At 63.2% G+C, this 57,671-nt stretch carries 48 protein-coding genes (2 of these 48 cut by a window edge); 16 read left to right on the forward strand and 32 right to left on the reverse strand.

Going from position 1 to position 57,671, the window contains the following annotated elements:
- From FJ543_RS25310 to FJ543_RS25320, 3 genes are all read right to left on the reverse strand, one after another.
- On the reverse strand, nt 1-779 hold the 5' portion of the coding sequence (locus FJ543_RS25310) for an ABC transporter permease (protein WP_140617393.1). It extends 229 nt beyond the left edge of the window; only the first 779 of its 1,008 coding nucleotides appear in the window; the start codon lies at nt 777-779; its stop codon lies off the left edge, out of view.
- Nucleotides 776-3,253 carry an ATP-binding cassette domain-containing protein gene (locus tag FJ543_RS25315; RefSeq protein ID WP_140617392.1) on the reverse strand — a complete coding sequence of 826 codons (2,478 nt, stop codon included), beginning with the start codon at nt 3,251-3,253 and terminating at the stop codon, nt 776-778. Before FJ543_RS25315 ends, FJ543_RS25310 begins: the two co-directional genes overlap by 4 nt.
- A gap of 72 nt (nt 3,254-3,325) precedes the next feature.
- A complete protein-coding gene (locus FJ543_RS25320; RefSeq protein ID WP_140617391.1) occupies nt 3,326-4,348 on the reverse strand; it encodes an ABC transporter substrate-binding protein in 1,023 nt (340 codons plus the stop codon).
- Between the two features lie 353 nt (nt 4,349-4,701).
- Between FJ543_RS25320 and nanR the strand changes: the two genes are divergently transcribed.
- The 4 genes from nanR (at nt 4,702) to FJ543_RS25340 (ending at nt 8,523) form a co-directional block, all read left to right on the forward strand.
- Nucleotides 4,702-5,418, forward strand: coding sequence for a transcriptional regulator NanR (gene nanR, locus FJ543_RS25325; RefSeq protein WP_015318938.1), 717 nt, complete (start codon nt 4,702-4,704; stop codon nt 5,416-5,418).
- Between the two features lie 101 nt (nt 5,419-5,519).
- Nucleotides 5,520-6,785, forward strand: coding sequence for a ribulose-bisphosphate carboxylase large subunit family protein (locus FJ543_RS25330; RefSeq protein WP_318011583.1), 1,266 nt, complete (start codon nt 5,520-5,522; stop codon nt 6,783-6,785).
- Nucleotides 6,786-6,831: 46 nt separating this feature from the next.
- The gene (locus tag FJ543_RS25335) at nt 6,832-7,677 is read left to right on the forward strand and encodes a phosphogluconate dehydrogenase C-terminal domain-containing protein (protein ID WP_140878024.1); all 846 of its coding nucleotides are present in this window, start codon (nt 6,832-6,834) and stop codon (nt 7,675-7,677) included.
- Nucleotides 7,678-7,695: 18 nt separating this feature from the next.
- Nucleotides 7,696-8,523, forward strand: a complete 828-nt coding sequence (locus FJ543_RS25340; RefSeq protein WP_140878026.1) for a sugar phosphate isomerase/epimerase — start codon at nt 7,696-7,698, stop codon at nt 8,521-8,523.
- Nucleotides 8,524-8,534: 11 nt separating this feature from the next.
- Here FJ543_RS25340 and mtnA read toward each other — a convergent pair whose 3' ends face one another.
- Together mtnA and mtnK are read right to left on the reverse strand one after the other, a co-directional pair.
- Nucleotides 8,535-9,629 carry an S-methyl-5-thioribose-1-phosphate isomerase gene (gene mtnA, locus FJ543_RS25345; RefSeq protein WP_140878028.1) on the reverse strand — a complete coding sequence of 365 codons (1,095 nt, stop codon included), beginning with the start codon at nt 9,627-9,629 and terminating at the stop codon, nt 8,535-8,537.
- Nucleotides 9,626-10,900: an S-methyl-5-thioribose kinase gene (gene mtnK / locus FJ543_RS25350; RefSeq protein ID WP_140878030.1), complete on the reverse strand. Its 1,275-nt coding sequence runs from the start codon at nt 10,898-10,900 to the stop codon at nt 9,626-9,628. The genes mtnA and mtnK overlap by 4 nt, the downstream gene beginning before the upstream one ends.
- 136 nt (nt 10,901-11,036) lie before the next feature.
- Here mtnK and FJ543_RS25355 point away from each other — a divergent pair, with 136 nt between their 5' ends.
- The 3 genes from FJ543_RS25355 (at nt 11,037) to FJ543_RS25365 (ending at nt 14,723) form a co-directional block, all read left to right on the forward strand.
- On the forward strand, nt 11,037-12,548 hold the full coding sequence (locus FJ543_RS25355) for a sugar ABC transporter ATP-binding protein (RefSeq protein WP_140878181.1): 1,512 nt from the start codon (nt 11,037-11,039) through the stop codon (nt 12,546-12,548).
- A gap of 81 nt (nt 12,549-12,629) precedes the next feature.
- Nucleotides 12,630-13,625, forward strand: a complete 996-nt coding sequence (locus FJ543_RS25360; RefSeq protein WP_140715142.1) for an ABC transporter permease — start codon at nt 12,630-12,632, stop codon at nt 13,623-13,625.
- A gap of 48 nt (nt 13,626-13,673) precedes the next feature.
- Nucleotides 13,674-14,723, forward strand: coding sequence for a substrate-binding domain-containing protein (locus FJ543_RS25365; RefSeq protein ID WP_140661484.1), 1,050 nt, complete (start codon nt 13,674-13,676; stop codon nt 14,721-14,723).
- Between the two features lie 70 nt (nt 14,724-14,793).
- Here the strand turns inward: FJ543_RS25365 and FJ543_RS25370 are convergent, their stop codons facing one another.
- The 4 genes from FJ543_RS25370 to FJ543_RS25385 all read right to left on the reverse strand — a co-directional run bounded on the left by FJ543_RS25370 (nt 14,794) and on the right by FJ543_RS25385 (nt 18,550).
- Nucleotides 14,794-15,099 carry a type II toxin-antitoxin system RelE/ParE family toxin gene (locus FJ543_RS25370; protein ID WP_224622715.1) on the reverse strand — a complete coding sequence of 102 codons (306 nt, stop codon included), beginning with the start codon at nt 15,097-15,099 and terminating at the stop codon, nt 14,794-14,796.
- Nucleotides 15,074-15,334, reverse strand: coding sequence for a type II toxin-antitoxin system ParD family antitoxin (locus tag FJ543_RS25375; protein WP_181171256.1), 261 nt, complete (start codon nt 15,332-15,334; stop codon nt 15,074-15,076). Before FJ543_RS25375 ends, FJ543_RS25370 begins: the two co-directional genes overlap by 26 nt.
- Before the next feature lie 109 nt (nt 15,335-15,443).
- Complete coding sequence (locus FJ543_RS25380) at nt 15,444-17,498, reverse strand: bifunctional aldolase/short-chain dehydrogenase (protein WP_140878032.1); 2,055 nt, start codon at nt 17,496-17,498, stop codon at nt 15,444-15,446.
- Between the two features lie 86 nt (nt 17,499-17,584).
- Nucleotides 17,585-18,550 carry a sugar-binding transcriptional regulator gene (locus tag FJ543_RS25385; RefSeq protein WP_140715138.1) on the reverse strand — a complete coding sequence of 322 codons (966 nt, stop codon included), beginning with the start codon at nt 18,548-18,550 and terminating at the stop codon, nt 17,585-17,587.
- Nucleotides 18,551-18,747: 197 nt separating this feature from the next.
- Between FJ543_RS25385 and FJ543_RS25390 the strand changes: the two genes are divergently transcribed.
- The 4 genes from FJ543_RS25390 (at nt 18,748) to FJ543_RS25405 (ending at nt 25,778) form a co-directional block, all read left to right on the forward strand.
- Nucleotides 18,748-20,388 carry an acyl-CoA synthetase gene (locus FJ543_RS25390; RefSeq protein WP_140878034.1) on the forward strand — a complete coding sequence of 547 codons (1,641 nt, stop codon included), beginning with the start codon at nt 18,748-18,750 and terminating at the stop codon, nt 20,386-20,388.
- A 186-nt stretch (nt 20,389-20,574) separates the two neighbouring features.
- Nucleotides 20,575-21,180: a TetR family transcriptional regulator gene (locus FJ543_RS25395; protein WP_140715134.1), complete on the forward strand. Its 606-nt coding sequence runs from the start codon at nt 20,575-20,577 to the stop codon at nt 21,178-21,180.
- 55 nt (nt 21,181-21,235) lie between these two features.
- Nucleotides 21,236-22,378, forward strand: a complete 1,143-nt coding sequence (locus FJ543_RS25400; protein WP_140724636.1) for an efflux RND transporter periplasmic adaptor subunit — start codon at nt 21,236-21,238, stop codon at nt 22,376-22,378.
- A 253-nt stretch (nt 22,379-22,631) separates the two neighbouring features.
- Nucleotides 22,632-25,778 (forward strand): efflux RND transporter permease subunit, encoded by a 3,147-nt coding sequence (locus FJ543_RS25405; RefSeq protein ID WP_140878036.1) that lies wholly within the window; start codon nt 22,632-22,634, stop codon nt 25,776-25,778.
- Between the two features lie 69 nt (nt 25,779-25,847).
- Here the strand turns inward: FJ543_RS25405 and FJ543_RS25410 are convergent, their stop codons facing one another.
- From FJ543_RS25410 to FJ543_RS25490, 16 genes are all read right to left on the reverse strand, one after another.
- Nucleotides 25,848-27,557 carry an APC family permease gene (locus FJ543_RS25410; protein WP_015318922.1) on the reverse strand — a complete coding sequence of 570 codons (1,710 nt, stop codon included), beginning with the start codon at nt 27,555-27,557 and terminating at the stop codon, nt 25,848-25,850.
- A gap of 253 nt (nt 27,558-27,810) precedes the next feature.
- Nucleotides 27,811-30,180: an aminomethyltransferase family protein gene (locus FJ543_RS25415; RefSeq protein WP_140878038.1), complete on the reverse strand. Its 2,370-nt coding sequence runs from the start codon at nt 30,178-30,180 to the stop codon at nt 27,811-27,813.
- A gap of 105 nt (nt 30,181-30,285) precedes the next feature.
- On the reverse strand, nt 30,286-30,909 hold the full coding sequence (locus FJ543_RS25420; RefSeq protein WP_140878185.1) for a sarcosine oxidase subunit gamma family protein: 624 nt from the start codon (nt 30,907-30,909) through the stop codon (nt 30,286-30,288).
- Nucleotides 30,902-33,880 (reverse strand): sarcosine oxidase subunit alpha, encoded by a 2,979-nt coding sequence (locus FJ543_RS25425; protein WP_181174083.1) that lies wholly within the window; start codon nt 33,878-33,880, stop codon nt 30,902-30,904. Before FJ543_RS25425 ends, FJ543_RS25420 begins: the two co-directional genes overlap by 8 nt.
- A 241-nt stretch (nt 33,881-34,121) precedes the next feature.
- A complete protein-coding gene (locus FJ543_RS25435; RefSeq protein WP_015318917.1) occupies nt 34,122-34,397 on the reverse strand; it encodes a sarcosine oxidase subunit delta in 276 nt (91 codons plus the stop codon).
- A 15-nt stretch (nt 34,398-34,412) separates the two neighbouring features.
- On the reverse strand, nt 34,413-35,666 hold the full coding sequence (locus FJ543_RS25440) for a sarcosine oxidase subunit beta family protein (protein ID WP_140878044.1): 1,254 nt from the start codon (nt 35,664-35,666) through the stop codon (nt 34,413-34,415).
- 92 nt (nt 35,667-35,758) lie between these two features.
- The gene (gene glnT / locus FJ543_RS25445; protein ID WP_140878046.1) at nt 35,759-37,066 is read right to left on the reverse strand and encodes a type III glutamate--ammonia ligase; all 1,308 of its coding nucleotides are present in this window, start codon (nt 37,064-37,066) and stop codon (nt 35,759-35,761) included.
- Between the two features lie 63 nt (nt 37,067-37,129).
- Nucleotides 37,130-38,458: an FMN-binding glutamate synthase family protein gene (locus FJ543_RS25450; RefSeq protein WP_015318914.1), complete on the reverse strand. Its 1,329-nt coding sequence runs from the start codon at nt 38,456-38,458 to the stop codon at nt 37,130-37,132.
- A gap of 6 nt (nt 38,459-38,464) precedes the next feature.
- On the reverse strand, nt 38,465-39,187 hold the full coding sequence (locus FJ543_RS25455; protein ID WP_140878048.1) for a GXGXG domain-containing protein: 723 nt from the start codon (nt 39,185-39,187) through the stop codon (nt 38,465-38,467).
- Between the two features lie 4 nt (nt 39,188-39,191).
- Nucleotides 39,192-40,088: a glutamine amidotransferase family protein gene (locus FJ543_RS25460; RefSeq protein WP_015318912.1), complete on the reverse strand. Its 897-nt coding sequence runs from the start codon at nt 40,086-40,088 to the stop codon at nt 39,192-39,194.
- A gap of 83 nt (nt 40,089-40,171) precedes the next feature.
- Nucleotides 40,172-40,501, reverse strand: a complete 330-nt coding sequence (locus tag FJ543_RS25465; RefSeq protein ID WP_140878050.1) for a hypothetical protein — start codon at nt 40,499-40,501, stop codon at nt 40,172-40,174.
- Nucleotides 40,498-41,187 carry a hypothetical protein gene (locus tag FJ543_RS25470; protein WP_181174084.1) on the reverse strand — a complete coding sequence of 230 codons (690 nt, stop codon included), beginning with the start codon at nt 41,185-41,187 and terminating at the stop codon, nt 40,498-40,500. Before FJ543_RS25470 ends, FJ543_RS25465 begins: the two co-directional genes overlap by 4 nt.
- Nucleotides 41,188-41,232: 45 nt before the next feature.
- Nucleotides 41,233-42,639 carry an APC family permease gene (locus FJ543_RS25475; RefSeq protein WP_140507951.1) on the reverse strand — a complete coding sequence of 469 codons (1,407 nt, stop codon included), beginning with the start codon at nt 42,637-42,639 and terminating at the stop codon, nt 41,233-41,235.
- Between the two features lie 14 nt (nt 42,640-42,653).
- Nucleotides 42,654-42,815: a hypothetical protein gene (locus tag FJ543_RS25480; protein WP_015318908.1), complete on the reverse strand. Its 162-nt coding sequence runs from the start codon at nt 42,813-42,815 to the stop codon at nt 42,654-42,656.
- Nucleotides 42,816-42,847: 32 nt separating this feature from the next.
- Nucleotides 42,848-43,225: a hypothetical protein gene (locus tag FJ543_RS25485; protein WP_015318907.1), complete on the reverse strand. Its 378-nt coding sequence runs from the start codon at nt 43,223-43,225 to the stop codon at nt 42,848-42,850.
- A gap of 11 nt (nt 43,226-43,236) precedes the next feature.
- Nucleotides 43,237-43,524 (reverse strand): hypothetical protein, encoded by a 288-nt coding sequence (locus FJ543_RS25490; RefSeq protein WP_140617370.1) that lies wholly within the window; start codon nt 43,522-43,524, stop codon nt 43,237-43,239.
- Between the two features lie 286 nt (nt 43,525-43,810).
- Between FJ543_RS25490 and FJ543_RS25495 the strand changes: the two genes are divergently transcribed.
- Genes FJ543_RS25495 through FJ543_RS25510 form a run of 4 tightly spaced genes read left to right on the forward strand, consistent with a single transcriptional unit; the run spans nt 43,811 to nt 47,594 of the window.
- Nucleotides 43,811-44,944, forward strand: coding sequence for an aminomethyltransferase family protein (locus tag FJ543_RS25495; RefSeq protein ID WP_140878052.1), 1,134 nt, complete (start codon nt 43,811-43,813; stop codon nt 44,942-44,944).
- Between the two features lie 41 nt (nt 44,945-44,985).
- The gene (locus FJ543_RS25500) at nt 44,986-45,582 is read left to right on the forward strand and encodes a dimethylamine monooxygenase subunit DmmA family protein (protein WP_140724662.1); all 597 of its coding nucleotides are present in this window, start codon (nt 44,986-44,988) and stop codon (nt 45,580-45,582) included.
- A complete protein-coding gene (locus FJ543_RS25505) occupies nt 45,579-46,544 on the forward strand; it encodes a PDR/VanB family oxidoreductase (RefSeq protein WP_140617367.1) in 966 nt (321 codons plus the stop codon). The genes FJ543_RS25500 and FJ543_RS25505 overlap by 4 nt, the downstream gene beginning before the upstream one ends.
- A 9-nt stretch (nt 46,545-46,553) precedes the next feature.
- Entirely contained in the window at nt 46,554-47,594 is a 1,041-nt protein-coding gene (locus FJ543_RS25510; protein WP_140715112.1) for a DUF3445 domain-containing protein, read from the forward strand.
- 160 nt (nt 47,595-47,754) lie between these two features.
- On the opposite strand, the gene FJ543_RS25515 is transcribed toward FJ543_RS25510, so the two are convergent.
- Complete coding sequence (locus FJ543_RS25515) at nt 47,755-48,471, reverse strand: XRE family transcriptional regulator (RefSeq protein WP_140878054.1); 717 nt, start codon at nt 48,469-48,471, stop codon at nt 47,755-47,757.
- A 257-nt stretch (nt 48,472-48,728) separates the two neighbouring features.
- Between FJ543_RS25515 and FJ543_RS25520 the strand changes: the two genes are divergently transcribed.
- Entirely contained in the window at nt 48,729-50,087 is a 1,359-nt protein-coding gene (locus tag FJ543_RS25520; RefSeq protein ID WP_140661467.1) for an NAD(P)/FAD-dependent oxidoreductase, read from the forward strand.
- A gap of 10 nt (nt 50,088-50,097) precedes the next feature.
- Here FJ543_RS25520 and FJ543_RS25525 read toward each other — a convergent pair whose 3' ends face one another.
- The 6 genes from FJ543_RS25525 to FJ543_RS25550 form a co-directional block, all read right to left on the reverse strand.
- Nucleotides 50,098-52,077: an ABC transporter permease subunit gene (locus FJ543_RS25525; RefSeq protein WP_140878056.1), complete on the reverse strand. Its 1,980-nt coding sequence runs from the start codon at nt 52,075-52,077 to the stop codon at nt 50,098-50,100.
- Nucleotides 52,074-53,141: a glycine betaine/L-proline ABC transporter ATP-binding protein gene (locus FJ543_RS25530; RefSeq protein WP_140878058.1), complete on the reverse strand. Its 1,068-nt coding sequence runs from the start codon at nt 53,139-53,141 to the stop codon at nt 52,074-52,076. Before FJ543_RS25530 ends, FJ543_RS25525 begins: the two co-directional genes overlap by 4 nt.
- A 74-nt stretch (nt 53,142-53,215) precedes the next feature.
- Entirely contained in the window at nt 53,216-54,190 is a 975-nt protein-coding gene (locus FJ543_RS25535; RefSeq protein WP_140878060.1) for an ABC transporter substrate-binding protein, read from the reverse strand.
- A 455-nt stretch (nt 54,191-54,645) separates the two neighbouring features.
- On the reverse strand, nt 54,646-55,410 hold the full coding sequence (locus FJ543_RS25540; protein WP_140715102.1) for an SDR family oxidoreductase: 765 nt from the start codon (nt 55,408-55,410) through the stop codon (nt 54,646-54,648).
- A gap of 74 nt (nt 55,411-55,484) precedes the next feature.
- Nucleotides 55,485-56,282 carry a DUF427 domain-containing protein gene (locus FJ543_RS25545; RefSeq protein WP_015318895.1) on the reverse strand — a complete coding sequence of 266 codons (798 nt, stop codon included), beginning with the start codon at nt 56,280-56,282 and terminating at the stop codon, nt 55,485-55,487.
- A gap of 265 nt (nt 56,283-56,547) precedes the next feature.
- On the reverse strand, nt 56,548-57,671 hold the 3' portion of the coding sequence (locus FJ543_RS25550; RefSeq protein ID WP_140878062.1) for an ABC transporter substrate-binding protein. Its footprint extends 532 nt past the window's final position; the window shows 1,124 of its 1,656 coding nt (coding positions 533-1,656); its start codon lies off the right edge, out of view — the gene reads right to left on this strand; the stop codon is at nt 56,548-56,550.

Below are 57,671 nucleotides of genomic sequence, written 5' to 3' on the forward strand. Positions count from 1 at the left end.
CCGCCAAGAACCACCGCAGCGATCGACTGCAGGAGATAGGGCTGGCCCATTTCGAGGAAGGCGCCGCCTATATAAGCGCCGAGCAGCAGCCCGTTGAGCGAAGCCAGCACCGCCGAGATGATGAACGCCGACGCGATGATCCGGTTGTTGCGGATCGCCGCCAGTCGCGCGGCGGTGCGATTCTGGCCGACCGCCGACAGCAACTGTCCGAACACCGTGTAGCGCAGCACGAACGCGGTCGCGGCCACGCCGACAATGGCGATGACGGCCATGATCGGCACGCCGGAGACGCGGCCCGTCGCCAGCGTCTTCAAGAGCGGGCTGACGGCGAAACCCGATATGGCGCGGTTCGACAGCAGCGTTGCCGTCGCCAGCACATAACCCGTCGCCAGCGTGGCGATGATGGCTGGTATGTTCAGCCCGACGACGAGCAGCGAGTTCAAGCCGCCGACCGCAAGGCCGAGCAGGATCGCCGCACCCACGCCGATGGCGAGGTTGGCATCCTGGCCCTTGATGGTGAGCAGCGCCACGAAGGCGCTGAGCGTGATCACCGACGCCACCGAAAGGTCGATATTGCCGCGCCCGGTGGTGACGACGAACATCTGGCCTATGCCGACAACGGTCAGGAACGACGCCGATAGAATGATGCCCGACAGGCTGGAGAGGCTGAACCGGTTGGTGACGATGGACAGCACCAGCCAAAGCACGAGCACGCCGATCGCCGACCAGACCCAGCGGTTCTTCTGCGCCCACAGGCTGAAGGCGGCGAGGCCGTTCATTGTTCGCTCCTGCGGTCGGCGGTCAGGCTGCGCAGCGTCAGCAGGGCGATGAGGATCAGCCCTTGCGTTGCCGCGTTGAAGTCGCTGCTCACGTTCAGCGTGCCGAGCAAGGCGCCGATCAAGGCCAGCGTGACCGCCCCGGCGACGGCGCCGACCGGCGAGATGACGCCGCCCAGCAGCGAGCAGCCGCCCATCACCACGGCGGCGACGCTGAGCAGCGTGAACGAATTGCCGGAATTGATATCGCTTGCCGTGTTGATCGCGGTCAGCGACAGGCCGGCGGCAGCCGCGAACAGTCCGGCGACGAGGTAGCGCACCAGCGCATAGCGCGTCGGCGACCAGCCGGAGCGGATCATGGCGGTCGGATTGTTGCCGAAGCCGCGCAGCACCACGCCGAGCGGCAGCCGGTCGATCACCAGCACCACCAGCGCGACCGCGGCGATTAAGATGATGGAGGTGGGCAGGAAACCCAGTGACCAGCTGAACATCGCCGACAGCCATTCGGGGCTGGCGCCGCCCGGCGTCGGCTGCAGCGCGTAGCCCAGTCCCATCCAGATGAAAGAGGCGCCAAGCGTGACGACGATGGCTGGGATCTTGCGTGCCTGGATCAGGCCGCCAAGCCCGGCATAGGCGGCGACCGCCGCCACCAGCGCCAGCGCGCCGAGCCATGGCTGATCGTAGAGCAGCGTGGCGGAAAGCACGCTGACCAGGCCGGCAAAGGCGCCGACGCCGAGATCGATCTCGCTGCCGCCGACGATGAACATCTGCGCCGCCGTCACTAGCACCAGCGACAGCGCCGGCATCAGGAGCAGGTCGAGCCCGAAGATCGAAGCGACCGCCGGGTTGGCCGAGATCATCACCGCCAGCACGGCGGCGAGGCCGATGAAGGGAGCCGCGTTCACCAGCCGGCGGGCAAGCCCGGCGCCGGCAGAGCCGCTGCGACCGGCGCCGATGGCTTTGTCCGCCTGCTGGGCAAAGGACGCTCCAACGATGGCTGATTCCGTGATCGCCTCGCCGGCCAATTCCTTGACGATGCGGCCGCCGGAAAACACCAGCACGCGGTCGCAGGCCAAGAGTTCGGCATCTTCGGTGGTGTGCCACACCAGCGTGCGCCCGCTGCGCGCGATCTCGTTGCAGAGCCTGTAGAAGTCCTGCTTGGTGGCGATATCGACGCCGCGCGTCGGATCGTCGAGCAGCAGGATCGGCGTGTCGGCGACGAGCGCCCGGGCAACCAGCGCCTTCTGCTGGTTGCCGCCGCTGAGTTCGAGGATGTTGGAGCCGAAGCGCTTGTCGTCGAGCCGCAGCCGGCCGGCCGCTTCGGCCGCCGCCTCGCGGTTGGCACGCTGCGAAACCAGCCCCAGTGCCGGACGGCGGGCAAGGCTGCCAATGCTGATGTTTCCAAGCACGCTCCACAGCGGGAACACGCCTTCCTTCTGGCGGTCGCCGGCAATGAAACCGGCATCGCCGCTCCGGGTCACCGCGGCCCCTCTGGCGGAATCCGGCTCGAAAATGGCGTGCAGCAACTCCTTCTGTCCGCTGCCCTCGAGCCCTGCCAGTCCGATGATCTCGCCGCGGCCGATCTCGATGTCGCGGCCGAGCCCGGCAGTCAGGAAGCCGGACAGTTTGACCAGCGCCTCGCCGCTGCTGGCGGCAGTCGCGCTGTGCTGGTGGATCGAATTGGCGTCGCCGCCCATGAGCTGCACAAGTTGGCCAATCGAAGTGCCGGCGACATCGCCGCGCCAGGCGGTGCGCCCGTTGCGCAGCACCATCACCTGCGTGGCGATGTCGATGATTTCCTGCAGCTTGTGGCTGATGAAGATGAAGGCAAGGCCGGATTTGGCTCGTTCGCGGATGAAGGCCCGCAACTGCCTCGAGCGGTCGAGGTCGAGCGAGGAGGTCGGCTCGTCGAGCACGATCAGCTTGACACCCGGCGTGGCGGCGGCGCGCGCGATCTCGACCATCTGCCGCTCGGCGATGGAGAGATGGCCGACTTCGGCGTTCACATCGATGCCGTTGGCGGGAAAGACGGCGTCCAGCGCCGCCCGGGCGCGGGCTCGATAGAGCGCGCGCCAGCCCGGCCGGTTGCCTGCGTCGCCTGGCGTTTCCAGGAAGAAGTTCTCGGCCACGGAAAGGTTGGCGCACAGCGACAGTTCCTGATGCACCATGCGGATGCCGCGCCTTTGCGCCTCCGCCGTGTCGTAGTCGGCGAAGCCCACATCCTGGCCGGTGAACGAAATCGAGCCGAGGGTCGGTGACGTCGCCCCGCACAGGATGCGCATCAGTGTCGATTTGCCGGCGCCGTTGCCACCGACCAGGCCGATGATTTCGCCGGCCGAGACGGCGAGGTCGATTTGCGCATTCGCCAGCGTCGGCCCGAAGCTCTTGGTGATCCGCGACAGCGAGACGACGTTTGGCCTGGTGTCGGGCACCGTAGCGGCTGCACCCTCCGGATCGGTTACGGCGAGATGGGACATTCGTCCTCCGTTTCTTACGGGCAGGGACCGGGCGCGGCCGTTTGGCGCGCCCGGTCCCTGGCAATGGCAGCCTTACTTGCTGAGCAGGTTCTGCTTGACCCAGTCGAGCGAATAGGTAGGGCTGATGATCTGGCCGCCCGGCAGCTTCGCATACTCCTTGAGATTGCTGGCATCGACCGTCGCCACCGGCATGATCATCAGCTTCGGTGCCTTGCCGCCCTTGAGCAACGAAAGGCCGAGCCAGAACGCGGCGCCGCCAATGCCCGGCGTGGTGTTCATCGAGACGGTCTGGTAGCCGTTCTTGGCATTCTCTTCGGCCCACCATTTGACGAAGTCGGTGCCGCCGCCGCCTTCGATGATCGGCATCTTGCCGGCATAATCGCCGCCATACTGGACGAAGGCCTGGGCGATGCCGACATCGTCGCTGCCGCCCTGGCCGAGCACGGCGTCGACATGTGGCAGCGAGGGCAGGACGTTGGCGATCGCCGCCTGCGCGACCGAGGCGGTCGCCTGGCCGTAGACGGTGGCAACAACCTTGATGTCGGGATATTTCGCCAGCACCGACTGCTGCGCGTTGAACATGTCGTTGTCGGGCGCAGAGCCCTTCACGCCGCGCACCTGGATGACGTTGCCCTTGCCGCCGATCATCTTGAAGACGGCTTCGGCCTGGGCCGCCTTGTAGCCCTTGAAGTCGAAGTTGAGCTGGTAGTTGCAGGGCGCCGAAGCAACCGAATCGAAGGAAACGACGATGATGCCGGCCTTGCAGGCCTTTTCGATGATGCCGTTGACCGCGGTCTCCGAGGCGGCGTCGACGGCGAGCACATCGACCTTCTTGAGGATCAGCTCGGCGATCTGGCTGTTCTGCTGCGCCACCGAGCCGTCACCGTTCATGATGATGTAATCGGCGATCTGGCCACCTGCCTTGGCTTCCTTGGCCGAGGCCTCGAACGCCTCCACCATCTGGTGGCGCCAGGTGTTGCCGTAATAGGCGTTGGCGAGCGCGATCACCGGTTTGTCCGACGATGCGATCGCCGGCAAAACAGAAGCACTGGCCAGCGCGGCGCCGGCAAGCGCCGCCACAATTGAAAACTTCATGATCTCTCCTCCCAAAAACCGGCCGACCTGATCGGCTCGTCTGTCACTCCGTAAAGGTGTCTCTTCCGAAGGACACCATACCAGCTACATGTTATACCAGCATACCAAATAGGCAAGCCACTCGGAACCTCATTTGACTGCGTCGACGGGAGCAACGCGCCCGCCGGGTTCTCCGTCTCATCCCTGGCCAGTCGGGCCGTGCCGACACTATGTTTGCCGTCACGCGCCGCATTGAGACTGGCCACACTGGACGCTAGGTCATCATATATGTAATGTCAATTATTAGCGGGGACCTTGCCTGTTGGTGCGACTCGGGATCGATTGCCCCCGGGAAACGATCAGGAGAGATGCGGATGGAACCGGTCCAGAAGAAGAAGTTGTATGTCGAGGTGCTCGATCGGCTGATGGCGGCGATCTCGACATCCGAATTTCCGCCCGGTTCCCAATTGCCGTCGGAAAAGGAACTGATGACGATGATCGGCGTCGGGCGGCCGTCGATCCGGGAAGCGATGCTGACGCTGCAGCAGATGGGGCTCATCCGGATATCGCACGGCGAACGGGCGCGCGTCATCAACCCGACGCCGGAGGTGATCGTCGATCAGGTCTCCGCGGCAATGGTCATGATGCTGGCGACGAATTCGCGCGGCCTCGAAGAACTCAAAGAAGTCAGGCTCTTGCTGGAAACGGGCCTGGTTCGGATCGCCACGCGACGCGCCACGGCCAAGAGCCTGGAACGGCTTGCCGGGACCTTGCGCCACCTACGCGAGGCGAAGGGCGACCAGGCTCGGTTCGTAACCGCCGACATGGAATTCCACGCCGTCATAGCGGAAATGAGCGGCAATTCGATGATCGCGGCCGTGGCCAAGGGCATGCTCGAATGGCTGTCGCGCTTCAAGCGCGATCTCGTGGCCGTGAAAGGCGCCGAGCGTCTGACGGTCGAGGAACACGAACGCATCTACAAGGCGATCGCCAGCGGCGACGCCGAAGGCGCCAGCGCCGCCATGGCGGACCATATAGGCCGCGCCAACGAACTCTATTCGAAACTGGCGGGCAACGACGGCGGGGACTGACAGTCGCAAATTTTTTGACCGGGAAAACTCATGTGATGACATGATATCTTTTTGATGCTATCGCTCCCGTTATGAAGTTCATTCCAGCCGGGAAGCCTCCATTGACCGGTCGTCTTAACGCCACCTACCTGATCGAAACCCGCTATCCCATGGAGGTCGCCGCGGCCGCGATGGCGGGTGAGCAATCGAGCGGGACATTCCGTCCGATCCCTGGGGAGACGCCGGAACTGCTGCTCAGATTTGGCGCGCGCGTCGAATTCATCGAGGATCTTGGCGAGGTCGATGGCGAGGCGTTGCCGTTTTCGCGCGCGCCCGGAGATGCGGCGGCCGTCAGGCCGCGCCGGGCCAAGGTGGGTCTTTCCTGGAACATCGAGAACATGGGCACCGTGCTGGCTTCGGTCTGGTCGACGGTGCTCGGCAATCTGTTCGAGCTGCATCATTTCTCGGCCATGCGTCTGCTCGACGTCAGCTTTCCCGATGTCTTCGCCGATGCCTATCCGGGGCCGGCTTTCGCTGTCGAAGGCACGCGTCGTCTGACCGGTGTCACGGGACGGCCGCTGATCGGCACCATCGTCAAACCGAGCATCGGCCTTACGCCGCGGGAGACCGCGACCCTGGCCGATACGCTGATCTCAGCCGGCCTCGACTTCATCAAGGACGACGAACTGATGGGAGATCCCCCGCATTCGCCGTTCGAACAGCGGTTCGAGGCGGTCATGGCTGTCATCGACCGGCACGCCGACAGGACCGGGCGCAAGGTCATGTACGCGGCCAACATTTCCGGCGACATCGACGCCATGCGCCGCCAGCTCGACCTGATCGAGCGCCGTGGCGGCACCTGCGCCATGCTTGTCCTCAATTCCGTCGGCCTGTCGGGTGTCGTCAAGATGCGCCGGCATTCCGCCGTCGCGCTGCACGGCCATCGGGCGGGCTGGGGTCTCTTCAGCCGTTCTCCTGATGTCGGCATGAGCTATCTCGCCTACCAGAAATTCTGGCGCCTGGCCGGCACCGACCACATGCACGTCAACGGGCTGTCCAACAAGTTCTGCGAGCCCGACGATTCGGTGATGGCATCCGCCCACGCCTGCCTCACTCCGATGTTCGGCCGGGCCGACCGCCCCGATACGGTGATGCCGGTGTTTTCGTCCGGACAGACCGCGGTGCAGGCGGGCGAGACCTATGGAAGGCTCGGCACGAACGATTTCATCTATTGCTGCGGCGGCGGGATCATGGCGCATCCCGGCGGTCCGGCCGCCGGCGTTCAAAGTCTGCACGATGCTTTCGAAGCCGCCGCGGCAGGCATTCCCGCGCGCGACTACGCCGCCACGCATCCGGAGCTCGAGGCCGCGCTGCAAGCGTTCGGCTGAATCTGCGCCATCGGCGCGCCATCAAGAGGAAATGGGAGAGAAGCAAATGACGACATCCGTGGCGGTGCTTGGAGCCGGAGGGAAGATGGGCTTCCGCGTGACACGCAAGCTGATCGAAGCAGGTTACGATGTCCGCGCCGTGGAGATCGGCGAGGCCGGCCGCAAGCGGTTGGGAGAAGCCGATATCGCCGCCGTCGCCATGGAGGAAGGCATTCCCGGCGCCAAGGTCGTGGTGATGGCTCTGCCGGACAACATCATCGGCCAGGTGACGCGGCAGGTCTCGCCGATGCTTGCCAAGGGCACCATGATCCTCGTTCTGGATGCGGCCGCACCCTATGCCGGCGACCTGCCCGGCGATCGACCGGATCTCACCTATTTCGTCGGTCATCCCTGCCACCCGCCCTTGTTCGGTGACGAGACGGAGTGGGCCGCGCGTCGCGACTATCATGGCGGCATCGCCAGGCAGTCGATCGTCTGCGCCCTGATGCAGGGACCTGAAGAGGACTACGCGCTTGGCGAGGAGGTCTGCAAGGCGATGTGGTCGCCGATCATCGACAGCCATCGGGTCACGGTCGAACAATTGGCGATCCTGGAGCCTGGCCTGTCCGAGATGGTTGCCATGCCCTTCGTCGACACGATGGTCGAGGCCGTCGAGGAGTGCGAGCGCAAATATGGCATTCCAAGGCAAGCCGCGCTCGACTTCCTGATCGGTCATCTGAATGTCGAGATCGCCATGTGGTTCGGTTTCTCGCCGAAAGTGCCGTCCGACGCCGCACTGCGCCTGATGCGCTTCGCCAAGGGCGTCGTGGTCCGTGACGACTGGCGCGAGGCACTGTCGCCGGCCAAGGTGAAGGAAGCCTCGGAATTGATCGTCTACGGCAAGGGAGCCTGAGCCCTGCCTTCGCGGATCATGTCGGTATCGACCGCTCTCTTCGACGGCTATTCCATGGAATTGGCCGTCGAGGAGATTGCCGCTGTGGGTGCCGCCCACGTCGAGCCGGCCTTTATCAGCGGCTATGTCGATTTCGACGAGGGTCTGTTTGCGGCTGCGCACGCCGCGAAGCTGCGCCGGGCAGCGGAACATGCCGGGCTTGGCATCAACGCCGTGTCGGCTCATCTCGACCTGTCGGGGCCCGATGCGATCGAAGCATTGTCCCGGCGGATCGGCTTTGCCGCCAGTCTTGGCGCTTCGTTCCTGATCACCAATACCGGTCCGGCGAGAAACAGCGCGGCGATCCGCGCGACGATCGACGCTCTCCTGCCGAGGCTGGAGGAGGCCGGCATGGTTCTGGCGCTCGAAAACCCCGGACATGGCAGTGGCGATCTGCTCGGCAGCGCGCGATCGGGGGCAAGCTTCGTCCGCGACATCGGATCGCCGTACGTCTGCCTGAACCACGATGCCGGCAACATCTTCACTTACAGCGGCGAGACGATGCAGCCGGCGCAAGATATCGCCGATGCCATCGACACGGTTGGACATGCTCATCTGAAGGATGTCGTCAGCACCGGCGAGGGATGGGCCTTCTGCGCCATCGGCGACGGCTCTGTCGACTATGCATCCTACTGGGCCGTGCTGCCCGCCACGCTGCCAGTCAGCATCGAACTGCCGTTGCGGCTGCAGCGCCCGCAGCGCAATGATCCCCAGCGGCGAAGCACGCCGGTGGATATCGGCACCATTCGCGGCGCCTTGCGGCGCTCGCTGGAATTCGTGAACGCGCTGGACAATGCCGAGTTCTGAGCGCGGCCCGCCTATCCCCGCTCGGGGAACATCGCCTTCAGCCCCTCGCGCGACGCCTTGGCGATGCCGCGCTCGGTGATCAGCCCGGTGACCAGCCGCGCCGGCGTCACGTCGAAGGCGGGGTTTGCCGCAGGCGTTGCTTCGGGCGAGACGCGTACCTGGGCGATCTCGCCGCTCGCGGTCTTGCCCCACACCAGCGAAACCTCGTCGCCGGAACGTTCCTCGATCGGGATTTCGGCAAGTCCGTCGCCCACCATCCAGTCGATGGTCGGCGAAGGCAGCGCAACGTAGAACGGCACGTCGTTGTCTGCGGCGGCGAGCGCCTTCAGATAGGTGCCGATCTTGTTGCAGACGTCGCCGTCGGCGGTGGTGCGGTCGGTGCCGACGATGACCATGTCGATTGCGCCGCGCTGCATCAGATGGCCCCCGGCATTGTCAACGATCAGCGTGTGCGGCACGCCGTGGCCAGCCATCTCCCAGGCGGTGAGTTGGGCGCCCTGGTTGCGTGGGCGTGTTTCATCGACATAGACATGGACCGGAATGCCGGCTTCGACAGCGAGGTAGATCGGTGAAGTGGCTGTCCCGTAGTCGACCGTCGCCAGCCAGCCGGCATTGCAGTGGGTGAGGATATTGACCGTCTCGCCCGGCTGCTTGCGCGCCGCGATATCCTTGATGATGGCGAGACCGTTCTCGCCGATGGCGCGGTTGAGCCCGACATCCTCGTCGGCGATCTCATTGGCACGCCGGTAGGCGGCCGCGGCGCGTTCACCAAGCGGCAACGGCCGCAGAAAGCGCCGCATCTCGTCGAGCGCCCAGCGCAGGTTGATCGCCGTCGGCCTGGTATCGTGCAGTATCTCCCACACAGTGTCGAGCGCTTCGTCGGATGCATCATCCGTCATCTGCATGGCGACGCCATAGGCCGCGGTGACCCCGATCAACGGTGCGCCACGCACCCACATGTCGCGGATCGCGGTGGCGATGGCGGCGACCGTGACGAGCTTCTCGATACGGAACTCATGCGGCAGCCAGCGCTGGTCGATGATCTCCACCGAGCGGCCGTCGTCGCTCAGCCAGATGGTCCGAAAGTGGCGGTCGCCGACGTTCAAATGCTGTTCTCCTGTTCAATCAGCGCGGCCAGATTGTTGACCTCGTCGATGCTGTGGATCTGGCGCCGATTGACGGCGATGTGGCGGCCGAATTTCAGTGCCTTCGCCTCACAACTGGCGCGCAGATCTTCATCGGCAATGGTCTCGAAGTCTGCATTGTGCGCGAGGCCAAGGATGCGCCTGTGAACCTCGATGCCGGCAAAGCCGAGCAGATCGTCCCAGATCTGATGCAGGACATTATCGAGTGCCTGCTCGGCGCCCAGCCGGTCGCCCTGATCCTCGAACAGGCTTTTTTGATAGAGCATGCCGGTGCGCTCGGTGCGCCATAACAGCGAGAACTCGGCGCGGAACACGGCCCAGGTCTCGGCCGTGACGCCGAGCAGATAGGCACGCATGGCGTCGCGCCTGCCGTTCTGCTCATGCCCGCGCTGCGAGAAGAAGGACATCCAGAAATTGGCGAGCAGCATGCCGACGTCGAAGGCCATCGGGCCGTAGAAGGCGAACTCCGGATCGATCATCCGTGTTTCCTGATCGGTGACCATGATCGAGCCGGAATGCAGGTCGCCATGCAAAAGCGTCTCGGCATTGGCGGCGAACATATGCTTCAGCCGCTGCGCCTCCACCTTGAGGTCGCGGTCGGCCCGCAGTTCCGCCACCAGCTCATCGAGCTGCGGACTGGTGTGGCGGTTCATCTTGGCGTCGAAATAGGGGTCGGAAAACACCAGGTTCTCGGTGATGTCGCAAAGCTCGACATTGTCGGCGAACAGCGCCAAATCCGCCTTGCGCTCCTTGGTCACCATCGACAGGTCGGAACCGCGAAACAGCGTGCGGGCCATGAACAGGCCGATATCCCTGGCAATGTTCGGCAATCGGCGCCCGTCGATCAGGGCGCGCCTGAGAATGATGTGGGGCGGTGCCAGATATTCCATGATGATCAGCGCCTGGACCTCGTCGAAGTAGTAGATCGCCGGCACCGAGCCCGGCGCGCGCGCCTCTTGCCGGGTCAGCGCGTGGTATTCGAAGAAGGAGCGTTTTAGCGGCAGCGGCCAGCTGTCGCCGACCAGGCGGACATAGGGCAGGGCCTGCTTGACGATGGCGCCGCCACTGGCGCCTTCGACGATGAACACCAGGTTCAGATTGCCGTCGCCAACCTCGCGAACTTTCCAGGCGCTCGCATCCTTGCCGATCTTCGCGCACAGCGCTTCGTTCGTGCCGAGACGGGTTGCGAGCGTCTCCACCGACAATGCTTCGAACGGCAAGTTCCCAGTCATCCTTGTCCCTCCCGCCTATGTGCTCCGATCATAAGGAGCCCAAGCGGCGGGGCCAAGCTAGGAAGCTGTCTGGCAATTGTCAATCGTGTTGACAATTGCCTACATTGACCATAGCGTCATGACCAGGGAGGAACGCATGGTCGGCAATGCCGTGTTCCGCGTAGAGGGACTGAGGAAATCCTTTGGCCGCAACGAGGTGCTTGGCGGCATCGCGGTGGACCTCCATGCCGGCGAAGTGACCGTGCTGATGGGCGCCAACGGCGCCGGCAAATCCACCCTCGTCAAGATCATCAGCGGCGTCTACGAGCGTGGCGGCGGCTCGATGACCCTCGCCGGTGCGGAGTTCGCGCCGAACACGCCGGCGGAGGCGATCCGCGCCGGCGTCGTCACCGTGCACCAGAACATCAATGACGGCGTGGTCGCCGACCTCGATGTCGCCACCAATCTCACGCTGGACCGGCTAAGCGGCCGCGGCGTGCCGACCCTGTTCAATCCCGCTCGCGTGCGCCGTGAGGCCAAGGCGGTCGCCGACCGCATGGGGCTGGCCATCGATTTGAAGGCGCGCGTCAGCGATCTTTCGCTGGCCGACCGCCAGATGGTGGCGATTGCCCGGGCGCTGGCGCACCAGCCGAAAGTGCTGATCCTCGATGAGCCGACCTCGTCGCTCTCCAGTGCCGAGGCCGACAGGCTGTTCGCGCTGGTCGACCGTCTGCGCGAGCAGGGCGTGGCGATCCTCTATATCTCGCATCGCATGTCGGACATCAGGCGGCTCGCCGACCGCATCGTCTCGATGCGCGACGGTGTCGTATCGGGCGCCTTCGATGCCAAGCCGCTCGATTATGAAGGTGCGGTCAACGCCATGCTCGGCCGCAAGATCCATCTCGACCGGATCGTGGCCAGGAGTTCCGCCAGGGCGGTCCTGAGCGTCGAAGGCCTGCGCATCGCGCAGGGCGCCAGGCCGATGTCGCTGACACTCGGCGATGGCGAGGTCGTCGCCATCACCGGCCTCGTCGGCGTCGGCAAGACCGCGCTTGCCGAGACGCTGTTCGGTGTGCGCCGGCCGCTCGACGGCACCATGACGATGAACGGCAAGCCTTATGCGCCGCGCTCGGCGGGCGACGCGATCGCCGCCGGCGTGTTCCTCGTCGCCAAGGATCGTGCGACCAGCGGCATCGTCGACGGCTTCAACATCGAGCGCAATGTCAGTCTGCCGTTTCTGAAGCGCATGTCCAGTCTGAGCGTGCTCAGGCGCCGCCTCGAACGCGCCACCGCGCGCAGGCAGATCGAGCAACTGGGCATCGTCTGCCGCTCCGAGAAGGACGAGATGTCGGCGCTGTCGGGCGGCAACCAGCAGAAGGTGATGGTCGCCCGTTGGATGGCGCAGAATGCCGCGCTGTTCATCCTCGACGAGCCGTTCCAGGGCGTCGACATTTCCGCCCGGCGCGATATTGCCGCCAAGCTGAGGGCCAGCGCCAATGGCCGCGCCACGCTTCTGTTCGTCACCGAACTCGATGAAGCGCTGGAGACGGCCGACCGCATCCTGGTGATGTCGGAGCACACGATCGTCGGCGAACACCGCAATGCCGATGTCGACCTCGACCGCCTGCTGGCCGAGGTTGCCGGTGGACCGCTGCACAGCGCTGCCTGAGCGTGGCGGCCGATGGAATTGGAATGGAGAGACCATGGCTGCGAGTTGGGTAAATGGGGCAGCGGCGCCGGGGTGCGCCGAATGACGCTGCGCGACTACGCCATCCGCTATGGGTTCATCGTGCTGCTGTTCGGATTGGTCGCCTATTTCGCGATCGCCGCCGACGGGTTCGTTTCGCCGCAAAGTGCCGTCTTCATCTTCCAGTCTGTCGCCATCACCGGTGTGCTGGCGCTCGGTGTTACCGCCACGCTTGTCGTCGGCGGCTTCGACCTGTCGATCGGTTCGGTCGCAACCTCTGCCATGATGGCTGCGGCCTATGTGATGGTGGTGCTGGAGCAAAACGCGTTCGTGGCGGTCATCGTCTGCCTGTTGATTGGCGCCATTGTCGGCCTGATCAATGGCTGGCTGATCGTCTACATGCGTGTACCCGATCTGCTGGCGACGCTCGGGATGATGTTCCTGCTGGTCGGCCTGCAGCGCATCCCCACGGAAGGCCGCTCGATCGCCACCGGCATGACCATGCCCGATGGCTCGGTCGCCAGCGGCAAGTTCTCCGATGCCTTCCTGGCGCTCGGCCGCCACCGCTTCGACTTCTTCATCCCAAACCTCATCCCGGTCTCGGTCGTCGTGCTTCTGGCGCTGGCCGTGCTGATCTGGTTCTTCCTCGAATACACCCGCTTCGGCCGCATGATGTATGCGGTCGGCAGCAATGAGCGCGCCGCCGAACTCGCTGGCGCGCCTGTCAAGGCATACAAGATCTGGGCCTACGTTATTTCAGGCGTTTTTGCCTCGATCGGCGGCATTTTGCTCGCGGCCCGGCTTGGACGCGGCGACATCGCCTCGGGTAATAATCTGCTGCTCGATGCGGTTGCCGCGGCGCTGATCGGCTACGCGGTGCTCGGCGCCGCCAAGCCGAACGCCTTTGGCACCGCCATCGGCGCGCTGTTCGTCGGCATCTTGCTGCAAGGCCTGACAATGATGAACGCGCCTTACTACACGCAGGATTTCGTCAAGGGCGTGGTTCTGGTCGTCGCCCTTGTCTTCACCTTTGCCCTTTCGGGCAGGGGCAGGAACTAGCATTCGGCCAGATAGGATTTGGGTTCAACAAAAGTGGAGGAAAACAAGGTGAACATCACTAGAAGACTTCTGGGGAAAGTGGCGCTCGGGCTCGCCGGCGCAACCATGCTGATGCAGGGGGCATTTGCCGCCGACAAGCCGGCGCCGTTCGACAAACCCGGCGTCAAGATCGCACTGGTTCGCTATCTCTCGACCGGCGACTTCTTCCAGGCGTATCTGTCGGGCGTCGAGGCGCAGTCGAAGGCGCTCGGTATCGACCTGCGCGTGCTCGACAGCCGCCAGGACGCCGCCCTTCAATCCGACATGGTCGACCAGGCCATCGCGCTCGGCGTGCAGGGCATCATTATCCAGCACGGCCTGACGGAATCGATGAAGGACGCCGCCCAGCGCGCCGTCGACGCCGGCATCAAGGTGGTGGCATTCGACGTCAATGTCGAAAACCCCAAGATCCCGCAGATCGAACAGTCGGACAAAGACCTGGCACGGCTGGCGCTCGAACAGGCAGTCAAGGACAATGGCGAAAGCTGGAACGCCGGCTATGTCTATGTCGCCGGCATCGCGCCGCTCGACCGCCGCAACGAGACCTGGGTCGACGTCAAGAAAAAATATGCCGGCATAAAGGAAGCCGCCATGTTCGGCACGCTCGACAATCCGATCGCCAACTCCGTCGCCAACCAGGCGCGCTCGGTGCTGTCGGCGCACCCCGACATCAACGTGATGTTCGCGCCCTATGACGAGTTCGCCAAGGGCGTGAAGATCGCCGTCGACGAAGCCGGCCTGAACAAGAAGATCAAGATCTATTCGGCCGACATTTCGACATCCGACATCGCTGCGATGCGCGAACCCGACAGTGCCTGGGCGGCTACCGCGGCGACCAACCCGGCCGTCGTCGGCCAGGTCTCGGTGCGCGCCCTGGCGCAACTGCTCGCCGGCGAAGATCCCGGCCACAACGTCATCGTGCCGCCGACGCTGATCACCCAGAAGGAGCTGATCGACAAGGACATCAAGAACATGGAAGACCTGTCGGCCAAGCTGCCGCAGTTCGCCCATGCCGATGTCGCCATGCCGGCATGGATGCCGAACCCGAACGCGAAGTAGCTTCGGCACCAATAGGAAAGCGAAAGGGCGGCTATGAACCGCCCTTTCGTATCGATGTTCAGCCTTCCGGTTACAACCAGTGTTCCGGATCGCGCATTCCATGAACGATCGCTACGACCAGTACACCGTCCGGCTGTGGTTCATAGATGACGATATAGCGGCCTTCGATGAGCACGCGGGCCGTCGCGCTCAATTCCGGCCGGGCCCAACCCATCTTGGGATGCCCTGCCGCCAGTTCCATCTTGTCGAAAATGCGCATCAGCAGCTTATCGGCTGCCTTTTCATTGTCGATTGCGATGGTGTGCCAGATGTCGCGCAAATCCTGCGAGGCGCGCGGAGTAAGCCTGTATTTAGCCACCAGCGCGGCGTTCTGCATTCAGGCCCCGAATGAACTCGACGGGTTCGACTTCGACTGGGTTGCCGCTGGCCATGCCGTCGGCGTAGGCCCGTTTCAACTGATCCAGTTCCAGGGCACGCAATTGCTCGCGCTGCTCCCAAAGGCGCAAGGCTTCGCGGACGATTTCACTGTTCGAGGCGTATCCTCCGCCCTCGACGGCGCTCTGCAGGCGGGCGACCTGTTGCGGCGTAAGCGATATGGTCAGGGTGCGCATAGGTTCAGCTTTCATACCGACTATATATAGCGCACCTCACAAGGACTAACAATGTTTACTAGTCTTCGTCTCGATCCTGCCTGGCGCTAAAAGGATAGCAGAGATTGCCTTATCGCAGCGCCGCCGCGATATTGCCGCCGTCGACCGTCGTCACATCGGCGGTCGTCCGGTCGGCCAGGGCATGGTGCAGGAAGGCCTGCGCCACGTCCTGCGCGGTCACTTCCTGGCCGAGCAGATTGCCGGACATGTATTCCTTCTCCGACACGCCGCGTGCGCCCGAGCGGCTGGCGATCATGGCGTCGGTCAAAAGCCCGGAGCGGATGCGGTCGGCGTTGACGGCGTTGGAACGGATGCCATGGGCGCCGTAGTCGAGCGCGTATTGCCTTGACAGGAATAGCGTCGCCGCTTTCGGCACGCCATAGGCGCCGAATTTCGGACCCGGATTGACCGCCTGCTTGGAGGTGTTGAACAACAGCGCCCCACCTGTACCTTGTTCCAGCATGATGCGCACGGCGTTCTGCGCCGCCGACTGGTGAGCGAAGAAATTGAGCTCGAAGCTCTTGCGCAGCAGCGTATCGTCAAGCTCGCCGATGCGGCCTTCCCAGGCAGCACCCGCATTGGACACCAATATGTCGACGCCGCCGAAGACGGCGACCGCCTTGTCGAAGGCGGCACGCATCTGGTCCGGGTCGGTGATGTCGGCGCCGACGCCAATCGAATTGTTGCCGGCTTTACTGGCGGCATCGGCGGCCTTTTCGGCGTCGAGATCGACGACGACGGCATGAGCGCCATTGTCGGCGAACAGTTTTGCGGTCGCCGCACCAATCGCACCGGCGCCGCCGGTGATCAGCACCACCTGGCCGGTCAGCGGCTTCGGCTTGTTGGAGGCGAGCTTGGCCTGTTCCAGCGACCAGTATTCGAGCGGGAACAGGTCGGCCTTGGATAGCGGGTGGAAACGCCCGACGGCCTCGGCGCCGCGCACGGCCTCGATCCACATCTCGCCAACGTCCGAGGCGATCCTGGCATCCTTCAGCGTGCGGCCATGGCCGAACATGCCGAGCCCCGGCACCAGCGTCAGCCGGGGCATCGGATCGAGCATGGTGCGCTTGACGTCGTCGAGCGCGTCATTGGTCTCGAAATAGGCGCGGTAATCCTTGGCGAAAGCGTCGACGTGGTTCCGGATTACGGCCTTGTAGTCGCCGATCTTGTCGGCATCGGGCGCTGGCACGGCCAACGGTCCGGTCTTGATCCGGATCGACAGATCCGGCGTCGACACGCCACGTCCGGCATAGTCGGCGATCTCTGCGGAATTGATGAAATCGACAATCGCGTCCGAGGTGCGGAAGTCAGAGATCATGCGGTCGAAGCGGCCTTCGCCGCGTGGGGCCGCTACAGCGCCGCGCAGCATGGGCGCGATCGCCGCTGGTGACGCTAGTCTTGCCGGCAGCGCTGTCTTTGCAGCCTTCGGCTTGGCATGCTCGGCCACATAATCCTCGGCGACGTTCACATAGTGGATCATCCGGTCATAGGCCTGCCTGGCATCCTCGCCGAAAGTGAAGATGCCGTGCTTGTCGAGGATCAGGCCTTCTACCGTCGGGTCGGCGTCGAAGACATCGGCCGCCGCCTTGGCGAGATCGAAGCCCGGCATGATGTAGGGCACATAGCCCATTTTTGCTCCGAACACCTTTGCCACCAGCGGCTTGCTGTCTTCCTGGTCGACGATAGCCAGGATAGCGGTCGAGTGGGTGTGGTCGACGAACTTGTGCGGCAGGAAGGCATGCAGCAGCGTCTCGACCGAAGGGTTGGGCGAGGCGGGGTCGATCAGGTTGGCCCGCTGCAATGCGACCATGTCCTCGTCGGAAAGCCTGTCCAGCTTGCGCGCCTTGAGCAGGGCGCCCATCTTGACCGCCGGCAGGCCCTGCGGCTCGATGACCGCCATATCCCAGCCGCTGCCCTTGACGCACAGCACGTCCCATTCGTCACCGACGAGATCGGTCGCCTTGATCTTGCAGGAGGTGTTGCCGCCGCCATGCAGGACCACTTGCGGCACGCCGCCCAGAAGCCGCGTCGTGTAGACACGCAACGCCAGATCGCGGCCGACGCCCTTCTTCGCATAGTCGGCAACGAGTTGTTCGGCCACGTCGTCGTTCCACAGATTCTTCATGTTCGCTTCGTCCAGTTGCTGTCTTTGATGGTGAACAGGAATGCCGCGACGCCTTGATGACAAATGCGTCGGCAAAGGATTGGTTTTCAGGACGCCTTTTCTGCTGACGTTCCGGCATGATCGAGCAGCCGCTGCGCCATATGCGCGCCGACCACCAGATGCGTGCAGAGGCCGCCGGCGATCGCGGCGAGCAGCGGCTCGAACTTGCTGTCTTCCTGCACGACCATCAGCCGCTTACCGATGACGCGCAGTGAAGCAAGCCCCGCCGAGATGACCCGCCGGTTGTAGCTGCAGTCGAGCAACTCGCCACGGGCATCGATGATCTGCCCGGCAATGACACCCGCGGCACCTTCCCTGCGCAGCGCCGCCATCTCGGCTGCCGTCAGCGCGCCGCACTTCACCAGATGGCTGTCGGCATCGACCGCGCCGATGGAGTAGAGCGCAAGATCGCAGTCGCTGATCCCGGCAAGCTGGTCGCGGATCACAGGTTCGGCGCGCAGGCCTTGCGCCAGTTCCTCGGTCGACAGCACCAGGGGCGCGTAGAAGTTGAGGCCCTTGGCATTGAGCCGGCGCGCGATTTCCATAGTGCATTGATCGGGCCGGTAGGAATAGGGTGCGCCGAGATTGCCGCAGAGCTGCACCACGGTGACGTCCTGCAGGTCGGCATAGGACATGATGTCGGCGATGGTGTAGACGGTGCGGCCCCAGGCGACGCCGATGCGGTCGCCTTTCCCGACGAGTTCCAGGAAAACGCTTGCCGCCAGCACCGCGATATCGGTCGAGGGGTCGGCGAGATAGGCGTTCTCAGGCGCGATCCAGACGGCGTCGAGCTTCAGGGCGTCTTCCAGCCTGCGCGCCATGACGTCGTCCGTGAAGAGCTGCGTCGAGGTCGAGATGTTGACGATGCCTGTCTCGCGCGCCTTGCGCAGATACATGGCGACGGAGGCGCGCGAAATGTTGAGTTGATTGGCCACTTCGTCCTGGCGAAGCCCATGGGCATAGTAAAGCCAGGCCGCCTTGTGGATGAGCTGTTCTGCCGGTCGGATCGCCATGCCGCCTCCTTGGCTGACATTAGTCACGGCTCTCGACAAAAGTCAAATTTGGATAAACAGGAAGAGATTTCCTGCCGGCGCGGCACAGATCCCCATTCTAGCAAGTCGGTGCAGGATAGCATTCTCGGCCCATCAGGGGGATAGCGTGACGACGAGCGTAAGGTTAGAAAGCTCGAAAAGACTTTGGGGAGAATGGGATGGCCAATCCCTACGAACAGGATCTCGACAGGAACGCGGCCAATCACCAGCCGCTGACGCCGCTCACCTATCTGGAGCGCGCTGCAAGAACCTATCCCGACCATGTCGCCATCATCCATGGCAGCCAGCGCATCAGCTACCGCGATTTCTGGCGCCGTTCGTTGAAGGTCGCCTCGGCCCTGCACAAGCATGGCATCGGCAAGGGCGACACGGTGACGGTCATGCTGTCGAACACGCCGCCGATGCTGGAAGCGCATTTCGGCGTGCCGATGACCAAGGCGGTGCTGCACTCGCTCAACACGCGTCTCGACGCCGCCGTCATCGCCTTCCAACTCGACCATGCCGAGACCAAGGTGCTGATCGTCGATCGCGAGTTTTCCGGCGTGGTGCGGGAAGCGCTCGATCTGGCCGTGGTCAAACCGCTGGTCATCGACTACGACGATCCCGAATACGCCACCGACGCGCCCTATCCGAAAGGCGAGAGGGTCGGCACGGTGGACTATGAGGCCTTTGTCGCCAATGGCGACGAGGCGTTCGCCTGGTCGATGCCGAACGACGAATGGGATGCGATCTCGCTCAATTATACTTCGGGCACGACAGGCAATCCCAAGGGCGTCGTCTACCATCACCGAGGTGCTGCGCTGATGGCCTACACCAACACCATCCATGCCGGCATGGCCAAACACGCGGTCTATCTCTGGACCTTGCCGATGTTCCACTGCAATGGCTGGTGTTTTCCCTGGACGCTCGCCGTCCAGGCCGGCACGCATGTCTGCCTGCGCTGGGTGCGACCGAAGCCCATTTATGACGCTATCGCCGATCATGGCGTCACCCATCTGTGCGGGGCGCCGGTGGTTATGTCGGTGCTGATCAACGCCAAGGACGAGGACAAGCGCGCATTTGCGCAAACCGTCACCTTCAACACGGCGGCCGCCCCGCCGCCCGAAGCCGTGCTGTCGGGCATGGCCGATGCCGGCTTTGCCGTCACCCACCTCTACGGCCTGACAGAGACCTATGGGCCCGCTGTCGTCAACGAATGGCATAATGGCTGGGACGCACTCGACAAAGGGGCGAGGGCGGGCAAGAAGGCACGGCAGGGCGTGCGCTATGCCGCGCTCGAAGGCCTTACGGTAATGGATCCCGAGACCATGGCCGAGACGCCCGCCGACGGCGAGACCATCGGCGAGGTGATGTTTCGTGGCAACATCGTCATGAAGGGTTACCTGAAGAACCGCAGGGCGACTGACGAGGCTTTCGCCGGCGGCTGGTTCCACTCGGGCGATCTCGGCGTCATGCACCCGGATGGCTATATCCAGCTCAAGGACCGCTCCAAGGACATCATCATCTCCGGTGGCGAGAACATTTCCTCGATCGAGGTCGAGGAAGCGCTCTACAAGCATCCTGCCGTCGCCTCCTGCGGCGTCGTGGCGCGCCATGACGACAAATGGGGCGAGGTGCCTGTCGCCTATGTGGAACTGAAGCCGGGCAAGGAGGCGAGCGAGGCCGAGATCATCGAGCACTGCCGGACGCTGCTCGCCCGCTTCAAAGTGCCGAAAGCGGTGATCTTCGCCGAGATACCGAAGACCTCGACCGGCAAGATCCAAAAGTTCCGGCTGCGGGAAATGGCCAAGGTCGCCTGAAGCCCCCGGGATTTTCGAGAGAATATTTTCAATGGTCCGCATCCTGAGGGCGCCTTTTGACGTCTACTGGATGTCACCAATTGTCACCTATCGTACGCGTACACCGAATCCGCGTTGACACCTCGCTCATTTAGATTTACGAGTGATGAAAATCGAAATTCGTCACTCGTTATTTGACAGAGAGCTATGTCCGAAGCCGCCAACATCGTCGCCGACATCGCCCGACAGGAAAATGTAACGCGCATACTCGATTGCGCCGAGCGCCTGTTCCGGCACTATGGCTACGGCAAGACCAATGTCGCCGACATCGCCCGCGAACTCGGCATGTCACCGGCCAACATCTATCGTTTCTTTGCGTCCAAGGTCGAAATCCACCAAGCCGTATGTGGCCGGATGCTCGGCGCCAGCTACAAGATGGCTTACGAGATCATGCACCTGCCGATCAGCGCCGAGGAGCGGCTGCGTCGTTATGTGCATGCACAATACAAGCTGACGATGGAGGTCATGCTCGACGACCAGAAGGTCCACGAGATGGTCATCGTCGCGCTCGAGCGGGACTGGGGCGTCATCGACAAGCATGTCGACAGCATTCACGATCTTTTCGCCGAGGTGATCGGCGAGGGCATCGAGGCCGGCGAGTTCAGGAAGCAGGACCCGGTGACCGCATCGCGCTGCTTCGGTGCCGCCACCGTCATCCTGTGCCATCCGCAGATGGTGGCGCAGTGCCTCGCCAAGACCAATCGGGCAATGCCCGACGACCTCATCGATTACGCCATCAGAGCCTTGAAATAGCCGTCGCCAGCCGGTGCCGGTGTCGACAGTCCGTCTTCCAGTCGGGAGTACCGAAATGTTTTTGCCCAGTTCCATCCTTCGCAAGCTGCCAGCTGCCGGCCTGATCGTCGCATCGCTTGGGCTTGCCGGCTGCTCACAGGAAAAAGCCGAGGTGAAGGACATCATCCGTCCGGTGAAGGTCGTCGAGATCGCCCAGGCGCATGACACCCGTACGCTGTCCTATTCCGGATCGGTGCGCGCCCGCACCGAGAGCACGCTGGGTTTCCGGGTCAATGGCAAGATCACCGAGCGTCTCGTCGACATCGGCCAGCACGTGGCGCCTGGCGACGTGCTCGCCCGCATCGATCCCTCCGACTATGACCTGTCGGTCAAGAGCGCGCAGGCGGCACTCGATGCCTCTGAACGGCAGGTCGAGACGGTCGAACTCGCCCGTAAGCGCGCCGAACAGCTTTTCGCCAAGAACTTCGCGCCGAAATCGCAGCTCGAACAGGCGACACTGACCTATGACCAGGCAATCGCCACGCGCGACTCCGCCCGCTCTACGCTTGCCCAGGCCAGGAACCAGGTCGGCTATACCGACCTCAAGGCCGACAGGGATGGCATCGTCACGGCGGTAAACGCCGATGTCGGCCAGGTGGTCGGCTCGGGCACGCCCGTGGTCACCGTCGCGGTCGACGGTGAAAAGGAAGTGCTGATCGCGGTTCCGGAAATGGAGATCGCCGAGTTCAAGCCGGGCAAGGACGTCAAGGCGGGCTTCTGGTCGGACGATGGGCTGAAGCTTGACGGCAAGGTCCGTGAGGTCGCCGGCAGCGCCGATCCGCAGTCGCGCACCTTTGCCGTCCGCGTCAGCCTGCCCAACGACCCGCGCGTGCTGCTCGGCATGACCGCCAATATCGAGGCGTCGGCGGCCAACGAAAAGCAGCTCGTGTCCATCCCGCTCAGTGCACTCGCCGAGAAAGACAGCCAGTCGATCGTCTGGACGGTCGATCGTGGCGCCGACACCGTGCATGCCCGTCCCGTCAAGGTCGCCGAGTTCGCCCCAAACGGCGTGCGTGTCGCGGAGGGATTGAAACCGGGCGACGTCGTGGTCGCCGCCGGTACGCAGTTCATGACCGAGAACCTGAAGGTGAAACTCCCCGGCGGCACCGCACAGCAGTCCGCCTCGGCCGAGGGCGACGAAGCCAGCCAGTTGCGCTGACGACAGACAGGTCGGCCGCGCGTTCCCGCGGCCGCAGGTTTCCGGGCGGCGTGCCCGAAGGTCGAGACGTCAAGGCCGATGTACCCCCGCATCGATCCTCGCGTCCCACCGCGATGAGTGTCTCTCCGCTTGAAGAGCAACGCCGCCCGGAAGCCAGTATCGAACGCAGATGATTTCGTTCCGCGCGCGCTTCCTCGAAGCCCTTTTTTCGAAGCACCAAGCGCCGGCAACCAAGCAAAGTGGACCACTTCCGATGACGACCCCCACTGAAGAAAAGCGTCCCTTCAACCTGTCGCGTTGGGCCATCGGCCATCCCTCCATTGCGCGCTTCCTGTTCGGGCTGATCATCATAGCCGGCGCGCTCGGCTTGATGCGCATGGGCCAGAAGGAGGATCCCGACTTCACCTTCCGCGTCATGGTCGTGCAGGCGATCTGGCCGGGCTCCTCGATCCAGGAGATGGAGGACCAGGTCGTCAACAAGATCGAGCGCAAATTGCAGGAGACGCCGCATCTCGATTTCGTGCGTTCCTTCACCCGCGCCGGCAGCGCCATCATCACCGTCCAGATCAAGGGCGACACCAACGCCGCCGAAGTGACGGATGCTTTCTATCAGGTGCGCAAGAAAGTCGGCGATATCCAGGGCGACCTGCCGCAAGGCCTGCTCGGCCCGTATTTCAACGACGAGTTCGGCGACACGTTTATCACCCTGCATTCGATCAGCGGCGACGGCTTCTCCTTTCCCGAATTGAAGAAGTTCGCCATCCAGGCGCGCGATATGCTTTTGACGACGCCCGGCGTCGAAAAGGCCGTCATCATCGGCGACCAGCCGGAAAAGCTCTATATCGATGTCTCGTCCAAGGCGCTGGCCGAACGCGGCCTGACGCTGACCGACCTGCAGAACGCGATCAAGGGCCAGAACAACGTCGACCCCGCGGGTTCCGTCGACACCGGCGTCAATTCGGTGCGCATCTCGGTCGAAGGCGACGTCGCCAAGGCGGCCGACATCCGCGAACTGCGCCTGCGCGCCGGCGGCCAGATCACCCGGCTGGGCGACATCGCCACCGTCACTTCGGGCCTGGAGGACCCCTTCCAGCGCAAATACCGCTTCAATGGCCACGACAGCGTGCAGCTTGGCGTGGTCATGGCCAAGGGTTTTAAAGTCACCGATGTCGGCAAGGATGTCGAGGCGACCTACAAGCGCTTCGAGGAGGCGTTGCCCTATGGCGTTTCGGTCGACCAGATTTCCGACCAGCCGGGCGTCGTCACGGATGCCGTCAGCGAATTCATGCATGCGCTTGGCGAAGCGCTACTGATCGTGCTCGTCGTCTCGTTCCTGTCGATCGGCTGGCGCTCGGGGCTGGTCATCGCCATCGCCATACCGCTGGTGCTCGCCGCCACCTTCGCCATCATGTACGAGATCGGCATCGACCTGCAGCGCATTTCGCTGGGCGCGCTGATCATCGCGCTCGGCCTGCTTGTCGATGATGCCATGATCGTCGTCGAGATGATGGAGCGCAAGCTCGAGGAGGGGCTGGTCAAGATCGAGGCGGCGAGCTTCGCCTATTCCTCGACCGCCTTCCCGATGTTGACCGGCACACTGATCACCACCGCCGGCTTCATACCGGTCGGGTTCGCTGCTTCGACGGCTGGCGAATATGTGCGCACCTTGTTCTATGTCGTCGGCATCGCGCTGATCGTGTCGTGGTTCGTGGCGGTCTATTTCACGCCCTGGCTCGGCTATATGATCCTAAAGCAGCGCAAGCATGCCGGCAGCCATCACGATGCCTTCGACACAGGCTTCTATCGTCGGCTGCGTGCCACGGTCAGCTGGGCCGTGCGCCATCGCATCATCGTTTTGGTGATGACGCTGGCGACTTTCGGCACCAGCCTTTGGGCGTTCCAGTTCATCCCGCAGAATTTCTTCCCGCAATCGTCGCGGCCCGAAATTCTTGTCGACCTCTGGCTGCCGGAAGGCACCAGCATCAAGGAGGTCGAGGCGCAGTCCAAGGCCCTGGAAGCCAAGATGATGGACGACAAGGACAAGCGTTTCATCGCCACTTATATCGGCGAGGGCGCCCCGCGCTTCTTCCTGCCGCTCGACCAGCAATTGCGCAACCCGAACTTCGCCCAGATGCTGGTCATGGCCAATGACGAGCCGGCGCGCGAGCGGCTGATCGTCAAGCTGCGCACGGTTCTGGCCGAAGACTTCCCGTCGATCCGTGCCAAGGTCGACCGCCTGTTCCTCGGACCGCCGACCGGATGGCCCGTGCAGATGCGCGTCATGGGTCCGGACCGCCAGGAGGTGCGCCGCATCGCCGACCAGGTGAAGGCGAAGTTCCGGCAGGATCCCCTGCTCGGCGCCGTCCATGACGACTGGCTGGAGCCCGTTCCGGCGATGAAGCTGGTCATCGATCAGGATCGTGCCCGTGCGCTCGGCGTCACCTCGCAGCGCATCCGCCAGATGCTGCAGGCGACGATGTCCGGCGCGCCGCTTGACGATTTCCGCGACGGCGAGGAGACGGTGTCGATCGTCGCCCGCGAGCCGGATGCCAGCCGCAGCCTGCTGTCGTCGGTCGACTCGGTCTATATCCCGACCGATTTCGGCGGCTTCGTGCCGCTGTCGCAGGTGGCCAAGGTGGTGCCTGTGCTGGAGCAAGGCATCGAATGGCGGCGCGACCGCCTGCCGACGATCAGCGTGCGCGCCACATTGCCAGACGGCGTGCAGTCCAACGACGTCGTCACCAAGATGTACAAGGACATGCAGGGCCTGCGTGACGGCCTGGCGCCCGGTTACAAGATCGAGATCCAGGGCGGTGCGGAGGATTCAGCCGAAAGCCAGGCTTCGATCGCCGCCAAGGCGCCGATCATGCTGGCCATCATCGTCGTGCTCCTGATGATCCAGCTGCAGAACTTCGGCAAGGCGATGCTGGTGCTGGCCACCGGCCCGCTCGGCATCATCGGCGCGGCCGCGGCTCTGCTGATCAGCGGTGCACCGTTCGGCTTCGTCGCCATCCTCGGTGTCATCGCCCTGCTCGGCATCATCATGCGCAACTCGATCATCCTGGTCGACCAGATCGACCAGGACATTGCCAAGGGCATGGACCGTTCCGAAGCGATCGTCGGCTCGGCCGTGCGCCGCTTCAGGCCGATCGTGCTGACGGCGATGACGGCGGTGCTGGCACTGATCCCGATCTCGCGCGGCGTGTTCTGGGGACCGCTCGCCTATGCCATGATGGGCGGCATTCTGGTCGCCACCGTGCTCACCATCCTGGTGCTGCCGGCGGGCTATGCGCTCTTCTTCGGCCGCGAGCCGAAGAAGGCGAAGACCGACCAGCAGGCGCCGGAGCCAGGGGAGATCGAAGGCATCGAACGGCCGCAACTGCCGTTGGCGGCGGAATAAAAAACCGGCCGGTCGATTTGCGACCGGCCGGTTTTCCTTGATGCAATGATTTAGGCCGCAGTCAGACCATCAGATGACGAACACCCAATTGGCGATGAGCATGACCGCCACGCCGGCGACCAGCGTCAGATAGGGCAGCATGCCCGCCTTCTTGACCGAAAGGTCGGCTCCCGCCATGCCGAGATCGGCCAGCATGTGGTCGGGGAATTTGCCCTTGTCCTGGATGTAGTGGCGGAAGCAGAACACCGGGATGATCAGCGCCGCCGTGATCAGTCCGGCCCACAGCGCCATCGGGTTCCACACCTTGGCGCCTGCGCCCATGAAGATCGCGTTGACGTAGGCGAAGATCGCCCCGATCCCCAAGAGCCAGCTCGGTGCTTTCCACGGCCGTGCGATATGGCCGTTGTCGATGCGGTGGATCCAGCCGGCATTGAGGTTGAGGAAATTGAAGATGATGTAGCCGCAGTTCGACACGGCGAGGATGAAGAAGAAGCTCGTCGCGTCGGCCGAGGCGATCGCCAGCACGACCAGATTGAAGCAGAGATCGGTCCACATGGCCCGCGTCGGCGCGCCGTGCTCGTTGACGTGGCTGAGATAACGGGGCAGCCAGCCGTCGACCGAGCCCTGGTAGAGCGTGCGCGACGAGCCGGCCATCGCCGTCATGATGCACAGCACCAGCGCCAGGATCATCAGCATCACCAGCAGACTGTGGATGAGCCTGCCTCCGCCGACCATGCCGGCCAGCGCATCGGCCACGCCGGAGCCGTCGACGATCGGTGTTGCCAGCATGCCGTTCAAGCCCAGCACGCCCTGGAAGGTGAAGGGCACCAGGATGAACAAAAGCATGCAGAGCAGGCCGGAATAGAAGATGGCCTTGAACGTATCGGTACCCGGGTTCTTGAACTCCGACGTGTAGCAGACGGCGGTTTCGAACCCGTAGGTCGACCATGCGGCGATGAACATGCCGCCGAGCGCCAATGTCCAGCCGGCGATGTTCCAGGAGCCGGGCTCAGGTGCATAGGCGGCGGCGAGCGGCACCAGCGGCGAAAAGTTCGACCAGTCGATCTGGCCGGTGAAGATCGGCACCACGCCGACGATCAGCATCGGGATAATGACCAGCAGTCCGATATATTTCTGCACGCTGGCAGTGCCCAGAATGCCGCGATGCTGGATCGAGAAGATGATCAGCATCAGCACCGCGCCGATGAAGAAGGTGGCATTGAGCGTGAAGGACACCGGGCCTAGCGTGTGGCTCCACAGCGTCCAGTTGCGGATCGCCGGCGTCGCGGCGGCGGTCACTGCGGTGATGGCGTCGGCAGGCGCCGTTCCGGCGTGCGCGGCGATGTAGGCGACGACATCGGGCGAGGCCTCGGTGAACAGCGGCACCGGCGCCAGTGCATTGAGGATATAGGCGGCGGCGATCGAGCAGCCGAGCGACAGCACCGGCGACCAGGCGAACCAGTTGCACCACACCGACAGCGGCGCGATGAACTTGGAGTAGCGCAGCCAGGCCGTGGCGCCGTAGATCGAGGCACCGCCGGACTTGTTCGGGAACAGGCCGGCGATCTCGGCATAGGTGAAGGATTGCAGGAAGCCCATGATCATGGAGACCGTCCAGATCAGGAACGCCAGCTTTCCCGTCGTGCCGGCAATGCCGCCGATCGAGAACAGGACCAGCGCCGGAACGCCACTCGCCACCCAGAAGGCGCCGCGCCAGTCGATATGCCTGAGCAGCTTGCTTTCGGCAGGCTGGTCCAGGACCGTACTTATTGTGCTCATGTGGATGAGTTCCCCTTTTTCGATGTTCCCCGCCAGTGATGCCTCGGCTACGCGAAACTTACTCCCCGGCAAATGATCGTTCCGGCCGCAGTGTTTCCACTCAGTCGTATTTTTTTCTTAGGAGTGAAGATTGATCCGGCGCGCCGTCACGTCAAGCGATTTGTGAAACCATGCACATCACGCTTGCGCGCGCGAACATCAAAGCGTCCGGCGGTGCGGCCGGCGGGCGCTTTGCGAGTCCCAAAAGGGCAGGTCAGGAACGTGGTTTGGTCTTTTGCGGATCGTAATGGGCAAAGGCCACGACCCGAGCCGGCAGCCGCTTGGCGTGGCCGTCGAGCTTGCCGATCTCGACCTCCGTGCCGACAGCGGCATGAGCGACGTCGAGCCGCGCCAGCGCGATGTTCTTGCTCAGCACCGGCGAGCGCATGCCCGACGTGACGATGCCGATCTGGGCGCGGCCGACATGGACGCAGTCGCCATGGCCGACGGCGACATTGCTGTCGATGTCGAGGCCGACCAGCTTTGTCTGCGGATGATCCTTGCGCCGGATCAACGCCTCGCGGCCGATGAAATCGTCGGTCTTGCTCTTCAGCGGCACGGTGAAGCCGATACCGGCCTCGAACGGATCGGTCTGGTCGGAAAATTCGTAACCGGCGAAGATCAGTCCGGCCTCGATGCGCACCATGTCGAGCGCCTGCAGGCCCATAGGCTTCAGCCCATGCGGTTGGCCGGCCTCCCAGATCGCGTCGAAGACCTGTTGCGCGTCGCGCGGATGGCACCAAATCTCGTAGCCGAGTTCGCCGGTATAGCCGGTGCGCGAGACGACGACGGGGATGCCGTTGCCGCCGCCGATCCTGGCGACGGCGAAGCGGAACCATTCGAGTTCCTCGATCGATGGCTGCACGGGCGAGGTCCAGATCACCTCCTTCAGGATGGCGCGGCTCTTTGGTCCCTGCACGGCGATGTTGTGCATCTGGTCGGTGGACGAGCGCACCAGCACGTTGAGGCCGAGTTTTGTCGCCGTCTCGCGCAGCCATTCGCCGGACAGATCGTCGCCGCCAACCCAGCGGAAATTGTCCTTGCCGAGCCGCAGAAGCGTGCCGTCGTCGATCATGCCGCCATGTTCGTAACACATGGCGGAGTAGACGACCTGGCCGACGCCGAGCTTCTTGACGTCACGCGTCAGCGTATATTGCAGCAGCGCTTCGGCATCCGGGCCGGTCACTTCGAACTTGCGCAGCGGCGACAGGTCCATGATCACGGCATCCTGCCGGCAGGCCCAATATTCGGCGATAGCGCCTTCCCTGGCGAACGAATTGGCCAGCCAATAGCCCCTGTACTCGACGAAGTCGCGTGTGTGTTTGGCAAAGCTCGAATGGAAAGCTGTCTCGCGGGTCATTTTCGGTTCCGAATCAGGCGTCATGCGTCTGGCGATCGCTCGCGAGAATTTGTGCTGGCCGGAATAGGTCCGCACGTGGATGTCGGTCAGGTCCCAGCCATTGGCCGGCGTCGTGTCGTCGGGGCAGGCCGAGGAGACGCAGACGATGTCGGTCAGCGCTTTGAGCAGAACATAGTCGCCGGCCCGCGACCATGGCTCGTCCGACACCATGACCCCATGGGCGTCGATCGCCGTGTTGAAGAAGAAGTTGATCGCCATCCAGCCGGCGCGGGGATTGACGCCCTTGCCGTCCAGCGCGCGATTAAAGTTCTCCGAGCAGTTGGTGTGGCCGGGATAGCCGATGTCGTCATAATATTTCGCCGCGCAGGCGAGCGCGAAGGCATCGTGCCGGCCGCATGTGTCCTGCACCACCTCAACCAGCGGTTCCATGTCCTGGTCGTAATATTTCGAATGCAGGCCGGGCATCGGATAGCTCGCGCCCATCAGCGTGCGCGTGGTCGTGACGTCGAGCGGATGGTCGAGCCCCTTGTCCAGCTTGCGGGCCGAGAAACACTGGAAGTCGGTGCACTGGCGCCCGTCGACATCGATGATCTGCAGATAGTCGCCCGCCTTGACGAAATACGATTCCGCCGTCGCCGAATGGACGCGCAAATCGAGCATCGGATCGGCCAATGGATCGGCAAGCCGGGATTTCGTTTTCAGGCGGATCGTGTTGCGCCGCACGACGACGCTGAGCGGCGTCGCTGTGTCGTGCCCGTCGACCAGCATCGGACCGCCGGGTGCGGCGATCAGCATCGCGCCGTCGCGCGCGACTGTGAATGCCTGCTCGGTACCGGCTGGTGTCATGCCGCCAAACACGCGCACCGCCTCGGCCTGCCCAAGCTGAACCTGGCGGCGTTCGAGGCCGCGGCGCACCGCCGAAAGACTGTCGTCGCCCTCGGTGAGCAGCGCCTTGATGCCGGCGGCATTGCTGTTGGATTTTTCACTGAGAATGCCGGGATCGCTGGCGCCTGACCTGTCCCAAGCCAGCAGCTCGCAGGCCTGGCCTCCCTCGACGTTGCGAACCGTGATCGTATCGCCGGCCTCGACCTCGATCAGCACCGCGCCATTCCCCTGTACGGTATAGCGCTCCATGCCGGCCGGCAGCGCGATCTGGCCAGGCCGCAGGATCAGGCTTGGCCTGGGCGGTCCGGCTGTCACGGTGGGGTAGGGCGACTGGCTCATCTCAGCCTTGCGGTTCGAGAAACAAGTTTGCCTGTGCGTGAAATTATTTTAGCAGCAAGAATAGCAGCGGAGCGGAGTTTGGCAAGGCGGGGAAGAAGCGCAGTGCTACGCCAAGTCCTCCGAATGCCCGATCTCGACACCATACTCGGCAGCCGAGTCCAGCATAGTGTGCCACAGGCTTTCGGCGAAGGTCGAAAACACCAGAACGGTGAAAACAGCCTGTCCGTCCGGCGCATCATTGCCACGCCACAGCGTGACGCTGGTGTGATCCATCGAGGTGGTTGCCGCGGCTCCGACCGGGAACGCCGCCGAATACAGGTCGATCGACGACAGTTTGGCGAGCAGGGCGCGCGCCTTGTTGCCGGAAATGCTGATCAACACCCGCGCATGTGACTGGTCCGAGAGCGAAGCCGAGGTCGCGAAAACCGGGGCCAGCGACTCCACCGTGTGTCTGCCTTTCGACAGCACGAAGAACTGATCCGGTCCCGACCAGATGAGCGTGGCTTCGGCTGCTGCGGCCGTCTTCGGTGTTTCCGGCGCCGTCACGCCGAAATGCGCGTTCGCGGCGCTCGCCATCTCGGCCGTCTTGCCGCGCCGCGCCATCACCTGAACAAGGTCGAAATTGCGGATCTCGCTCAGGGTCACGCCGGCGTCGCCTCGCGCGCCGTGTGGACCGGCGACGAGTGCGCGGTGGAGAGGGCTGCGGGTTTCCCAGGAAAACTCAGCCACGCTGGCGCCCTCCATCCGGGTCATAGAAGACAGGGTTGCACAGTTCCAAATCGTAATCCTCGCCGCGTAGCGGATCGTGCGCATGCACGATCTCGCCGAACCGCTCGCGGCCGCGCTCGACAAGTGCAAGCCCGATCCATTGGTCTGATGTCGGCGAAAAGCAAACCGAGGTGACGTAGCCCTGGTCGTTGTCGGGCCCGGGTGTCTGCCCCTTCGGAATGATGTGCGCGCCGGAACGCAGGCGCCGGGCCTTGTCGGTCGGCTTGATGCCGACGACGACCTGCCGATCCGCTGCGATCAGCGCTTCGCGTCCGGCCATGACGCGGCCGATGAAATCCTTCTTGGTGGACATCATCTTGCCGAGGCCAAGATCGGCCGCGGTGGTCGTGCCGCTGAGTTCCGGACCCGCGACGTGACCCTTTTCGATGCGCATGACGCCGAGTGCCTCGGTGCCGTAAGGCGTCACGCCGAACGGCTTGCCCGCAATCATCAGATTGCGCGCCATCGCCTCGCCGTAGTGCGCCGGCACCGAAATCTCGAACGCCATTTCGCCTGAGAACGAGATGCGGAACAGCCGCGCCCTGACGCCGCCGCGCAACGCGACTTCGCGCGCGCCCATGAAGGGGAATCCTTCGTTGGAAAGGTCTTCCGAGGGATCGACGATCTCTTTCAACAGGTCGCGGGTTTTGGGTCCGGCAATGGAAAATTGCGCCCACTGGTCGGAGACCGAGGTTAACTGCACATCGAGTTCCGGAAACAGCACCTGCCGGCAGAATTCGAGATGCTGCATCACCAGCCCGGCCTTGGCCGTGGTGGTGGTGAGGAAATAGTGGTCCTCGGCCAGCCGCGACGTGGTGCCGTCATCATAGACGATGCCGTCCTCGCGCAGCATCAGCCCGTAGCGCGCTTTTCCCACCGCAAGAGCGGAGAAGGTGTTGATGTAGACGCGGTCGAGGAAGGCGCCGGCGTCCGCGCCATGCACGTCGATCTTGCCCAGCGTCGAGACATCGCAGAAGCCGACGCCTGAGCGCACCGCCTTGACCTCGCGGGTCACCGATTCCAGCCAGTCCTTCTCGCCAGCGCGGGGATACCATTGCGCGCGCTTCCACAGGCCGGTGTCGACGAAGATCGCGCCCTGTTCGGCGGCCCAGTGATGCGACGGCGTCAGCCGCGTGGCGTGAAAATTCTCGTCGCGATGATGGCCGGCGAAGGCGCCGATGGCGACCGGCACATAGGGAGGCCGGTAGATTGTCGTGCCGGTCTCGGGAATGGATTTACCTGTGACCGCCGCCATGATGGCGAGGCCGGCGACGTTCGAGGTCTTGCCCTGGTCGGTCGCCATGCCGAGCGTGGTGTAGCGCTTCAGGTGCTCGACCGATTCGAACCCTTCGCGCTGCGCCAGCTCGATATCCGATGCGGTGACATCATGCTGCTGGTCGACGAAAGCCTTGCCTTTGCCGGCAACGTGCCAAAGCGGCGCCAGTGAAAAGGCTTCGTCGTCGGCCACCGGCGTGGAGCCTGAGCCATTGCCGTGTCCGGCATCACGTGCCGCAGCCGCGCCCGCCGCAAATCCTTCGCGCAAGCAGGCGCCAAGCCCGAAGGCGCCGTTGGCGGCACCAGCCGCGACCATTCCCGGAGGCGCGCCGTCGGGCACGAAGGCGGCGATATCGTCGCGCCATTTCGGCCGGCCGCGATGATAGGAGGTGAGCCCGACCGCCGGGTTCCAGCCGCCGGAAACGGCAAGCCCGTCGGCTTCCACTTCGGCACGCGCGCCGCCGGTGAGTGAGACGGAAATCTTGCGCACGCCATTCTTGCCGCCATCGATGCCGCTGACGGAGCCATGCAGAACCGCAAAGCCGCCCTTGCTGGCAAGCGAGCGGTGCTCGGAAGAGATTTCGGCGCGCGCGTCGATCACGGCGGCGACCTGCAGTCCCGCCCCGAGCGCTGCCTCGACGGTGCGCCAGCCGTCCTCGTTGTTGGTGAACAGCGCGATGCGTCTGGCCGGTGCCGCGGCATAACGTGCGATATAACTGCGCATGGCGGACGCCATCATCACGCCCGGCATGTCGTTGCCGGCAAAGACGATTGGCCGTTCGAGCGCGCCTGCCGCGACGACGCAGCGCTTGGCCACGATCCGCCATAGCCGCTGGCGCACCTGGTGCTCCGGCGGCGAGGGCAGATGGTCGCTGACACGCTCGATCGCGCCATAGGTGCCGCCATCATAGACGCCGAACAGCGTCGTGCGCGTCATGATGCGGACATCAGGCATGGCGGCAAGCTCACTGAGCGTGCGCGCGATCCATTCGTCGGCAGGCATGCCGTCGATCATGCCGCCATCGGCAAGCAGGCGCCCGCCGGGAACAAAGTCCTCTTCGCACAGGATGACGCGGGCGCCGCTGCGGCCTGCTGCGAGGGCGGCTGCGAGGCCCGTCGGGCCGGACCCGGCGATCAGCACGTCGCAATGCGCCCAGGCCTTGTCGTAATGATCCGGGTCGGCAATGCCGGCTGCACGGCCGAGACCCGCGGCGCGGCGGATCGCCGGCTCATAGATCGCTTCCCAGAACTTCGCCGGCCACATGAAGGTCTTGTAGTAGAAGCCGGCGACGAAGATCGGCGCGAACAGCTGGTTGACCGACATCACGTCGAAGGCGAGCGACGGCCAGCGGTTCTGGCTGGCGGCGTCGAGCCCTTCATAGAGCTCCGCTGTCGTCGCCTTGGTGTTCGGCTCGCGCCGTGCACCGCTGCGCAGCTCCACCAGCGCGTTAGGTTCTTCCGATCCCGCGGTCAGGATGCCGCGCGGGCGATGGTACTTGAACGAGCGGCCAACCAGCTTGACGCCGTTGGCAACCAGTGCCGAGGCAAGCGTGTCGCCTTTGAAACCGGAGAAGCTCTTGCCGTCGAACCTGAAATTCAGCGGCGCCGAACGGTCGACGAGACCGCCGGATGTGAGACGATGGGGTTGAGAGGTCACGATGTCCAGCCTCTCGTCGATTCGATGTCATGGCGGAGGGCAGCACTGCCCCTCATCGCCCTGCCGGGCACTTCTCCCCGTATAGTGACGGGGAGAAGGGGGCTGGCCGCTAAGTTGGCTTCCTTCTTGCAGCGCTGGCGATCGGCGAAAGCGGGGACGGCAGCACCCCTCTCCCCGTCCCTATACGGGGAGAGGATGCCGGCAGGCAGGTGAGGGGCGGCGCCGAGTTGGCAGGAAATATTCATTTCGCAACCTGCCTCGCCCCGGCACCCGCTGCCGGTTCAACCGCCGAAATCTCGTGCGTCACCGTGTTGCGGGTGACCTTCAGCCAGGCCCGGCAGCCGCCGCCATGATACCAGTTCTCATCCATCACGCCGGCGATGTTGTCGCGCAGATAGACGTAATCGTAGACCTCATCTTCCGACGCTCCAGGCGCCGGCCGCACCGGCTTGGCGTCGCCGAGATAGGTGAACTCGCCGAGCTCGCGTTCACCGCAGAAGGGACAGACAATACGCATGTTTTTCGACTGTCCTCAGTGCAGGTTCGGTTGGGCGCCCTGGCCCTTTTCGTCGATGACAGCACCAGACCGGAACCGGTCGAGCCGGAAGCGGGCGGCCTCGGCGTGCGATTCGTCGCGAGCAAGCAGATGGGCGAAGACGAAGCCTGAGCCGGGTGTCGCCTTGAAGCCGCCATAACACCAGCCGGCATTGAGGTAGAGCCCGTCGACCGGTGTCTTGTCGATGATCGGCGAGCCGTCCATCGACATATCCATGATGCCGCCCCATTGGCGCAGCAGGCGGACGCGGCCTATCATCGGCATCAGCGCCATGCCGCCCTCGCAGACATCTTCCATGACAGGCATGTTGCCGCGCTGGGCATAGGAATTGTAACCGTCGATGTCGCCGCCGAAGACCAGCCCGCCCTTGTCGGACTGGCTGACATAGAAATGGCCGGCGCCAAACGTCATGACGCCGGGAATGAGCGGCTTGATCGCCTCCGAGACGAAGGCCTGCAGCACATGGCTTTCGATCGGCAGCCGCAGGCCAGCCATCGCCGCGACGCGCGATGAGGACCCGGCTACCGCCATGCCGACCTTGCCGGCGCCGATCCTGCCGCGCGAGGTCTCGACGCCAGTCACCTTGCCGTTGGCGTCCCTGACAAAGCCCGTGACTTCGCAATTCTGGATGATGTCGACGCCGAGTTCGCTGGCAGCGTGGGCGTAGCCCCAGACCACCGCGTCGTGCCGCGCCGTGCCGCCGCGTCGCTGTAGCAGCCCGCCCTGCACGGGAAAGCGCGCATTGTCGAAGTTCAGGAACGGGATCATCTTCTTGACCGCCACCAGGTCGAGCAGTTCGGCGTCGATGCCGTTGATGCGCATGGTGTTGCCGCGCCGTGCATAGGCGTCGCGCTGCGCGTCGGAATGGTAGAGGTTGATGACGCCGCGCTGGCTGACCATCGCGTTGTAGTTGAGGTCCTGCTCCATCCGTTCCCAAAGCTTCATCGACAATTCGTAGAAGCCGGTATTGCCGGGCAGGCCGTAGTTGGAGCGGATAATGGTGGTGTTGCGGCCGGCATTGCCGGAGCCGATCCAGCCTTTTTCCAGCACCGCGACATTTTTGATGCCGAACTCGCTGGCCAGGAACCAGGCGGTGGCCAGCCCATGGCCGCCGCCGCCGATGATCACCACGTCGTAGCGGTCCTTCGGCGCGGCGTCGCGCCAGGTGCGTTGCCAGTTTTTGTGGCCGGAAAGAGCGGCGCGGGCGAGCGAGAAGATCGAGTATTTCATACGTTCATTCCGAGGTCGCCCGCCCCACACAGGAACTTTCTTGACGCATCGCCTTTGCCGAAAACCGTGTCACACTTTTTCGGTCCGATGCTCTAGATGTCCAGCGTGTGGTCGCGCTCCCATTGCGTGAAGTGCGAAGCATAGGAATTCCATTCCTGGTGCTTCAGCTTTAGATATGCCGACGAGAATTCCTCACCCAGCGCCGCCTTGAGCGATTTGTCCTTGTCGAACTCGCGCAACGCATCGAGCAGGTTGAGCGGCAGCTTAGGCGCGCCCTTCACCGTGTGGCCATGCTGGTACATGTCGATATCGTAGCGCTTGCCCGGATCGGCCTTCGAGCGGATGCCGTCGAGGCCGGCGGCGATGATGACCGCCTGCAGGAGATAAGGGTTGGCAGCGCCATCGGGCAGGCGCAATTCGAAGCGGCCGGGGCCGGGCACGCGCACCATGTGGGTGCGGTTGTTGCCGGTCCAGGTCACCGTGTTCGGCGCCCAGGTCGCGCCCGAAATGGTGCGCGGCGCGTTGATGCGCTTATAGGAATTGACCGTCGGGTTGGTGATCGCGGCGAGCGCCGAAGCGTGCTTCATGATGCCGCCAAGGAAGTTCTTGCCCTTGGCGGAAAGACCGAGCTCCATCGAATTGTCGGCGAAGACATTGGTCTTGCCCGATCTGTCCCAGACAGAGATGTGGGCATGGCAGCCATTGCCGGTCAGGCCCTGGAACGGTTTGGGCATGAAGGTGGCGCGCAGCCCATGTTTTTCCGCGATCGACTTGACCATGAACTTGAAGAAGGAATGCTTGTCGGCGGTCGGCAGCGCATCGTCGAACGCCCAGTTCATCTCGAATTGGCCGTTAGCGTCCTCGTGGTCGTTCTGGTAAGCGCCCCAGCCGAGCGCCAGCATGTGGTCGCAGATCTCGGCGATGACATCGTAACGGCGCATCACCGCTTGCTGGTCGTAGCAAGGCTTCGATGCCGTGTCGTACTCATCGGAGATCGTCTTGCCGTCCGGCGAGATCAGGAAGAACTCGGCCTCGACGCCGGTCTTGACGTGCATACCGTCGGCGGCTGCCTCGGCGATCAGCCGCTTCAGTGTATTGCGCGGCGCCTGGTCGACGTCCTTGTCGTCCATGATGCAGTTGGCGGCGACCCAGGCGACTTCCGGTTTCCATGGCAACTGGATGACCGAGTCCGGATCCGGCACCGCCAGCATGTCGGGATGCGCCGGCGTGAGGTCGAGCCAGGTGGCGAACCCGGCAAAGCCGGCACCGTCCTTCTGCATGTCGGCGATGGCTTGCGCCGGTACCAGCTTGGCACGCTGGCCACTGAACAGGTCAGTGTAGGAAATCATGAAATATTTGACGTTTTTCGCCCTTGCGAACTCTGCAAGATCAACTGTCACTGAAGTTCCCCATTTCTTATCGATTGTCGGCCCTAGAGCATATGGCCTTCGGCCCTTTGTTGATCAGAAGCCGTTCTTCCCCGGTATCCAGTTGGTGCCGGCCAGCGGCACGCCGGCCATGGCGGCAGCCTCGATCGTCAATGCGACGAGGTCCTCGGGTTCGAGATTGTGCAGGCTGTTCTTGCCGCAGGCGCGGGCGATGGTCTGCGCCTCCAGCGTCATCACCTTCAAATAGTTCGCCAACCGGCGCCCGGCGGCCACGGGGTCGACCCGCTTCATCAGTTCGGGGTCCTGCGTGGTGATGCCGGCAGGGTCCTTGCCCTCATGCCAGTCGTCATAGGCGCCCGATGTGGTGCCGAGTTCGTTGTACTCCGCCTCCCAGCGGGGATCGTTGTCACCGAGCGCCACGAGTGCCGCGGTGCCGATCGACACGGCGTCGACGCCGAGCGCCAGCGCCTTGGCCACATCGGCGCCGTTGCGGATGCCGCCTGAGACGATGAGCTGCACCTTGCGGTGCATGCCGAGATCCTGCAGCGCCTGCACCGCCGGCCTGATGCAGGCGAGCGTCGGCTGGCCGACATTCTCGATAAACACTTCCTGCGTCGCCGCCGTTCCGCCCTGCATGCCGTCGACCACGACAACGTCGGCGCCGGCCTTCACCGCAAGCGCTGTATCGTAGTAGGGCCGGGCGCCGCCGACCTTGACGTAGATCGGTTTTTCCCAGTCGGTGATTTCGCGCAGTTCGAGGATCTTGATCTCGAGATCGTCCGGTCCGGTCCAGTCGGGGTGGCGCGAGGCCGAGCGCTGGTCGATGCCTTTGGGCAGCGTGCGCATTTCGGCGACACGGTCCGAAATCTTCTGGCCGAGCAGCATGCCGCCACCGCCGGGCTTGGCACCCTGGCCGACGACCACTTCGATCGCATCGGCGCGACGCAGGTCGCGCAGGTTCATGCCGTAGCGCGAGGGCAGGTACTGATAGACCAGTTGCTTGGAATGGCCGCGCTCTTCCTCTGTCATGCCGCCATCGCCGGTCGTGGTCGAGGTGCCCGACAGCGTCGCGCCGCGCCCGAGCGCTTCCTTGGCGGGACCGGACAGCGAGCCGAAGCTCATGCCGGCAATGGTGATCGGGATCTTCAGTTCGATAGGCTTCTTGGCGTGGCGCGAACCGAGCACCACGGATGTGTCGCAGCGCTCGCGGTAGCCTTCCAGCGGATAGCGCGAGATCGAGGCGCCGAGGAACAGAAGGTCATCGAAATGCGGCAGCTTGCGCTTGGCGCCGGCACCTCTGATATCGTAGATGCCGGTCGCCGCGGCGCGGCGGATTTCGGAGAGCGTGTAGTCGTCGAAGGTCGCGGATTTGCGCGGCGTCGTCGGCGGGTTGCGATAAGTCATGCTGCCTCAATACGCGTCGGCGTTGTCGATATTGAAATTGTAGAGCGTGCGCGCCGAGCCGTAGCGCTTGAACTCCGACGGCTTGACGCCGGTCACGCCGGCGCGGTCGAGCAGACCCTGCAGCAGTTCAAGATGCTCGGGCCGCATCTCCTTGGCGATACAATCCGCACCGAGACTGTCGACCTTGCCGCGCACGAAGAGCCGCGCCTCGTAGATGGAATCGCCCAGTGCATCGCCGGCATCGCCCAGAACAACGAGGTTGCCGGACTGCGCCATGAAGGCCGACATATGGCCGATATTGCCATACACGACGATGTCGATGCCTTTCATCGAGATGCCGCAGCGCGACGAGGCATTGCCTTCGATGACCAGCAGCCCGCCCTTGCCGGTGGCGCCGGCATACTGGCTGGCATCGCCCTTGATGACGATCGAACCCGACATCATGTTCTCGCCAACGCCGGGGCCGGCCGAGCCGTGCACGGTGATGGCGCTGCCGGAGTTCATGCCGCCGCAGTAATAGCCGACGCTGCCGCGCACATCGATGCTGACAGGATGGTCGACACCGACGGCGACCGAATGGCTCCCTTTCGGGTTGAGCACTTCCCACGCCGTCTCGTTCGAACCCGGAGCCAGATTGTGGAGCGCTTGATTGAGTTCGCGCAGCGATAGGACGTCGAGGTCGAACACGCGCGCATGGCTGTCGCGCGTTGCCTTGGAGGTTGCCGGCATGAACTCAATGCTCCCAGAAATAAACGGTTGCGGGCTCGGGTTCCCAGACCCTCGCATTGTCTATGCCCGGCAGTTTGGTCAGCGCGCGATATTCCGAGCCGAAGGCGACATACTGGTCGGTCTCGGCCATCACGGCGGGCTTGCAGGCGATCGGATCGCGCACCACGCCAAAACCATTCTTGGTGCCGACGACGAAGGTGAAGAAGCCGTCGAGGTCGGACAGCGTGCCTTCCAGCGCCTCGCCGAGATTCTTGCCATGCGCCATTTGCGAGGAAAGGTAGGCGGCCGCCACTTCGGTATCGTTCTCAGTCTCGAATTTCATGCCTTCGCGGATCAATTCGCGACGAACATTGTTGTGGTTCGACAATGAACCATTGTGCACAAGGCACTGGTCGGCACCGGTCGAGAAAGGATGCGCACCCATCGTCGTCACTGCCGATTCCGTCGCCATGCGGGTATGACCGATGCCATGCGTGCCGGTCATCTTGCGCACGTCGAAGCGATCGACGACGGCTTCGGGCAGGCCGACTTCCTTGTAGATTTCCACCGCTTCGCCGGCGCCCATGATCCGGATGTCGGGCCTGAGCGACTGGAGGGCTTCACGCGCCGCGTCGACCTTGTCCGGCGTGGTCCTGACCACCGCGTGGGTCGATTTCACCGCAATGCTCACCGGCGCTCCGACGGCCTTCGCGAGTTCGGCGTCCAGGCCGCGGAAATCGCGTTCCGGCTTCGGCGACTGGATGGTGATCTTGGCCTCGTTGCCGGATGTCGCGCCATAGATGGCGATGCCGGCACTGTCAGGGCCGCGATCGCTGAGCGATACCAGCATCTCCGACAGCATCGCGCCGAGCTTCGGCTCCAGCGCCTTGTCCTTCAGGAAAAGTCCAACGATTCCGCACATGTCAGCCTCCCGACGTTTGTGACTAAGATGATGTACCGAATGAAATCCTCTAATTCAATGGCATGAAAGAAATTTTCCTCTGGTTACGTATGCGGCTCAATGCCGCTCTGCGTACCGCTTCCTTCCGGCCGGGCATTATGAGCCCATTTGGCGGTACGGATGCGGGCGATCTTGTAGGCGTCGAGGATCGACAGCGCGTAGATCAGGAAGCCGCCGGCGTGACGGCCGACGAAGCTGGCGTCCGGCGGCGAAATCCTGGCGGTAACCCAGGCCAGGACGACCATGAAGAAAAGAAACTGCAGTCCGCGCACCGGGATGCCCAGAATGACATGGCCGCTTGCCGGCAGCACGATTGCGGCGCCCAGGACGAGATAAGGACTCACTGGCGCCGGCGAAGTGTCTGAAGTGCTCATGCGGCCTGCCGTTCGCTTCGGTTGATGGCGTCGCGCAGATCCGAGAGTGATACGAGCAACCGCTCGATCAGCGCAGAATCGATCCGTGTGTCACCGAACGCGGCTTGCCGGAAGACACCGTAGCGTGCCCGCTCGGCCTCGGCCAGCAGCCACACGATGCGCACTCCGTTCGGCGTGATCAGCAGCTCCTTGGCGCGGCCTTCTGAAAACGGTTCTATATGGCCGGCGATGATGCTCTGCGGGAACCGCGTGCCCCTGCGGTCTGTCCGCAGCACCGCCTCGGCCGGAAAACCGGGCGCCTTCGGCAGCGTATGCTGGAAATGGTCGAAATTGGAGAACGTCGTCGGCGAGCCCGGCCGCATCATCATATCGAAAATGGCAGTTACCGAGACCTTCTCGGTGATCGAAACGCTGAGCCAGCGGGCCGGCAGTTTCCGTGTCGCCAGCGTGTCGACAATAGTGCGCACCTGCACGCGTTGGCCGTTCCATGATCCTTCCCAGGTGATGACGCCGGCGGTGCCGTCCGAGACATTGTCTGCATCCGCGACGACAGCGCGAATGCCCGCCTCGTCGGCGGCGAGCGCTGCCGAGGCCCTGTCGCGGCTGCGGCGCGCCTGCCACGCAAAGTGAAGGACGAGAGCCAGGACAATTGCCCCGGCAAGCAGTGCTGATGTCACGTCTGACATTTTATCGTGCAAGGCCCATCCAAATCCTGGACGGGCCTACTCCCATCAATAGCCCTGCGGTTTCGGCCACGGCATGGTGAACTGGTCCCCACGCCGCACGAATTTGTAGCGATAGAAATGGAACCACAGCGAAATCAGGAAATAGAAGGCGACCATGGCGATCAACTGCGAGCCGAAGCCGAGGAAGATGGCGAAGAAGGTCACCACGCACAGGCAGAACAGGACGATTGCCGGCAGCGGATGGAACGGGTGCGTGTAGCCGCGGCGGATCGAGCCCAGCGGCCACTTCTTCCTGAACATCATGATGTTGATGCTCATGAAGGTGTATTGCAGCACGCCCGACAGGATCGAGAAGGTGATCGCCTGGTTGAGGTCGGCGATGAAGGCGAAGGCCAACGCGATCGGCAGCAGGAACAGGATCGAGCGATAGGGCGTGCGGTATTTCGGATGCACCGCCGAAAACCAGCTCGGCAGATAGCGGTCGCGTCCGAGCGAGAACCAGGCGCGCGCCGCGTCGTTGATGCAACCATTGGCGGAGGCAAGCGCGGCGAGCAGCGTCGCTATGAACAGGAGGTTCTCGAGCAGGGGGCTGCCGGTCAGTTTGCCGGCGTCCCACAGCGGATAATAGGTGATGCCGAGATATTCCCAAGGCATCAGCGAGGCGCAGACATACCAGGTCATGGCGGCGGCGATGAGCAGCGTGATCATGCCGGCCATGGTGCCGTAGGGCAGGGAGCGTGCCGGCGAGCGCACTTCCTCGGCGGCCTGGGTGGTCCCTTCGATGCCGAGATAATACCAGATGCCGAACTGGAAGGCGGCGATGACACCGATCCAGCCATAGGGCAGCGCGTTGCCTGGAGTGACCAGTTCGTTGAGCTTCAGCACCGCGCCTTGCGTCCAGGGGCTGACCGAGAAGAACAGGACGACGATCGAGACATAGGCGATGGCCGTGATGACGAAGTTGACGTTGAGCGTCATCAGTACGCCGCGATAGTTGAGCCAGGCCAGCACCACGATGGTGGCGGCGATGAAGGAATTGTGGGTCAGCCCTTCCACACCCGCCTTGGCGACGATGGTGTCGCCGAGCAGGATGGCATCGGACACTTCCAGCATCGTATAGGCAAAGACCAGGAACAGCGCGACGTTGAACGCCATCAACGGCCCGACAATGTGCTTGGCCTGCGCATACTGGCCGCCGGCGGCGGCCACTGTCGACGTCACCTCGGAATCGATCATGGCCACCGAGGTGTAGAGCAGCCCGACGACCCAGCACACGATCAGGGCAGCCAGCGCGCCGCCCTTGTCGGCCGAGAAATTCCAGCCGGTGAACTCGCCGACCAGAACGATGCCGACGCCGAGCGCCCAGACATGGGCCGGGCCAAGCACCCGAAGCAGCGATACCCGGTCGCCGTGAATTGTGGTGGTGGTGGTGTTTTCAAGCGCGACCGTCATCGATCAATCCCCACTCAGATCCGGTGTTTTTCGGAAGCGGCTTCAAGCTCGCCTTCACGCGACGAGGTCAAAACGTCCTCGGAGTAGTTCGTATCGACCTTGAACCAGTCGTAGAGCATCCACAGCGCGAGCACGATCGAGATGCCCCAGCATGCGTAAGAGAGTGCCACCCACATGATCGTGTCCCCAAATTCTTCGTCGCCAAACTTTACCTGTCGTCGAACTTCTCGTTGATCACATCGCGATATTCGCGGTCGGATGCCCGGAACAGGAACACGAAATAACCGATCAGGACGGCCGCCATGATGATCAGCGTCGGCCAGTCGATGATGTAGTGGAACCGGTTCTGGATGATGTCGTGCGCGGTCTCGGGCGTATAGCCGAGCTTTTCCCAGATCGACGCCATGGTCGGATTCTGCCCGAGCGCTTCCCAGGTCTTGGCATCGAGCGCGTCGATTGATTTTGCGGCACCGGCAAGACCAAGCTTCAGCGGCAGCCACAGCGCCACGAAGATGGCGACCACGACAACGGCGATGTCGAAGACTTGCCCAGCCTTGCTCTGCTCCGGCGGCGTATAGCGGGACATTGTTTCTCCCCTCAGGACTTGCGGTTGCGGGATGCGTCGGCGTTCTTGATGTCGAGCCCGTAGATGAATTCCTTGTCTTCCTTGTAGTGTTTGACCATCGCCAGGATGGCTGCCGTGTTGAAGATGAGCACGGCGGCGGCGGCAATGGCGACGACGGCCTTGATGCCGCCCTGCGGAATGTATGGCCATGTCATGAAGAGGACGAAGAGGATCGTCGCCCACAGGCAGATGATCAGGAGCGCGGATCCGCGCAAGTCGGAGCGGTACAGCGCCTCGATGCGCTGCTGCAGGTCTGCCATCGGTTTTCCCCTTCTTTGCCGACGCCCGGTTCCGAATCCACCGCCCGCCGCTCTCTTTCAAGAGAGTGAAATTTTTTTCATAAATTCAGGCCGAATTTCGCAATTGTCAAGACGAATTTACGCTGAGTTAACCGCTCAGTTCGGACGAGCGATTTTGCCTGACAATGAAATTATTTGCTTGCAGGGGATTGCGGGCCTCCCACGTTTGCGATCAATATTCGACCAAGCTCCCGGCCTTGCGCACGGGAGCAGGGAACAGCAGCATTTTCGAATGGAGGACGAGCGGATGACGGCATCCTGGAGATTTTCGACCTTGGCGGATCGCCATCGTGCGCTGGGTTCGAAACTCGAAGACTGGAGCGGCATGGGCACCGCCTGGACCTACGACAAGGATGCCGACGAGGAATATATCGCCATCCGCACCAAGGCCGGCCTTATGGATGTTTCCGGCCTGAAGAAGGTGCACATCACAGGGCCGCACGCCTCGCATCTGATCGACCTCGCCACCACGCGTGACGTCGAAAAGATCTATCCCGGCAAGTCGGCCTATGCCTGCATGCTGAACGAGGCGGGAAAATTCACCGACGACTGCATCCTCTACCGCACGGGACCGAATTCCTGGATGGTGGTGCACGGCTCGGGCACCGGCCATGAGGAACTGCAGCGGGCGGCGACGGGACGGGACGTGTCGCTGCGCTTCGACGACAATCTGCACGATTTGTCGCTGCAGGGGCCAACAGCGATCGACTATCTGGCCAAGCACGTGCCCGGCATCCGCGACCTTAACTACTTCCATCACATGCAGACGCAGCTGTTCGGCTTCCCCGTCATGATCTCGCGCACCGGCTACACCGGCGAACGCGGCTACGAGATCTTCTGCCGTGGCCAGGACGCCGGCACGATCTGGGACAGGATTCTCGACGAGGGCAAGAACGCCGGCATCATTCCCTGCCGCTTCACCACGCTCGACATGCTGCGCGTCGAAAGCTACCTGCTGTTCTACCCCTACGACAATTCCCAAAAGTATCCGTTCGAGAATGAAGGCCCCGGCGATACGCTTTGGGAGCTCGGCCTCGACTTCACCGTCAGCCCCGGCAAGACCGGCTTTCGCGGCGCCGAGGAGCACTATCGCCTGAAGGGCAAGGAGCGCTTCAAGATCTATGGCGTCCTGCTCGACGGCAAGGAGCCGGCGGACGAGGGCGCTCCGGTCTATCGCGACGGCAAAAAGGTCGGCGTTGTCACCTGCGCCATGTATTCGCCGCTGGTCGAAAAATCGATGGGCATTGCCCGGCTCGACGTCGACTGCGCGGTCAAGGACACCACGCTCGAGATCCGCAACAAGAGCGGATCGATCAAGGCGACGGCGCAGCCCTTGCCGTTCGACGATCCCAAGAAGACCAAGCGCACGGCGAAAGGCTGAGGCATAATCGACAGCGAAGGTTTTCGAGGCACAAAGAGAGAATGGCAGCCAAGACCATCATCAGCCGGCCCATTTACGGAACCCTGTCTCCGCAGCCTGGCAGGCATCATCTGTTCATCGCCGACGCCGAAGGCGCGCTGGCGATTACCGATATGGCCCGAACCGCGCCACCTGGCTTTTTCGATTGTGCCGAGATCGTCTTCATTCCCGGTCCTGACGGGAAATACAGTGCCGCTCTCGAAGCACTGAAGCCAGCCCAGCTTCATGTGGCCCCGTCCTTCGCCAGTCTGCTGCCGCGTCTGAAGCAGACGCTTGATAACGCGCATATGGGGCTGCGCCTCTATCTCGCCGGCACCGAAGGGCTGATCGGGCAGGCCATGCAGGTGGCGCTCGAAGCCGGCATCGACCACACCTCCATGCAGACCGAGCATCGCGGCTCGCTGGCACGGCGCATGCAGTGCGTGCACTGCAAGGGCATCACCGAGAATGTGACGACGCAGCCGGCGACCTGCTCGCATTGTGGCCTGCTGCTTCTCGTGCGCGATCACTATTCAAGACGCCTTGCCGCGTTCCAGGGCGTCTGCATCAATGCCGAGGATCGCAGTGAAATTCCTCCGATGGAGGAGATATTTCGATGAGCACCGGCACCACCAAGCTCGACGTCGTCGTCAGCGATGTCGTCCCGGTCAATGAGCTGGTCACGCGCTTTCATTTTCGCCGGCGTGATGGCGAGCTGTTGCCGACCTTTTCCGGCGGCGCCCATGTCGTGGTCGAGATGCGCGATGGCCAGCGCACAAGGCTCAATCCCTATTCGCTGATGGGCTCGCCGCTAGACACGCGCGAATACACCATCTCGGTGCGCCGCGACGACGTCGGTCGCGGCGGCTCGCTGTTCATGCACAGGTCGGTCAAGCCGGGTCTAGAGATGGTGATCAGCTATCCGGTCAATCTTTTTTCGCTCGATCTTCGCGCCAAGAAACACCTGATGCTGGCCGGCGGCATCGGCATCACGCCGTTCATGGCCCAGACCGCGCAACTGGCGGGGGAGGGCGGTAATTTCGAACTGCACTACACCTGCCGCACCGCTTCGCTTGGCACTTATGCCGACGTGCTGCGGGAACGCTACGGCCGTCGCGTTCGGCTCTACCATGATGACCTTGAGGAGCGGATCGAACTCGACCGGTTGCTATCCTCGCAGCCGCTCGGGACGCACCTCTATGTCTGCGGCCCGGCCGGCATGATCAACTGGGTACGCGACCGCGCAGCTAACCTCGGCTGGCCGCCGGAGACCGTCCACTACGAGCATTTCGCGGCACCGCAGCCCGGCCTGCCATTCGACGTGACGCTTGCCGTCAGCGGCAAGACCATCCGCGTCGGCGAGCAGCAGAGCCTGCTGGAAGCCATCGAAGCCGCCGGCGTCGATCCGCCCTATCTCTGCCGTGGCGGCGTCTGCGGCCAGTGCGAAACCAACGTCATCTCTTGTGACGGCAAATTCATCCACAACGACCATTGGCTGAGCGAGGAAGAGCACCGTTCGGGCAGGAAGATCATGCCGTGCGTGTCGCGCTTCGAGGGCAGGTCGCTGGTCTTGGAAAGATAGGAGGCGAGAATGGGCATCACCTTTCGCAAGGAAACGTTCCGCGACGACTTCACCTTCAAGAACAGCCCCGAGCACATCAGGCGGTTTCCGTTCCCCTTCCATGAAGACAGCTACATGTACGCGGTCAACATCGAGCCGCATGTCGTCGGGCCCAGGGGCTCGGTGCTCGAAAACCTGATCGACGTCGACGAACACTATGTCGCAGAGATGCAGGACCGCGCCTTGGTGCTCGCCGAGGATCCCCTGCGCTGCCAGTCGCTGCCGCACATGACGCTCGCCGGCTGGGATCTGCTGGAGCTTTTGATGGAGCAGCAGGCGCTGGGCTATCCCGAGCATTTCACGCTGACGCGCGACGGCGACCGCTGGCGCTGGATCAACCGGCCGCTCGGCATCGATGATACTTTCACCTTCGGCGACACCTCGACTTTGCCTTATGGGCCGATGGAATACATCACCCGCCAGAGCCAGGGCGATTTCTGCATCCTCGACCAGCGCGACGGCAATCTATGGATGGACGCCGGCATGGTCACCACCCAGGCCGACTGGTCGCTCGATTTCGACATCGGCATGAATTTCTTCGAATGGCACGCGCCTGTGCCGCTGGCGCATGAGAAGGGTATTTTCACGCGCGCGCTGAAGTTCCTCACCAACATCCAGCAGGGCAAGCCGGCACGGCGCCTGAACTGGACGATGACCATCAATCCGCGGCTGGACACCAGCCCGGAGAATTATCACAAGTGGGGTCCGGACCGCGCGACGGTGACGTCGGAGAATGTCGGCGACAAGGTGCATCTGCGGGTCGAACTCCAGAGTTTCTGGCGGCTGCCGCGCTCCAATGGCATCGTCTTTCCGATCCGCTGCTACCTGATCAAGATGGACGAACTGGTGACGCAGCCGAAATGGGCACGGCGCCTGCACCGCGTCATCCGCGACTTACCCGAGGAACTCGCCAGCTACAAAGGCCTCACGCGCTTTCGCCCGACACTGGTCGAGTGGTTGTCGAAGCTGGACGATGGCAGCCCGACGAGCCCGGGGTTCGGGCCGGATTGAAAGCCCCCCTCGTCCGGCCGCTTCGCGGTCACCTTCTCCCGAGGGGAAGAGATGACCGACGCCGGCGTCAGGCTCCTCTCCCTTCGGGGAGAGGCCGGATTGCCCGAATTGCCCTTTCGCAATTCGGTTGGCAATCCGGGTGAGCGTTGCGGCGGCCCGCCTACCCAGCACTGCCCTGCGGGTAGCAGATAATCGACAAATACCGCATCGGCAGTTTCGTCAGTTGCTCCGGTCCGTGCGGCGCGTCGGCGTCGAAGAACAGGCTGTCGCCGGGCTTCATCGGGTAGAGGTTGCTGCCATGCCGGTAAACGACCTCGCCCTCGAGCATGTAGAGAAACTCCATGCCTTCGTGCTGGAAGGTCGGGAACACGTCGGAATCCTCGGTCAGCGTGATCAGATAGGGCTCGACGACGACGCCGCTGGTGGTCGAACCGATATGGCCAAGCAGATTGTACTGGTGGCCGGCGCGCGTGCCGCGGCGCTCGACGTCGAGGCCCTGGCCGGCCTTGACGAAGACGGCGCTGCGTTCTTCCTCGAAGCGGCGGAAGAAGGCGGTGACGGGAACGCCGAGCGCCCGCGACAGTGCCTGCAAGGTGGTCAGCGACGGCGAGGTGATGCCGTTCTCGATCTTCGACAACATGCCCAGTGAAATATCGGTGGCGACCGCGAGATCCGCCACGGTGATGCCGAGCTTCTTGCGGAAGGCCCGCACCTCGCGGCCGATCGCGACCTCCAGCACTTTTTCGCGAGTATCGCGAATAGCGTGCGGGTTTTGTGTCAGCGGCGCGCGTATGGTCCTGCCGTCCGCCGACACTTTCGGCGACGGCTTTGGCTTTGCGCTCGCGGGAGCCTTGGAATCCGAATTAGCCTTTGCCATGTCGCCCCCAATCGTCAGGATTTATTTCACTCAAGGTGAACATGTCAGGTGCCGATACAGGAGCGCAACCGCAACGGCAAGCCATCTTATGTTGCGCGCGGCAGTGCGACCATCACGGCGCCCGCGGGTTTTCCGCCAGGAATCCACTGCGCGCAAACGCCGTTCCAGCAGATGTCTGTTGACAGCACCAAGAGGCCAATTACTGTCACTGCCAGTGAAATTTGTTTCGCTGGGGAAATCAAAAAAGGAGGCCCGGAATGAACACTCGCGTTGCCGTCATCGGAGCCGGACCGTCCGGTCTGGCCCAACTCAGGGCTTTCAAGTCGGCGGCCGACAAGGGCGCCGAGATTCCCGAGATCGTCTGCTTCGAAAAGCAGTCCGACTGGGGTGGCCTGTGGAACTACACCTGGCGTACCGGCCTCGACGAACATGGCGATCCCGTGCACGGCTCGATGTACCGCTATCTCTGGTCGAACGGGCCGAAGGAATGCCTGGAATTCGCCGACTACACATTCGAAGAGCATTTCGGCCGGCCGATCGGCTCCTACCCGCCACGTGCGGTGTTGTGGGACTACATCAAGGGCCGCGTCGAGAAGTCGGGCCTACGCAAATGGGTGCGCTTCAACAGCCCGGTGCGTATGGTCACCTTCTCGGACGAGACGAAGAAATTCACCGTCACCGCGCATGACCGCACCAACGACGTGACCTATTCGGAAGAGTTCGACAATGTCGTCGTCGCCTCCGGGCATTTTTCTGTGCCCAACGTGCCCTATTTCGAGGGCTTCTCGACCTTCAACGGCCGCATCCTGCACAGCCACGATTTCCGCGACGCGATGGAGTTCAGGGGTAAGGACATCCTGATCATCGGCCGCTCCTATTCGGCCGAGGACATCGGTTCGCAGTGCTACAAATATGGCGCCAAGTCGATCACCTCCAGCTATCGTTCCAAACCGATGGGCTTCAAATGGCCCGAGAATTGGAAGGAAGTGCCGCTGCTGCAAAAGGTCGTCGGCAAGACGGCGCATTTCAAGGACGGCACGACCAAGGATGTCGACGCCATCATCCTGTGCACCGGCTATCTCCATTCCTTCCCGTTCCTGACTGACGATCTCAAGCTCAAGACCGCCAACCGCATGTGGCCGTTGGACCTCTACGAGGGCGTTGTCTGGGAGAAGAACCCGAAGCTGTCCTATATCGGCATGCAGGACCAATTCTACACCTTCAACATGTTCGACGCGCAGGCCTGGTTCGCGCGCGACGTCATCATGGGCCGCATCAAGCTGCCGTCGGCCGAGGCGATGGCAGCGCATGGCGCCAAATGGCGCGCCCGCGAGGAGACGCTGGAGGACGCCGAGCAGATGATCTGGTTCCAGGGCGACTACACCAAGGAATTGATGGACCAGACCGACTATCCCGGCTTCGACGTCGAGGCGGTCAACCAGACCTTCATGGAGTGGGAGCACCACAAGGCCGAAGACATTATGAGCTTCCGCGATCATTCCTATCGCTCGCTGATGACCGGCACCATGGCGCCGCTGCATCACACGCCCTGGCTGCAGGCACTGGACGATTCAATGGAAAGCTATCTCGAGGTGAAAGGGGTGGCGGCCGAGTAGGCCGCCGCCGCTATCCCAGCCTTGCCCGCGCCTTGGCCGTCCAGGCATTGAACAGCCGGTCGGCGACGATGCCGATGAAGGCGATGGCGAGGCCGGCGACGATGCCGCGGCCGGAATCGGCTTTCGATAGCGCGATGAACACTTCCTGGCCGAGATCGCGCGTGCCGACCATGGCGCAGATGATGATCATTGCCAACGCCATCAGGATGGTCTGGTTGACGCCGAGCATGATCTCTGGCAGCGCCAGCGGCAATTGCACGCGAAAAAAGGTCTGGCGCGGGGTGCAGCCCGACACTTTCGCTGCCTCGATCAGTGCCGGCGGCACCTGCCTTATGCCGTGATTGGTGTAGCGGATCGCCGGCACCACGGCGAAGGCTATCGTTGCAATCATCGCCGTCACGTCGCCAACCCTGAACAGCATCACGACCGGGATGATGAAACAGAAGGACGGCAGCACCTGCAGGGTGTCGATGACGGGTGTGACGATCTTTTCGAAACGGTCGCTACGGGCAGCCATCAGGCCGATGGGAATGCCGATCAGGCAGGCGATGAAGGCGGAGATGCCGCAGAGATAGACCGTCGCCATGGTCTTTTCCCACAGGCCGGTGACCGCGCAGAAAGCGGTCAGCATTGCCACCAGGACGGCCAGCCGCGGGCCGGAAAGCTGGTAGCCGGCAAGGCCGAGCAGGAACACCGCGCCCAGCCAGGGGAAGCCTTCGCAGAAGGCGCGCAGCGGATTGAGCACATTGAGGATCAGCGCCACGCGGAAGGCTTCGATGAGATCGAAGAAGTTGATCGTCACCCAGTTCACCGCCGCTTTCCACAGTGGCGCGGTGGTGAAGGTGATCGCCTTGGGCACGGCCGCGAAGGCGGGTACGAACAGGCCGAGCAGAGTGGTGACGGCAAGAATCGCAATGGCGAGCGTCAGATTGGGGTAGCGGCGCCAGAACCCCGGGTTCGCGGACTGGTGGACATTGCCCTTCGCCTGCTTATGGGCGATGGCCTGGCTCAGCCGGTCGAGCGCGATGGCCAGCGCGACGATGGCAAGCCCGGCTTCCATCGCCTCGCCGACCTTGAGCGCACGTAGCGCCAAAAGCACATCGTAGCCTAGGCCGCCGGCGCCGATCATCGAAGCGATGATCACCATGTTGAGTGCGAGCATGATCACCTGGTTGACGCCGACCATCAGTGTCGGCCGCGCCGACGGCAGCAGCACGCGCCACAATTTCTGCCGCGCCGTGCAGCCTGCCATCTCGCTGAAATCGTCGATCTCGGACGGCACCCGGGACAGACCCAGCATCGTTGCTCGCACCATCGGCGGCGTGGCGAAGATGGCGGTGGCGATCATCGCCGAGACCGGGCTGTTGCCGAACAGCAGCAGCATCGGGATGAGATAGGCGAAGGTCGGGATCGTCTGCATCAGGTCAAGTGCTGGGGAGACCACAAGCCGCTCGGCCCACGGGGTGCGCCAGGCCCAGATGCCGGCGAATAGCCCGGTGAGAATACAGAACGGCACCGCGATCGAGATCAGCGCCAGGGTCAGCATGGCACTGGTCCATTGGCCGAACAGCGCGATGTAGAGGAAACATCCGCCAACCAGCAGGCTGAGCTTCCTGCCTCCCGCCGCATGGCCGGCGAGGAAGGCGACGGCGCAGACGCCAACCCAGGACAAACGCGGCAGCACGAAAGCGTCGGCGCCATGGCCGAACTTGAAATTCTTGGCCAAGAGATTGAGCGCGAAGTCGAGCGGCACGCCGAGCACCGCGGTGACCGAGCGCGTCAGCCAGGACAGGTTCGACTTGATCCAGCCCATCAGCGCGCTGACCCAGTCGGCGACGGGGACGACCCCCTCGACCGGGTAGTTGACGGCCCATGGCAGCCTGTCCTGCAGCAGGAACATCACCAGCACGGCGGCAAGCGCCAGCACCCAGATCACCAGCCACCGTTGGATCGGCGGCCTTGTCCGGCTGGCGTTTGCCGTTACCGTCATGCGCCGGCTCGCTCGATGCCGGCCAGAAGATCGATCACCGCTTGCGGCGTCACTTCGCCGATCGGGATGCCGGTGCCGTTGATCACGGCGAAGGGTTTGCCGGCGGCAACGATGCTGGCCGAAAAACTCGATATCTTGGCCTCGGGCGCCACCGTGCCGCCGTGCTCGGCGCCATCGCAGCTACGCATCAGGCTGCGCGCCGAGATCACCTTGGCGCGGTCGACGTCGCGGGTGAACTCGGCGACATAGTCGGTCGCCGGATTGACCACCAGTTCCTCCGGCGTGCCGATCTGGATGACTTGGCCGTCCTTCATGATAGCGATGCGGTCGGCCAGCCTGATGGCCTCGTCGAAATCATGGGTGATGAAGACAATGGTCTTGTGCAGCATGGTCTGCAGCCGCATCAGTTCGTCCTGCATCTCGCGGCGGATCAGCGGATCGAGCGCCGAGAACGGCTCGTCGAGAAACCAGATCTCCGGCTTGGTGGCGAGGCTGCGGGCGATGCCGACGCGCTGCTGCTGGCCGCCCGACAGTTCGCGCGGATAGAAATGCTCGCGGCCGCGCAGACCGACGAGTTCGATGACTTCCCGGGCGCGCGCCTCGCGTGTCGGCCGATCCTGTCCCTGGATACTCAGAGGAAAGGCGATGTTGTCGAGCACGTTGAGATGCGGCAACAGCGCGAAATTCTGGAACACCATGCCCATGCGATGGCGCCTGAGCTCGATCAGGGCGACATCGGAAATCTTGAGCAGGTCCTTGCCTTCGAATTCGACCTTGCCATGTGTCGGCTCGACCAGCCGCGACATGCAGCGCACCAGCGTCGACTTGCCGGAGCCGGACAGGCCCATGATGATGAAGATCTCGCCCTGGCGGATTTCGAGGTCGACGGCGCGCACCGCACCCACAAGGCCTGCCGCCGAGACCTCCGCCATGCTGGCCTTGCCGTCACGCTCGCGGATGAAATTGGCGGCATTCGAGCCGAACAGTTTCCAGACGTTGCGGCAAGCAAGTTTTATCGGCCGGGCATCCGTCGCGTCGGATGCCTGTTCAATCGCTTCCGTCATTTAGTCGCCCTTCTGGAACATCAGGAATTGAGGCCCGGCCGGTCAACAGCCGGGCCTCCCTTTCCAGTCGGAGGTCACTGCGCCCAAGCTTTCCAGTCTGCCTCGTGAGCGGCGATCCAGGCGGCGGCGACGTCTTCCGGCGTCTTGCCGTCAAGATCGATCTCGCCGCTCATCTTGTTCAACTCGTCGGTGTCGATCGTGTAGGCCTTGGCCACTTTGTAGGCGACCGGCCATTTGTCTTTCATGCCGTTCCAGGAGTACTTCCAGATCTCGCCATGCGGTTTGCCGCAGTCGTATTTGGCGTCCGGGTTCACGCCCCATTTCGGGTCGGTGTAGCATTCGGGCGTGTATTCGGGGAATTGCACCCATTCGCCCTTGTATTTTGCAGGCGCCCAATGCGGCGAATAGATCCACAGCATGATCGGCGCCTTGCGCTGATAGGCGGAGTCCAACTCGGCAAACATCGCGGCATCAGTGCCGGCATGGATCACGGTGAAGGGCAGCTTCAGCGCCGCGACACGCTCGTCGTCAAAGCCTTCCCAGGTCACCGGGCCGCCGAGATAGCGCCCCTTTGGCGCCGTCTCGGCGGTCGAGAACGATGCCGCGCAGGTGGCGTCGAGCAGAGCGTGCCAGTCCGGCAAGGTCGGACATTTCTCCTTCATGTATTCGGGGAACCACCACTCTTCCTTGGCCTTCGGGCCGAGCTTGCCGAGCCTTTCGGTCTGGCCCGTGGCATCGGAGGCCTTCATCGCTTCGCCGGCCGTCGTATCCCAGAATTCCAGGCCGACATCGATATCGCCATTGGTGAGGCCGGTTGTCAGGCTGGAGAGATAGTCGGCGGTCGGGTATTCGACGGTATAGCCGAGCTTTTCCAGGATGCCGCCGAGGATCTTGGCGTTGAGATTGACGCTGGTCCAGTCGAACAGCGCGATCTTGATCGGGTCGTTGGATTCCGGCGCCGCTGCCTGCGCAGTCGCCGTCAGGACACTTGCCGCGGCAAGTGCAAAAGCTCCCATTGAGGATTTCGATATCACACTGCGGAATGGCATTGCTTGGTTCTCCTTCAAGCTGTGACGGTTATTGGTCGTTCCCTTGTCGCGTCTTTTCTTGATTGTGTTGGAAAGGCAGGCGGTTGTGCAAGACCGTTCTCGCCATGTCGGGGCCAAAGCCGGCACAGGCGCGATGAGGCTCGGTTTCGGTGATGACGGACGCTGCCGAGACAGCCAGTCTCATGGCCGATCGATCGCCGCGATGGCGATCGTCCGCGGATCAATTGTCAGTCCTGCGGCGCCCTGCAACATGCGAGCCATCAAGGTCCCATGATCCCGAGCATTTCCAGCGGAATTGCTCTCGGATATCCCCTGGCAAGCCCCTTCTCGCCAGCGCGGTTTCACAGGATGAAAATATATATACCAACGTTCATGCCGCGCAACGACTAACGCCGCGAAGAAGCAGAATTCCAGACTGCAGGCGTAGCCGGCGGGACACGGGTCGCATGGCCTGTTTACCAGCAGACGTAGCCGCCATCGACGATCAGGTCGAGGCCGGTGACGAAGCTCGACGCGCGGCTGGCCAGGAAAACCGTCGGCCCGACCATTTCCTCCGGCGCCGCCATGCGTCCCATCGGCGTGTCGCGTTTGAAGATCTTCACCTCTTCGGCCACCTCCGGCCGTTTATTCATCGGCGTCAGCGTGTAGCCCGGGCTGACGACGTTGACGCGCAGCCCACGATCGGCCCACTCCATGGCGAGGCTCTTCGACATGTGGATGACGGCGGCCTTCGAGGAATTGTAATGCGCCTGCGTCAGTCCGCGATTGACGATGGTGCCCGACATCGAGGCGATGTTGATGATCGAGCCCTTGCCCCGCGCCAGCATCTTGCGCGCTTCTGCCTGGCAGGACAGGAACACGCCGGCGACATTGACCTCGTGCACCTTCCGCCATTTTTCCAGCGCCAGTGTCTCCGCTGGTTCGGAGCCGGCAATGCCGGCATTGTTGACGGCGACCGTCAACGGACCGAGTTCGGCTTCGGCGCGATCGATGGCCGTGGCCAGGTCGCCCTCCGACGTCACCGTGCCCGTCAGCACCAGCGCCCTGCGGCCGAGTGCCGTGATCCGGTGAGCGGTTTCGTCCAGCCCGCCCTTCGACGCATGGCCAAAACAAGCGACATCGGCGCCTGCCTCGGCCAGTCCGATCGCGATTGCCTGGCCAATGCCGCTGCCAGCCCCGGTGACCAGCGCAACGTCGCCGTCCAGTTTAAAAAGATCCATCGATAGCCCTCCTTCTCAAGGAGGGTATGCGCTGACCTATATCTCGATCAAGCCTTCAGCGGGCTGCGGCGTGCCTAGAAATATCCGTCGGACGCGGCCGTGGCTTCCTTCGAGATTTCGACCCCATCGACCAGGATCTTGTCGACCAGTTCGTGGTGGAAGCAGACCAGTCCCTTGATGCGTTCTGCCTCGTGCACCGGCTCCGGATAGTACCAGACCATGTTCTCGTGCCGTTTCTTGGGCGTGGTCACGTGATAATAGTTGGAAATGCCCTTGTAAGGGCAGCGTGAGATGTAACGGCTGGGCGCGAACATATCGAGCCGCGTGTCGGAGATCGGCAGATAGTGGCGCACCGGGTGGCCGGTTTCGAACAGGAACACGCCGCGCCGTGAATCGGCGACCTGCTCGCCATCGAGGATGACCTGGACGCGCCGCGACGACGGCAGGCAGTCGACGCGCCGGAACGGGTCGCGGGCGTGCACGAAGATCTCCTCGTCTTCCTCGAACCAGTGGCCCATCTTGCTCCACACGAACGACATGTAGCCCGCGATCGGCGGACAACCCTTGACCGGATCGAGATAGCGCCATGCACCGTCTTCGACCAAGGTGATGCCTGTATTGAGCGAGTAGTGCGTGGCAACGCCCTTGTACGGATCTTCCGTCGTCGTCTTTGAGGGCAGCAGGAACTCCTCGCGCACGTCCTCGATCGGGAAATAGTAGACCGGCAGATGATCGGATTCGTACAACACCAATGCCTTGGTGGTGTCGGCAACGGTCATCGAGCCGACCTGGACCCGCAGCCGCTTCAGCGACGGCATGGTGAAGGCGACATAGCCGGGCTCGAACTCGTACTGCTCGATAGTGTCGAGCACGGGGAAATGCGGTCCGCGACCGCGCAGATGAGGCTTGCGAATGGTAGTCTCCTGTTTCTGTCTGTCGTCGGCGCGTGGTTAGGACGATATGAGGCTGGGCCGACGGCCGGCGAGTGCTTCCGGACGGTGGGCGTTTGCCGGTGTCGAACCGTTGGAGCGATGGCCCCCCATCGTTCGTCGCGGGCCTGTTGCCGGATAGCCTCACGCCCGAAACACGGAGCCGTCCAATATTGCTTCTGCCTGCCGAGCATGATCTTGGCAGCATCTACCCCAGCGACACCCGATCGAGCAGCAGCCCGGCGGCGATCGGCGGCAAGCCGCTGACATTCTTGCGCACCGGCACCAGGAGATCGGGGAAGTAGCTGAAGATGATGGGTGTCTCGTCGAGCAGCAGTTTCTGGATGTCGGAGGCTGCCGCGCGCTGCGCGCCGATATCGAGCGCCTTGAGATAGCTCGTGACCATGCCGTCATAGGCAGGGCTCTTGAAATGCGCCGCGTTCCAGGGGCCGTCGCTGACCAGCGGGCTCTTGAGGAACACATTCGGCACGCTGCGATGAGCGTAGTCGGTGATGCCGAGCGGGCTGTCCAGCCAGTCCGATTGGCCGAATACGGCCTTGCCGTAATATTTGTCCTGGTCTTCTATGTTGAGCGAGATGCGGGCGCCGATCTCCTTGGCGAAATTCTGGAACAGCTGCGCGTAGCCGGGAATATCGGAGTAGCGCAACGTCGTCAGTGTGATGTCGAAACCATCGGCAAGCCCCGCCGCCTCCATGAGTTGCTTGGCCTTGGCGATATCCTGCGTGCGTTGCGGCACCGACTTGTCGGTGGCCGGGAAGGCCGGCGCGAACGGGCTGTCATTGCCGGTCGCCGCCATGCCGCGGCACAGTCCGTCGACCAGCTTGGACCGATCGATGCTAAGCGCCAGCGCCTGGCGCACGCGCTTGTCGGTGAAGGGCGCCATGTCGCAGCGCATGTGCAACTGGCGATGCGCGGTCGAGGCGACGCGCAGCACCATGATGTCGGGGCTGTTCAGCACCACCTGGCTGACATCGAGCGGAACCGCGTCGAGAATGTCGACCTCGCCGGCCTGCAGCGCCAGGATGCGCGGCTGCACGTCGCCGTAGAACTTGAATTCGAGCCGGTCGGGCAATGCCTTCTCGCCCCAATAGTCGGGATTGCGCACGAAGGTCGCGCCGACCTTCGGCGTATAGGTCTCCATCCGGAACGGCCCGGTACCCTCAAAAGTCTTTTCGTAATCGCCCTTGTAGCTCGCCGGCAGGATGACGGCGTTGTAATTGTCGATCGACACCGAATAGGGAAAGCTGCCGTTCGGCGCATCGAGATGGAAGGTGACGGTGTGATCGTCGACCTTCCGGGTTCCACCCTTCG

Origin of the sequence: Mesorhizobium sp. B2-5-7 (assembly GCF_006440875.1) — a bacterium.
Lineage (GTDB): Bacteria > Pseudomonadota > Alphaproteobacteria > Rhizobiales > Rhizobiaceae > Mesorhizobium > Mesorhizobium australicum.

Bases quoted from the DNA above. Each gene is read 5' to 3' on its own strand.
- FJ543_RS25315 (WP_140617392.1), bottom strand. From the start codon at position 3,253: ATGTCCCATCTCGCCGTAACCGATCCGGAGGGTGCAGCCGCTACGGTG.
- FJ543_RS25320 (WP_140617391.1), bottom strand. From the start codon at position 4,348: ATGAAGTTTTCAATTGTGGCGGCGCTTGCCGGCGCCGCGCTGGCCAGT.
- nanR (WP_015318938.1), top strand. From the start codon at position 4,702: ATGGAACCGGTCCAGAAGAAGAAGTTGTATGTCGAGGTGCTCGATCGG.
- FJ543_RS25335 (WP_140878024.1), top strand. From the start codon at position 6,832: ATGACGACATCCGTGGCGGTGCTTGGAGCCGGAGGGAAGATGGGCTTC.
- FJ543_RS25340 (WP_140878026.1), top strand. From the start codon at position 7,696: ATGTCGGTATCGACCGCTCTCTTCGACGGCTATTCCATGGAATTGGCC.
- mtnK (WP_140878030.1), bottom strand. From the start codon at position 10,900: ATGACTGGGAACTTGCCGTTCGAAGCATTGTCGGTGGAGACGCTCGCA.
- FJ543_RS25355 (WP_140878181.1), top strand. From the start codon at position 11,037: ATGGTCGGCAATGCCGTGTTCCGCGTAGAGGGACTGAGGAAATCCTTT.
- FJ543_RS25360 (WP_140715142.1), top strand. From the start codon at position 12,630: ATGACGCTGCGCGACTACGCCATCCGCTATGGGTTCATCGTGCTGCTG.
- FJ543_RS25370 (WP_224622715.1), bottom strand. From the start codon at position 15,099: ATGCAGAACGCCGCGCTGGTGGCTAAATACAGGCTTACTCCGCGCGCC.
- FJ543_RS25375 (WP_181171256.1), bottom strand. From the start codon at position 15,334: ATGCGCACCCTGACCATATCGCTTACGCCGCAACAGGTCGCCCGCCTG.
- FJ543_RS25380 (WP_140878032.1), bottom strand. From the start codon at position 17,498: ATGAAGAATCTGTGGAACGACGACGTGGCCGAACAACTCGTTGCCGAC.
- FJ543_RS25385 (WP_140715138.1), bottom strand. From the start codon at position 18,550: ATGGCGATCCGACCGGCAGAACAGCTCATCCACAAGGCGGCCTGGCTT.
- FJ543_RS25390 (WP_140878034.1), top strand. From the start codon at position 18,748: ATGGCCAATCCCTACGAACAGGATCTCGACAGGAACGCGGCCAATCAC.
- FJ543_RS25395 (WP_140715134.1), top strand. From the start codon at position 20,575: ATGTCCGAAGCCGCCAACATCGTCGCCGACATCGCCCGACAGGAAAAT.
- FJ543_RS25400 (WP_140724636.1), top strand. From the start codon at position 21,236: ATGTTTTTGCCCAGTTCCATCCTTCGCAAGCTGCCAGCTGCCGGCCTG.
- FJ543_RS25405 (WP_140878036.1), top strand. From the start codon at position 22,632: ATGACGACCCCCACTGAAGAAAAGCGTCCCTTCAACCTGTCGCGTTGG.
- FJ543_RS25410 (WP_015318922.1), bottom strand. From the start codon at position 27,557: ATGAGCACAATAAGTACGGTCCTGGACCAGCCTGCCGAAAGCAAGCTG.
- FJ543_RS25415 (WP_140878038.1), bottom strand. From the start codon at position 30,180: ATGAGCCAGTCGCCCTACCCCACCGTGACAGCCGGACCGCCCAGGCCA.
- FJ543_RS25435 (WP_015318917.1), bottom strand. From the start codon at position 34,397: ATGCGTATTGTCTGTCCCTTCTGCGGTGAACGCGAGCTCGGCGAGTTC.
- FJ543_RS25440 (WP_140878044.1), bottom strand. From the start codon at position 35,666: ATGAAATACTCGATCTTCTCGCTCGCCCGCGCCGCTCTTTCCGGCCAC.
- FJ543_RS25450 (WP_015318914.1), bottom strand. From the start codon at position 38,458: ATGACTTATCGCAACCCGCCGACGACGCCGCGCAAATCCGCGACCTTC.
- FJ543_RS25455 (WP_140878048.1), bottom strand. From the start codon at position 39,187: ATGCCGGCAACCTCCAAGGCAACGCGCGACAGCCATGCGCGCGTGTTC.
- FJ543_RS25460 (WP_015318912.1), bottom strand. From the start codon at position 40,088: ATGTGCGGAATCGTTGGACTTTTCCTGAAGGACAAGGCGCTGGAGCCG.
- FJ543_RS25465 (WP_140878050.1), bottom strand. From the start codon at position 40,501: ATGAGCACTTCAGACACTTCGCCGGCGCCAGTGAGTCCTTATCTCGTC.
- FJ543_RS25470 (WP_181174084.1), bottom strand. From the start codon at position 41,187: ATGTCAGACGTGACATCAGCACTGCTTGCCGGGGCAATTGTCCTGGCT.
- FJ543_RS25475 (WP_140507951.1), bottom strand. From the start codon at position 42,639: ATGACGGTCGCGCTTGAAAACACCACCACCACCACAATTCACGGCGAC.
- FJ543_RS25480 (WP_015318908.1), bottom strand. From the start codon at position 42,815: ATGTGGGTGGCACTCTCTTACGCATGCTGGGGCATCTCGATCGTGCTC.
- FJ543_RS25485 (WP_015318907.1), bottom strand. From the start codon at position 43,225: ATGTCCCGCTATACGCCGCCGGAGCAGAGCAAGGCTGGGCAAGTCTTC.
- FJ543_RS25490 (WP_140617370.1), bottom strand. From the start codon at position 43,524: ATGGCAGACCTGCAGCAGCGCATCGAGGCGCTGTACCGCTCCGACTTG.
- FJ543_RS25495 (WP_140878052.1), top strand. From the start codon at position 43,811: ATGACGGCATCCTGGAGATTTTCGACCTTGGCGGATCGCCATCGTGCG.
- FJ543_RS25500 (WP_140724662.1), top strand. From the start codon at position 44,986: ATGGCAGCCAAGACCATCATCAGCCGGCCCATTTACGGAACCCTGTCT.
- FJ543_RS25505 (WP_140617367.1), top strand. From the start codon at position 45,579: ATGAGCACCGGCACCACCAAGCTCGACGTCGTCGTCAGCGATGTCGTC.
- FJ543_RS25510 (WP_140715112.1), top strand. From the start codon at position 46,554: ATGGGCATCACCTTTCGCAAGGAAACGTTCCGCGACGACTTCACCTTC.
- FJ543_RS25515 (WP_140878054.1), bottom strand. From the start codon at position 48,471: ATGGCAAAGGCTAATTCGGATTCCAAGGCTCCCGCGAGCGCAAAGCCA.
- FJ543_RS25520 (WP_140661467.1), top strand. From the start codon at position 48,729: ATGAACACTCGCGTTGCCGTCATCGGAGCCGGACCGTCCGGTCTGGCC.
- FJ543_RS25525 (WP_140878056.1), bottom strand. From the start codon at position 52,077: ATGACGGTAACGGCAAACGCCAGCCGGACAAGGCCGCCGATCCAACGG.
- FJ543_RS25530 (WP_140878058.1), bottom strand. From the start codon at position 53,141: ATGACGGAAGCGATTGAACAGGCATCCGACGCGACGGATGCCCGGCCG.
- FJ543_RS25535 (WP_140878060.1), bottom strand. From the start codon at position 54,190: ATGCCATTCCGCAGTGTGATATCGAAATCCTCAATGGGAGCTTTTGCA.
- FJ543_RS25540 (WP_140715102.1), bottom strand. From the start codon at position 55,410: ATGGATCTTTTTAAACTGGACGGCGACGTTGCGCTGGTCACCGGGGCT.